Source organism: Polaromonas sp. Polasp52, assembly GCF_059491565.1.
Map to the genome: position 1 here is coordinate 3,900,395 of NZ_CP168513.1, position 57,671 is coordinate 3,958,065.

Here is a 57,671-nt window from a genome sequence, read left to right on the forward strand (position 1 = left end):
GCTGCCGAGCCGGGCGGCGATTTCAGTGGCATTGGCCCAGTCGCGCGAGCGTTCGTAAATCGACAGCAGGGCCAGCCGCGCCTCTTCTTCAAAGGGTGTGCCTTCGAGCTTGCGCAGGGCGGCCTCGGCGCGGTCCAGCAGGCCGGCCTTGAGAAAGTCGAGCGCCAGGGCGTGCTGGGCGCGGTCGCGCTCGGGCTGCGTGAGGTCGCCGCGCGACATCAGGTGTTCGTGCACGCGCACGGCGCGCTCGTACTCGCCGCGGCGGCGAAACAGGTTGCCCAGCGCGAAGTGAAGTTCGGAGGTGTCCGGGTCGCTTTGCACCGCCTCGATGAAGGCGTCTATGGCCTGGTCCTGCTGCTCGTTGAGCAGGAAGTTCAGGCCCTTGAAATAGGCCTTGGGCGCCTGGCGGTTTTCGATGCGCAGCTGCCGCAAGTCCAGCCGTGAGGCCAGCCAGCCCAGCGTGAAGGCGATCGGAAACCCGAGCAGGACCCAGGTGAAGTCAAATTCCATGGTGCATCGTGGACGGGTCTTCGCTGACGGTGTGGGGGCCGAGGGTCGTGTAGGCGTACTTGGCCGAACGGCGCTTTTTCCACCAGCGCGGCATCATGACAAAAATGCCGAGCGCCAGTCCGCAGGCGAAGGTCGCCAGCACGACCAGCACCAGGGGCGCTTGCCACATGGTGCCAAAAAAGAAATACACCGCAACCGTTTGCTGGTTATTCAGTGCAAAAGCGAAGAGCGTAAAAAAAATGGCTGCTTTAAGCAGCCACATGAGGTATTTCATTGGGTAATCCCCCGGGTGGTCTGGCGATTGTAGCCAGCCCACCGAGGGACACCAGCAAGACCTTACTTGGGTTCCGTGACCGCCAGCAATTCCTGGGTGCGGGCATCGACGGCTTCGCGCAATGCCTTCCCGGGCTTGAAATGCGGCACCCGCTTTTCAGGGATGGCCACGCTTTCGCCGGAACGCGGGTTGCGCCCCATGCGGGGCGGGCGCCGGTTGATGGAGAAACTGCCGAAACCCCTGATTTCAATGCGATGGCCGCGCACCAGCGCGTCGCTCATGGCGTCAAGAATCGTCTTGACGGCATATTCGGCGTCGCGGTGCGTCAGCTGGCTGAATCGGGCCGCCAGTTCTTCGACGAGGTCGCTTCGGGTCATGGATCAAGTAGCTGCACAGCGATGCGACCCGCCCCTGGGGGGCGTATCGCACCGCCGCGCGGTTGCCTTACTTTTCGTTGTTGTCCAACTTGGCGCGCAGCAGGGCGCCCAGGCTGGTCGTACCGGCGTTTTCGCGGGAAGACTGCTGGCTCAGGTTGGCCATGGCTTCCTGCTGGTCGGCGTTGTCCTTGGCCTTGACCGACAGCTGGATGTTGCGGGTCTTGCGATCCACGTTCACCACGACTGCGGAGACTTCGTCGCCTTCTTTCAGTACGTTGCGAGCGTCTTCGACGCGGTCGCGGCTGATTTCGCTGGCGCGCAGGTAGCCGATGATGTCTTCGCCCAGGTCGATTTCAGCGCCCTTGGCGTCAACGGTCTTGACCTTGCCGGTCACGATCGCACCCTTGTCGTTGATCGACACGAAGGTGGTGAAAGGATCGGAGTCGAGCTGCTTGATGCCCAGGGAGATGCGCTCGCGGTCGACGTCGACGGCCAGCACGATGGCTTCCACTTCCTGGCCCTTTTTGTAGTTGCGAACAGCGGCTTCGCCGGGTTCGTTCCACGAGAGGTCGGACAGGTGCACCAGGCCGTCGATGCCGGCAGCCAGGCCCACGAAGACGCCGAAGTCGGTGATCGACTTGATCGGGCCCTTGACGCGGTCGCCGCGCTTGGTTTCCTGCGCGAATTCCTGCCATGGGTTGGCCTTGCACTGCTTCATGCCCAGGCTGATGCGGCGCTTGTCTTCGTCGATCTCGAGGACCATGACTTCGACTTCGTCGCCCAGGGCCACGAGCTTGCTCGGGGCCACGTTCTTGTTGGTCCAGTCCATTTCGGACACGTGGACCAGGCCTTCGATGCCGGGTTCGAGTTCCACAAACGCGCCGTAGTCGGCGATGTTGGTGATCTTGCCGAACAGGCGGGTGCCTTGCGGGTAGCGGCGGTTCACGCCCATCCATGGGTCGTCGCCCATCTGCTTCAGGCCCAGCGAAACACGGTTCTTTTCGGTGTCGAACTTCAGGATCTTGGCAACGATCTCTTGACCGGCCGTCACCACTTCGCTTGGGTGACGCACGCGGCGCCATGCCATGTCGGTGATATGCAGCAGGCCGTCGATGCCGCCCAGGTCAACGAAGGCACCGTATTCGGTGATGTTCTTGACGACGCCCTTGACGGCAGTGCCTTCCTTGAGGGTTTCCATCAGCTTGGCGCGCTCTTCGCCCATGCTGGCTTCGACCACGGCGCGGCGGCTCAGCACCACGTTGTTGCGCTTGCGGTCCAGCTTGATGACCTTGAATTCCATGGTCTTGTTCTCGTAGGGAGACAAGTCCTTGATGGGGCGGGTGTCGATGAGCGAGCCGGGCAGGAAGGCGCGGATGCCGTTGACGAGGACGGTGAGGCCGCCCTTGACCTTGCCGCTGGTCTGGCCGGTGACGAATTCGCCGGATTCCAGGGCTTTTTCCAGGCTCATCCACGAAGCCAGGCGCTTGGCCTTGTCGCGGGACAGCAGGGTGTCGCCATAGCCGTTTTCGACGGAGTCGATGGCCACGGAGACGAAATCGCCGACCTGGACTTCGAGCTCGCCCTGGTCGTTCTTGAATTCTTCGAGGGGGACATAAGCCTCGGATTTGAGTCCGGCATTCACAACGACGTGGTTGTGGTCGATACGAACGACTTCGGCGGTGATGACTTCACCGGTACGCATTTCAGAGCGTTGCAGCGATTCGTTAAATAGGTCGGCAAAAGATTCAGACATGATTTTCCTAGTCCACACAACAGGGTTCCAATAGCGGAATTGCTATTGTTTTTATAGCTGCTTGCGGCGGTGTTTTTGCGGCCAGACGTCTGGTAAGGCCGCGGGTTACGTTGATGAACCTGCTGACCCAAGCGCAGGTTGCGCGTCGGGGGTCAGAAGGGCCGGGTGCCTTGCCACCATTCCAGCACCTGTTCCACCGACTTTTCAATCGACAGATAGGAGTTGTCCAGGGGGCGGGCGTCATCAGCAGGCTTCAAAGGGGCTGCTTTTCGCGATGAATCGCGCGCATCACGTGCCTCTAAATCTTGCTGAATCTCGTCGATTGTAGCCGAATTTCCCTTTGAAATCAACTGCTTATGCCGGCGTTCGGCCCGGTGCAGGGCGCTGGCCGTGAGGAAAACCTTGAGCGGGGCGTCCGGGAAGATGACGGTCCCCATGTCCCGGCCGTCGGCGACCAGCCCCGGCAGCTTGCGAAAGCTGTGCTGGAGCTCCAGCAGAGCGGCGCGAACCTCGGGGTGGGCCGACACACGGGAGGCGGCCATGCCGGCGGCCTCGGTGCGTATGGCCTCGGACACGTCCTGAGGCCCGAGAAAGATGTGGCCACCCTGAAAACGCACCGGCATGGTGCGCGCCACGCCCGCCACGCCGGGCCCGTCGTCCAGCGAAACGCCGGCCAGCGCCGCGGCATGGGCGCTCAGGCGGTAAAGCGCGCCCGAATCCAGGTAGTGGTAGCCCAGCCGGTGGGCCGCCAGGGCTGCCAGCGTGCCTTTGCCGGAGGCCGTCGGGCCGTCGATGCAGATGACCGGAACGCGGGGCGTGTCGGCCTGGGCCACTTCAAACAGGGCTTCGAAGTAGTCGGGAAAGGTTTTGGCGACGCATTTGGGATCCAGGATGCGCACCGGCAGCTGGGCCGGGTTGAAGGCCGCCAGCGAAAAACACATGGCCACGCGGTGGTCATCGTAGGTATGGACCGCACCCGTCTTCCACTGGGCGGGCGGGGTGATCCTGAGGTAATCCGGGCCTTCCTCGACCACGGCACCGAATTTCTGCAGCTCGCAGGCCATGGCGGCGATGCGGTCGGTTTCCTTGACGCGCCAGCTCGCGATATTGCGCAGCGTGGTGGTGCCGTCGGCGTACAGGGCCATCACGGCCAGCGTCATGGCGGCGTCCGGGATATGGTTGCAGTCCAGGTCTATGGCCTTGAGCGGCCAGGCGCCGCGCGAAATGCGCAGCGAGTTCGGTGCGCTGTCGACCCGCGCGCCCATCATTTCGGCGGCCTCGACAAAGCGGATGTCACCCTGGATGGAGGCGGCGCCCACACCCTGGATTTCGATTCCGGTGTGTCCCGCAGGTGCCGCCGCGATGGCGCCCAGCGCGATGAAATAGCTGGCCGACGAGGCGTCGCCCTCGACGTGGATGGCGCCCGGCGACCGGTAGCGGCTGCCGGCCGGAATGGTGAAGCGTTCCCAGCCCTCGCGCCTGACGTCTATGCCGAAGCGCTGCAGCAGCTTGAGCGTGATTTCAATGTAGGGCCGGGAGATCAGCTCGCCGACCACTTCGATGCGGATATCCCGCTCGGCGACCAGCGGCAGGGCCATCAGCAGGGCGGTCAGGAACTGGCTGGAGACATCGCCGCGCACCCGTATGGGCTGCTCCAGCCTGAGTTGCCCGGGGCGCAGGCGCAGCGGCGGAAAACCTTCGTTGCCGAGGTAGTCGATGGTGCAGCCCAGTTGCCGGAGCGCGTCGACCAGGTCGCCTATGGGCCTTTCGTGCATGCGCGGCACGCCGGACAGCTCGAACTCCCCGCCCAGCAGGGCCAGCGCGGCCGTCAGTGGCCGCATGGCCGTGCCGGCGTTGCCCATGAAGAGCTTGGCCGGGGTCTGGACGGGCCGCCCGCCCAGCCCGCTTATGACGGCGGTGTTGCCGTCCTGCCGGACCGTGCAGCCGAGCTGCCTGAGCGCGGCCAGCATCACGGCGGTGTCGTCGGAGGCCAGCAGGTCGTGGACCGTGGTCTCGCCGTGGCTCAAGGCGGCCAGCAGCAGGACGCGGTTGGAAATGCTTTTGGAGCCGGGCAGGCGGACGGTGCCGCCCGCGCTGCGCAGGGGCGGAATGTCCAGGAACTCGGTGTCGAACATGGACTGGGGATTATTTGTGCGATTTCTGTGAGGAGATGCGCCAGTTGGCCCGGGTCTCGCTGGCCCGCTCGATCAGCACTTCAAGGACGTCGCCGCTGCTGCTGGAAATCAGCTCCTCGAGCGACTGCAGGGTCTCCTGGAAAATCTTGGACTGGGCCAGCAGTTCTTCGCGATTCGCGATCAGGATGTCGCGCCACATTTTCGGGTCGCTGGCGGCGATGCGCGTGAAGTCCCGAAAGCCCGGGCCGGCCAGCGACATGTATTCCTTGCCATGGTCCTGCCCGGTGATGCCGTTGATCAGGGCGAAGGCGATCAGGTGCGGCAGGTGGCTGACGGCGGCGTAGGCGGCGTCATGGGCCTGGGGGGACATCTTGAGGACATGGCAGCCCAGGGCCGTCCAGACGTCGTTGGCTTTTTGCAGCTGTACCGTGAAGGTGCGCTCTATGGGCGTCAGGATGACCTGCTTGCCGGCGTAGAGGTCCACGTCCGCATGCTCGACCCCGGAGACTTCCTTGCCGGTGATCGGATGGCAGGGCACGAAAGAGCCCACGTTGTCGCGCAGCACGCGCCGGGCGGCGTCCACCACGTCGCGTTTGGTCGAGCCGACGTCCATGATCAGCGTGTTCGGGCCGACCAGGTGGCGTATGGCCTTGAAGGTGGCCTCCGTCGCGGAAACCGGCACGGCCAGCAAAACGATGTCGGCGCCCGAGACCGCCAGCAGCGCCGAGGGCGCTTCCACGTCGATCACGCCCATCTGGCGCGCCCGCTCCGTGGTGGAAGGGGATTTGCTGTAGCCGACGACGCGCTTGACCAGGCCGGCACGTTTGAGCGCCAGCGCGAATGAGCCACCCATCAGGCCGCATCCAATGAGACCTAATTGTTCAAACATGTTGTGGCACCAGGGAGGTTGTGAGTCGTTGCATTAATCGCCGATGGGATAGGTTCCGAGGACCTTGTAAAAGGCGCACAGCCGCTGTAAATCGGCCAGCGCGGCCTTGACATGGTCTTCGGAGGGGTGACCCTGCAGGTCAATATAAAAATAGTATTCCCACTGGCCGGAGCGTGCCGGGCGCGATTCGAAGCGGGTCATGGAGACGCCGTGGGCTTTGAGCGGCATCAGGATGTCGTGGACGGCGCCCGGGCGGTTGGGCACGGACACCACCAGGCTGACGCAATCCTTGCCGGAGGCGGGCGGGGAGGGCAGTGTCTGCGGCAGGCAGACCACGGCAAAACGCGTGCGGTTGAAGGCGTCGTCCTGGATGGCGTGGGCCGCCGTGTAGAGGCCGAACTGGGTGGCCGCCCGGTCGCTGGCGATGCCGGCCCAGGCCGGGTTGGTGGTGGCCAGGCGCGCGCCCTCTGCGTTGCTGGAGGCGGTGCGGCGGTCGGCGTGGGGCAGGTGCGTGGTCAGCCAGCCCTGGCACTGGGCCAGCGCCTGGGGATGGGCGTAGACCGCTTCTATGCCTTCGAGCGACTCCGAGAGCCGCAGCAGGTTGTGGCGCACCATCAGGCTGATCTCGCCGACGATGTGCAGGGGGGAATTGAGGAACAGGTCGAGCGAGCGCGAGACCACGCCTTCGGTGGAGTTTTCCACCGGCACGACGCCGTAGCTGGCGCTGCCGGCCGCCGTCGCGCGAAAGACCTCGTCGATGCTGACGCAGGGAACGTGTTCGATGCTGGCGCCGAAAAACTGCAGCGCCGCCTGCTCGCTGAAGGTGCCGGCGGGGCCCAGGTAGGCCACGCGCACCGGGGATTCCAGGGCCAGGCAGGCCGACATGATTTCGCGCCAGACGGCCGCCACATGCTCGTTCTTGAGCGGTCCCTGGTTGGCCTGCTGGATCTGTTCTATCACCTGGGCCACCCGGTCGGGACGGAAAAACGGCGTGCCTTCGCGTTTTTTGAGCTCCCCCACCTGCTCGGCCACCTGGGCGCGGCGGTTCAGCAGGGAAAGCAGTTCCCTGTCCAGGGCGTCGATCTGGACGCGTAAATCAGCAAGGTTAGCAGTCATATCAGGGGCCGTCCGCCCTCGCCATCTGCACTGGATGCCCCTGGGGGACAGTGAATGTGGCGGGCATGGGGTATTTCGTCCTAGGCGTGTTTTTGTTCGAATTCTCGCATGTACGCCACCAGCGCCTGTACACCGGCCAGCGGCATGGCGTTGTAAATGCTGGCGCGCATGCCACCTACCGACTTGTGGCCCTTGAGCTGAAGCAGGCCGGCCGCCTTGGCGCCGGTCAGGAAAGCCTCGTTGCGCGACTCGTCGCGCAGGAAAAAAGGCACGTTCATGCGCGAGCGGCAGTCCTTGCCGACCTTGTTCAGGTAGAACTGCGAGCTGTCGATCGCATCGTAAAGCAGCTGCGCCTTGGCCAGGTTGCGCTTTTCCATGGCCGCGACACCGGCGGCCGAGCCTTCCCGCTGGCGCTTGAGCCACTGAAAGGTCAGGCCCGCGATGTAAATGGCGTAGGTGGGCGGCGTGTTGTACATGGACTGGTTGTCCGCCACCGTCTTGTAGTCGAAGGCGCTGGGGCAGGCCGCCATGGCGTGGCCGAGCAGGTCTTCGCGGATGACCACCAGCGTCACGCCGGCGGGGCCGAGGTTTTTCTGCGCCCCGCCGAAGGCCAGGCCGACGCGCGACCAGTCGACGGACCGGGAGGCCACATGGGACGAAAAATCGATCACCAGGGGTGCGTCGCTTCCCAGGGCCTTGAGGTCCGGCAGGCTCTGGAATTCCACGCCGTTGATGGTTTCATTGGTGCACAGGTGCACATAGGCCGCGTCCGGTCGCAGCTTCCAGCCCGAAGGCGCGGGCAGTTGCGTGTGTCCGTTGTCGGCGTTGCTGGCGGCGACCTGCGCGTCGCAGTACTTGCGCGCTTCCTTTTGCGACTTGTCGCTCCAGCTGCCGGTCACCACAAAATCGGCGGAGCGCCCGCGCGACAGGTTCAGCGGAACGATGGCGTTTTCGGCCAGGCCGCCACCCTGCATGAACAGGATCTTGAAGTGGGCCGGGACGGCCATGAGTTCGCGGAAATCGGCCTCGGCGGCTTCATAGATGGAGATGAACTCCTTGCCGCGGTGGCTCATCTCCATCACGCTCATGCCGCTGCCGTGCCAGTCCAGCATTTCGCCCGCCGCCTGCTGCAAAACCTCCTCGGGCAGGTTCGCGGGGCCGGCGGAAAAATTGAACGGACGGGTCATTTCTTCGCGGGCGGCTTGGCTGCTCCCGGGGCAGGGCTGGTGCCGACGATCTTCACCGCCGTCTCGTCGAACTGCTTGATGCGCGCCACCACGTCGGTGCGCGAGGCCTCGACGAGTTTTTGCACAAAGACGTTACCGAGTTCAGGCGCGGCGGCCTGGTATTTTTTGATGGCGGGGGATTCGAAGAAGGCGGCGAGCTGCTGGAGTTCCTCCAGCGTGAAACGCTCGGCGTAGGCAGGGACCAGCGATTCGGCGCTGACCTTGCCGATCTGCTTGCTGATCAGCTGGCTGGCGTCATCGGCGTACTTCTTGAGTTCCGCGTTGAGGTCTTCCGAGGCCTTTTGCCGCTTGGCCTTGGGAACGTTGGCTTCCAGCTGGGGGCCCCATTTGTTGATCAGGTCCTGGGCCGTGCTGCCGGCCAGCTGGCCCACCAGGCGGTCCAGCTCGGGACCTTGCTGCAGGGCGACCACTTTTTTGGCCAGCTCGATTTTGGGGTCGGTCTGGGCGTGGACGGCCGCGCTGCAGGCCAGGCCGGCGATCGCGAGGGCGGTGATCAGTTTTTTCATCAATTGCTTTCGGTGTTGGAGGCGTCTGTGCCGGTGTCGTTTTCGGTATCGAGGTCGTCCAGCGTGGCATCGTTTTCGACAATGCGCTGCAGGCCGCTCAATTGTGAGCCCTCGTCGAGGCCGATCAGCGTAACACCCTGTGTAGCCCTGCCCATCTCGCGGATTTCGCTGACGCGCGTGCGCACCAGCACGCCCTTGTCGGTGATGAGCATGATCTCGTCGTCGACGTGGACCAGCGTGGCGGCCACGACCTTGCCGTTGCGTTCGCTCTGCTGGATGGCGATCATGCCCTTGGTGCCGCGGCCGTGGCGCGTGTATTCGGTAATGGAGGTGCGTTTGCCGAAGCCGTTCTGGGTGGCCGTCAGCACGCTTTGCTGCTCGTCCTCGGCCACCAGCATGGCGATCACGCCCTGGCCGTCTTCCAGCGTCATGCCGCGTACGCCGCGGGCGTTGCGGCCCATGGGGCGCACGTCGTTTTCGTCAAAGCGCACGGCCTTGCCGCCGTCGCTGAACAGCATCACGTCGTGTTTGCCGTCGGTCAGGGACGCGCCTATCAGGTAGTCGCCCGGGTCCAGGTCCACGGCGATGATGCCGGCCTTGCGCGGGTTGCTGAATTCGTCGAGGGCCGTCTTCTTCACGGTGCCCATGGAGGTGGCCATGAAGACGTACTGGTCGGCCGGGAAGCTGCGCTTGTCGCCCGTCAGCGGCAGGACCACGGTGATTTTTTCGCCTTCCTGCAGCGGGAACATGTTGACGATGGGCCGGCCGCGCGAGCCGCGCGACCCGGCGGGAACCTCCCAGACCTTGAGCCAGTAGAGCCGGCCCCGGTTGGAGAAGCACAGGATGTAGTCGTGCGTGTTGGCGATGAAGAGCTGGTCGACCCAGTCGTCATCTTTGGTGGCGGTGGCCTGCTTGCCGCGGCCTCCGCGTTTTTGCGCCCGGTATTCTGACAGCGGCTGGCTCTTGATGTAGCCGGTGTGCGAGAGCGTCACCACCATATCGGTCGGCGTGATCAGGTCTTCGGTGCTGAGGTCGAAGGAGCTGTGCTCGATATGGCTGCGCCGCGCGCCCAGCTTGGTCTGGCCGAACTCCAGCTTGATGGCGGAGAGTTCCTCGCCGATGATGATGGAGACGCGCTCGGGCTTGGCCAGGATGTCGAGCAGGTCGTCGATCTCGGCCATGACTTCCTTGTATTCGGCCACGATCTTGTCCTGCTCCAGGCCGGTCAGGCGCTGCAGGCGCATCTGCAGGATTTCCTGGGCCTGGGTTTCCGACAGGCGGTAGAGGCCGTCGTTGCCCATGCCGAACATTTTTTCAAGGCCGTCGGGGCGGTAGTCGTCGGCGTTGACGATGCCGCCGTCGGCGCGCGTGCGGGTGAGCATTTCGCGCACCAGGCTGCTGTCCCAGGGGCGCAGCATCAGCTCGGCCTTGGCCACCGGCGGCGTGGGCGCGTTGCGGATGATGGCGATGAAGTCATCGATGTTGGCCAGGGCCACGGCCAGGCCCTCCAGCACGTGGCCGCGTTCGCGCGCCTTGCGCAGCGTGTACACGGTGCGGCGCGTCACCACTTCGCGGCGGTGCGAGAGGAAAACCTGGATCAGGTCCTTCAGGTTGCACAGCTTGGGCTGGCCGTTGACCAACGCCACCATGTTGATGCCGAAGGTGTCCTGCAGCTGGGTCTGCTTGTACAGGTTGTTCAGCACCACCTCGGGCACTTCGCCGCGCTTGAGCTCGATGACCAGGCGCATACCGGACTTGTCGCTTTCGTCCTGGATGTGGCTGATGCCCTCGATCTTTTTCTCATGCACCAGCTCGGCCATGCGCTCCTGCAGCGTCTTTTTGTTGACCTGGTAGGGCAGCTCGTCGACGATGATGGACTGGCGCTGGCCCTTGTCGATGTCCTCGAAGTGGCATTTGGCGCGCATCACCACCTTGCCGCGGCCGGTGCGGTAGCCGTCCTTGACGCCGTTGATGCCGTAAATAATGCCGCCCGTGGGGAAGTCGGGCGCCGGCACGATTTCCATCAATTCGTCGATGGAAGCCTCCGGGTTTTTCAGCATGTGCAGGCAGGCGTCGACCACTTCGTTGAGGTTGTGGGGGGGGATATTGGTCGCCATGCCCACCGCGATGCCGCCCGATCCGTTGACCAGCAGGTTGGGCAGCCGGGTCGGAACGACCAGGGGCTCCTGTTCGCTGCCGTCGTAGTTGGGGCCGAAATCGACGGTTTCCTTGTCCAGGTCGGCCAGCAATTCATGGGCGATTTTCGACAGGCGGATTTCCGTATACCGCATAGCGGCCGCGTTGTCACCATCCACGGAGCCGAAATTTCCCTGGCCGTCGACCAGCAGGTGGCGCAGGGAGAAGTCCTGGGCCATGCGAACAATGGTGTCGTAGACCGACTGGTCTCCGTGGGGGTGGTATTTACCGATCACGTCGCCGACGATACGGGCCGACTTCTTGTAGGGGCGGTTCCAGTCGTTGTTCAGCTCGTGCATGGCGTACAGAACGCGCCTGTGCACGGGTTTGAGGCCGTCCCTGGCATCGGGGAGGGCCCGGCCGACGATCACGCTCATGGCGTAATCGAGATAGCTGCGCCGCATTTCCTCTTCAAGACTGATGGGCAGGGTTTCTTTAGCGAACTGGGTCATGAGCGGCCTGGTTGGGATTTCGAGATTCTTGAGGAAAGCCAGCGATTTTAAGGCTTGAGTTTATAGCGGCCACTTGTGGCGGGGCAGCAACAAATGCTCAAGAATCTTAAGTCTGTGTCAGACGAAGCCGATAGCGTGCTTGAAGGTTGGGGCAGGTGTGGCACAATCGATGTAACGCTTTGAGTGATGGTCACTCACGGCGTGTAAATTACTAATCGCAGCAAGTCTGCGGCTTTTCTCTAGAGGAGAACCATGAAGAAACTCAACAAAGTGGCAATGTTGTTTGCTTCCGCAGCGCTTGTTACCGCCGCTGGTGCACAAACGATCGACAACTGGAAAAACGGCAACAACGAACTGGTCTGGAAAAACGGCACCAACGAACTGTGCTGGCGTGATGCCAACTGGACGCCTGCTACCGCAGCGCCTGGTTGCGATGGCGCAATTGCCCCTGCGATGGCTCCTGTTGCTCCTCCGGTTGCTGGCCAACCTGTGCAGCCTACTCCTACCCCAACGACTCCTCCTCCTGCCGCAACGAAAGTTACCTACGCTGCTGACGCTTTCTTTGACTTCAACAAGTCTGTGATCAAGCCAGAAGGCAAAGCCAAGCTGGATGACCTGGTCGGCAAGATCAAGGACATCAACCTGGAAGTCATCATCGCCGTGGGTCACACCGACTCCGTCGGTAGCGATGCTTACAACCAGAAGCTGTCGGTCCGCCGTTCGGAAGCCGTCAAGGCATATCTCGTGTCCAAGGGCATCGAGAAAAACCGCGTCTACACTGAAGGCAAGGGCGAGAAACAGCCAGTTGCTGACAACAAGACCGCCGAAGGCCGCGCCAAGAACCGCCGCGTCGAAATCGAAGTGGTTGGTACCCGCGCCAACAAGTAATCCTCCGGGATCGCTTCAAGAACCGCGCCTAGGCGCGGTTTTTTTATGCCTCAACGATAATGCCTCATGTCTACAAGCGATAACTTCGATCCCGCCGAGCTGGCCAAATTCTCCGACCTGGCCCACCGGTGGTGGGACACCGAAAGCGAGTTCCGCCCCCTGCACCAGATCAACCCCTTGCGCCTGGGCTGGATTGAGGGTCAGGTTCCGCTCAAAGGTTTGCGCGTGCTGGACGTGGGCTGCGGCGGCGGCATTCTGGCCGACTCCATGGCCCGTAAAGGCGCCGAGGTCCTGGGCATAGACCTGGCCACCAAGGCGCTCAAAGTCGCCCAGCTCCATGCGCTGGAAGCCCAGACGGAAGGGGTGCAATACCGCGAAATCAGCGCCGAAGCGCTGGCGGCCGAGCAACCGGGCAGCTTTGATGTCGTCACCTGCATGGAAATGCTGGAGCATGTGCCCGACCCCTCGTCCATCGTCAAAGCCTGCGCGGCGTTGGTCAAACCCGGCGGGCATGTATTTTTTTCCACCATCAACCGCAACGCCAAAGCCTTTTTGTTCGCCATCGTGGGCGCGGAGTATGTGCTGAACATGCTGCCCCGTGGCACCCACGAGTACGCCAAGCTGGTCAAGCCCAGCGAGCTGGCCGGCTACTGCCGGGCCTCGGGACTCTCCCTGCAGGAGACCCGCGGCATGGAGTACAACCCGCTGACGCGCCATTACTGGCTCAGCGCCGACACCAGCGTCAATTACCTGTTCGCCACCCAAAAGAGCTGAAACCCCCGCGCTTCGCCTCAATTCACACCCGATATGTTCAAAGACATTGCTGCCGTGCTGTTCGACCTGGATGGCACCCTGATAGACAGCGCGCCCGACCTGGGCGCCGCGGCTGACAAAATGCGCACCGACCGGGGGCTGGCATCGCTTCCGCTGGCGCTGTACCGCCCCATGGCGGGCGCGGGTGCGCGCGGCATGATTGCAGTGGCCTTTGGTCTTACACCGGACGATGCCCGCTTTCCCGAGCTCAAGGAAGAGTTTTTCCGCAACTACGAGTCGCGCATGACGGAGCGCACCACGGTGTTTGACGGCGTTGCCGAATTGATCGCCCGGATCGGCCAGGCCGGCTTCAAATGGGGTGTGGTGACCAACAAGTCCGCCCGTTTTACCGTCCCGCTGACCAAGGCCATGCCGCTGTTCGACACCGCCCAGGCCATTGTGAGCGGCGACACCACACCACATTCCAAACCGCACCCGGCGCCCTTGCTCGAGGCGGCGCGCCAGCTCGACGTGGCGCCCGGCCGCTGTATTTATGTGGGTGACGATGAGCGCGACATCGTCGCGGGCCGCGCCGCAGGCATGCCCACGGTGGCCGCCGCCTACGGCTACCTTGGCAAAACCGCCGACACCGAAGGCTGGAAAGCCGATGCGACCATCGCCGCACCCGGCGCCCTCTTGAATTTGCTGCGGATGGCGTAAACTAGGCCTCCTGGGGCTGCATTGGTTTCGACGTGGGTTCGGACGCGGTGTGGTGCATGTCGAGCTGAGTGTGCTCGTAAAACAGATTCAAACAAACTAACTGCAAACGACGAACGTTTCGCACTCGCTGCTTAATTGCCAGTGAGCTTTACAACAGCAGGCCGATGGGCTGGGCAAGGGGTGTTTAGCGCAAGTTAAACGCTCCCGGCTGTAAAGATAATTTCATCGGCTGGCTCCGGGCTGGGTACCTTAACCCGGGGCGAGAAAATAGGGTGCTGGCGTCCTGTGTAGCGTGCGACTGCGCGACACAGGTGGCGAGACCCAAATCAGACCGCTAAACATGTAGATCTGCCCGAACAAGGCTTGCGGACGGGGGTTCAAATCCCCCCAGCTCCACCACCATAACGACCAAGGCCGTTTACTGAAATTCAGTAAGCGGCCTTTTTTTTGCGGGTGTGTCTCGATAACCGTGCAGTGCACCGGCCAACGCAAATCCTCCCCAGTTCGGAAAACCCGAATTGCCGAATTTAGTTGATGACAATGCTGCGCTTTACAGCGCTATTTGTAACTTCGGATTGAGCACCCGCATATCGCTTCCTCCTGCAATTGGAGGAGAGGATTTGATCCGCTTTGCGATATTTTTTCTGGCGCCGGTGCGGACAGGATATTTCAATTAACATTTCGTCGCACTTGCGGTGAAGAGGCTACAAATTGGCGCGCCGAATGCAGAGGGACTCGAGCGAACGATAACGAATGGAAGTGCGAGAGCACGCAACAAAATGCACGCTGACCTGGCTTTGAAAATGATGTCCGACCTTTTCTGGATGGGCTTCCTGGTGTGCCTGCCGGTTCTCGGATTCACGATGCTCACCGGCCTGCTGATCAGCATTGTCCAGGTGGTGACCCAGGTGCAGGAGATGTCGCTGACGTTTGTGCCCAAGCTGATGACCGCCGGCATCGCGCTTGTTGTGTTCGGACCCTGGATGCTGCGCAAGCTCAGCGCTTACTTTACCCAGCTGTGGGCAGGCATTCCTGCCATGTTCTAACCCGGATCGCCAAGCGTGATTGCTGAACTTGGAGCCGGTTGGTCCTGGGCTTCCCAGAAATGGGCCTTGCCGCCCCTGGAGGCGGTGATCCTGCTTTCGATACGGGTTGCCGGTGTCTTTATCCTGACTCCGGTTTTCTACGCGATGCCGATTCCGACGACGGTGCGGGTGCTGATGCTGCTGTCGCTGTCGTTCATCGTGGCGCTGGGCTTTGCGCCGGCGGCAGGCGGCCAGGCCGTTGATCACGCTTCGATGTTCACTTCCGCCCTGGCGGAGCTTGCCTTGGGCGCGACGCTCGGTCTCGGGGTGCTGCTGGCGTTCGCGGCCTTTGACGTCGCCGGGCGGCTTCTTGATATCCAGATCGGGTTCGGCATCGCGCAGGTGTTTGACCCCGTCACCCGGCGGCAGGTGCCTGTGCTGACCTCCGCCTTCAACACCTTTGCCGTCCTGCTGTTTTTCCTGCTGGCCGGCCACCATGCCCTGCTGCGGGGCATCGCATTCAGCGTCGAGCGCTTTCCGGTGGCGTCCCAATGGTCGGCGGCCTACGGCCTGCCCGCCATGTTCACGCAAGTGAGCGCTTTGTTCACGCTGGGATTCGCCTTGGTGGCGCCCGTCGTCTTTTGCCTTTTTATGGTTGAGATGGCGCTCGGCGTGGTTGCGCGAAACCTGCCCCAGATGAATATGTTCGCCATCGGCATCCCCGTAAAGATCATTGTCGGGCTGGTCACGCTGTCCCTGTGGTTTGCCGGCATAGGCGGTGTCATGACGCGGGTCTACCGGGGGATTTACACCACCTGGGACTCCGTGCTGTCCAGGGAGGCCTCACTGACCACGCTTGCGCCCGGAGCCGTCCATGGCCGATGAGCAAGACCTTGACCGCAATGAGGCGGCGACCCCCCACAAACTCCTCAAAGCGCAGGAAAAAGGGCAGGTCGCCAAAAGCGCGGAAGTCATTTCGGCGCTGGTGTGGACGGTGGCCGCCGCCTACCTGACCTGGAAGGGCTGGGACAGCGTCAGGGCGCAGTTCATCTTCGACCAGAGCCTGTTGTTCCGCATGGCCGGGCTGGATCCCGATGGCGGGGCGCTTTGGCCGCTGGCATCCCGGATGGCCGTGGGGGCGATGAGCCAGCTGCTGCCTTTTTTCGCCACCATCATGCTGGCTGCGGTGCTTGCCAACCTGGTGCAGACCGGCCCGATGTTCACGACGGAGCCTATCAAGGCGGATTTCGACAGGCTCAATCCGGTCAACGGCTTCAAGAAAGTGTTTTCGATGCGAACCCTGTTCGACGCGGCCAGGGCTTGCGTCAAGCTGGTTCTTCTTGCCGGTGTCTCCTACTTCGCGCTGAAAAGCCTGGCCCCGCATTTTTTCGGAGTGGCCAGCCTTTCGCCCCTGGCATACCTGCGCACCTTGCTGCAGGACACGGCATCGCTGAGCATGAAGATGGCCTTGATCCTGGCGATGATCGCCGCGGTGGACTGGATGTACACGCGGCGCGAATTCTCCAAAAAAATGAAGATGAGCCGCAGGGAACTCAAGGATGAGTCGAAAAGCCGGGAAGGCGATCCCCGCATCCGTGCGCGGCTCAGGGAGTTGCGCCGGGAAGCCCTGAAGCGGACATTGACGGTGCGCAACACCAAAGATGCCGATGTGCTGTTGACCAACCCGACGCATGTGGCGGTAGCCCTGCGTTACCGGCATGGGGAAATGTCGTCTCCGCAAATGGTGGCCAAAGGCGCGGGCAAGGTCGCGGGGGCGATGAGAAAAATAGCGAGCGAAAACAACATCCCCATCGTGCAAAACCCCGCGCTGGCCCGCAGGCTTTTTCGCGAGCTCGCCGTGGAGCAGCATGTGCCCCAGGCCATGTATGCCGAGGTCGCCCGGATCATTGTCTGGGTCTTCGCCATGCGCGAACGCCGGCAAGGGATGGCCGCGGCGTGAAGGCCCTGCAGGATTTCCTGGCCAAGCACAGCGACATCGCCATGGTGCTGCTGGTGCTGGGCGTCCTGGTGGTGCTGTTTGCGCCTATCCCCAGCCCCTTGCTGGATTTCCTGATCCTGTTGAATTTCAGCTTTGCGTTCTTGATCCTGATGCTGACCTTCTATATGGCGCGGCCTGTCGAATTTTCGACCTTCCCCTCCTTGCTGCTGATCGCCACCTTGTTCCGGCTTTCGCTGAATGTCGCCGCCACCCGGCTGATCCTCTCGGACGGCGATGCCGGCCGGGTGATCGCCGCCGTGGGTTCCTACGTCGTCGGAGGGAACTACGTCATCGGCCTGATCATTTTCCTGATCCTGATCGTGGTTCAGTACGTCGTGATCACCAGCGGCGCCCAGCGCGTCTCCGAAGTGGCCGCCCGTTTCACGCTGGACAGCATGCCCGGCGCGCAGATGAGCGTGGACGCGGACCTGAACATGGGCTTCATCGACCAGGCCGAAGCACAGCGCCGCCGCAAGAATATCGAGAAAGAGGCGGCTTTTTACGGCGCGATGGACGGCGCGAGCAAGTTCGTCAAGGGCGATGCGATCGCGGGCATCCTGATATTGCTCATCAACATCGTGGGCGGCTTGCTGATCGGCATCATGCAGCGCGGCCTGCCATGGGGCGATGCGCTCAAGACCTACACCCTGCTGACCATAGGCGACGGAATCGTGACCCAGGTACCGGCCTTGGTCATCGCATTGGGGACCGGCATCATCGTCACCCGGTCGGCCTCGGACGCCCACCTGAGCAAAGAGGCCTTGCGGCAGATCACCTCCTTCCCCAAAACACTGCTGCTGGTGGCCGCGGCCCTGGCCGGCCTGCTGATGCTGCCCGGTATTCCGGCGATTCCCACACTCGTACTGCTCGGCCTTGCGGGGCTGGCCGCCTGGATGGCGTATCGCGGCTCACGTGCCGGTACCGCCGCCGCGCCGCAGGAAGCGGGCTCCGACGGCAAGCCGGACCAGGCCGGCGACGCGGGCGGCAAGGACGACCCCTATGCGCACCTCGCGGTGGAGCCCATAGAAGTCCAGGTGGGCTCCCGCTGGGTGCCGCTGGTGAACGAAAAGGGCGGCTCTTTCCTCGAGAGAATCGCCGCCTTCCGCCAGCAGCATGCGCAGGAGCTCGGGCTGGTCCTGCCGCGCATACGCTTCAAGGACGCGCCCCGCCTCGGGCCGGACCGCTATGAGATCTACCTTGACGGCGCCCTGAGCGCCAGGGGCGAGGTTCGCGCCGACCGGCTGCTTGCCATCCATCCCCAGGGTGACGTGACGGCCATTCCAGGGGAGGTCACCAAGGATCCCACCTATGGCCTGCCCGCCATCTGGATAGAGGAGTCCCAGCGGGATGCCGCGACCCGCGCGCGCTTCACGCTGGTCGATGCCTCCAGTGTGTTCATGACGCACCTGACGGAGGTCTTGCGGCGCGAATCCGCCACCTTGCTGACCCGTGCCGAGACCGACCGCCTGCTGGCCCGGGTGCGGCAGAACCAGCCCGGCCTGGTGGAAGAGCTTGTGCCGACGGTTCTTTCGATCAGCGACGTGCAAAAGGTGCTGCAGAACCTGCTCAGGGAAAAGGTTTCGATACGGCACATGGAGGCGATCCTGGAGACCCTGGCGGACGCCGGGCGGCAATCCAAGGAAACCGGCTACCTGACCGAGGTGGTGCGCCACCGGCTGGGCTCCGCGATATGCCAGGGTTTGCTGGGAGAGGCCAACGCGCTGCATGTGCTCACACTGGATCCGGCCATTGAAAGCCGGTTCATCCAGAGCGTGCAGAACTCTCGCGCCGAGGGTTCCGGCCAGGCCGCCGGCCAATTTGTCCTGGAGCCGCAAATGGCCGAGAAATTTATCGGCAAGCTGGTGCAGCAGGCGGAAAAGATGATGAAGAGCAACCTGCTGCCGGTGCTGCTGTGTTCTCCCGAACTGCGCAGGCACGTGCGCGCCTTGTCCGAGCGTGTGATGCCGCACCTGCGTGTGCTGTCCATGGCCGAGATCCCGCACAACATCGAACTCAAGTCCTACGGTGTGGTGAGTTTTTAAGCAATCCAGGCACTCCCGCCCCTTTATCCAAAGCAAACCATGAGCAATATCCTCGCCGTCGCCCTGCAAAGCATGCACCAGGACAGCGTCCGCCTTGAAAAGGTCGGCACCAACCTGGCCAACGCCTTGACCACGGGCTACAAGCGGGAGGTGGTCTCGGTCCGGCCCACCCCCTATTCGCAGCTGGGCGCCTCCTTCAGCGCCCAGTTCGACGCCCTGTCCGCCCCGGCGGACGCGACGGGCGGCATGCTGCAAACGCAGACGGACGTCCGCCCCGGCACGCTCAAGTCCACGGGGCAGAGCCTGGACCTGGCGCTGGACGGGGACGGGTTTTTCGAGATCGCCACCGATTCCGGCCCGGCCTATACCCGGCAAGGGTCATTCCACCTGGACGGCCAGGGCCGGCTGGTGAATGCCCAGGGCTATCCCGTGATGGGCAAAGGCGGCGCCATCTTTTTAACGACGCGCAACCCGTCGATCGATTCCCGGGGCTACGTCTATGACGGGCCCAAGTCCGGCCCGGCCGGCTTTGCCGGCAGTCGTCCCGTCGCGCAGGAGCCGGTCGGCCAGCTCAAGGTCATGCAGTTTGAAACGCCAAAGGCGCTGCAGCACCTCGGGGACGGGCTGCTCGCTTCGCAAAGCCCGGCCGGCATGATGAATGACGTGGACGTCCAGGTGCGTCAGGGCTTCCTCGAAAACTCCAATGTGTCCTCCATGCAGGAAATGGTGCAGCTGATGCAGACCATGCGGCATTTCGAATCCATGCAGAAAGTCGCCACGGGTTACGACGAAATGATGGGGACCGCCATCCGAAAGCTCGGCGATCTTGCCTGAGCCCGTTTTAGTACACGCCAACCAGGGGAATTTTGATGTTCGATGCGCTTTATATCGGTGCGACCGGAATGCAGGCCCAGCAGATGAATGTGGACACGATTGCCAACAACCTGGCGAACGTCAACACCACGGGGTTCAAAAAGGGACGGCTGACGTTTTCCGACCTTGTCACGCGCTCGGCCGCGCCGCTGGCTTCGGCCAATGCCGGCGTGCCGGCCGGCTTGATCGATGCGGTGAGCCGGGCGGGGGCGGGCGTCGGCATCGGCGGCATGGCCAAGCTTTTCGACATGGGAGACCTCAAGAAGACGGAGTCCGCCTTCGACGTCGCGATTGAAGGCGACGGGTTCATGGAGGTGACCCTGCCCGACGGATCGCAGGCTTATGCGCGCGGCGGCACCTTGCGGGTCAACAAGGACGGGTTGCTGGCGACCCAGGCGGGTTATGCGCTCAAACCCGGCCTGAGCGTTCCCGACAACGCGCAGGCCTTGCTGATCGATCCGGACGGCACCGTGCGCGTGCGCCTGGCCAACCAGGCCACTCCCGTGAACATCGGGCAAATCGACCTGGTGAGGTTTTCAAATCCGCAGGCCTTGCTGGCGCAAGGGGACAACCTCTACCGGCCCGCCGAGGCCGCCGGCGACCCGGTTGTCGGCAAGCCGGGCGAAGAGGGGCTGGGCCGGCTGGCCCAGGGATTCCTGGAGGGCTCCAACGTCAAGCTGGTCGACGAAATGGTGAACCTCATGATCGCGCAGCGCGCTTACGAGGCCAGCGTCAAGGTTGTGCAGGCCTCCGACGAGATGCTCGGCATGGTCAATGCGCTGCGCCGGTAGACGCATGGGCATGCCTGTGCTTCGTTTCCGGGCGTTACCCGGCGCGGCCGCGGTGGCGGGCTTGTGCCTGTCGGTGCTGCTTGTTCCCCGGCCCGCCCAGGCGCAGGCCGCCGCGAGCCTGGCGCGCATCAGCCTTCCGGCCAGCGTCCAGGTCGGCCAGAGCGAGGTGCGGCTGGGCGACGTTGCAAGCCTTGGCAGCCGGGATCCGGTGCTCTTGCGGCGCCTGATGGATCTGCCCCTGGGCCGCGCGCCGCGTGCCGGCCAGTCCTTTGTGCTGGAGCGGGACGTGCTTGCGCGATGGGTTCGCAGCCACGCGGGCCTGCAGGGGGAGCAGATTACCTGGCAAGGCGCCGCATTTACCGACATCAGCCTGCGCAGCCGCGACATACCGGGCGACGATATCGTGGCCTGCGCGGACAAGGCCCTCAGGCAGCAGCTGGGCAGCCAGTTGCCGGCCGGCAGCCGCATCGAGCTGCAGCCGGTGGCAGTGCCGCATGATCTCGCGGTCGCCGATGAATCGGTCGAGTTGAGTCCCCGCCCCATGGGCGCCGCAACGCTCGCGCCCAGAATGACGGCCTGGGTCGACATAGGCGCGGCCGGCAAGGTCCAGCGATCGGTGGCGGTCGTTTTTGAGGTCGCGGTCTACGGGCCGGTGGTCGTGGCCGCCAGGGACATTCCGGCGGGCGCGTCCCTTCTGGCCGGTGACGTGGAGGTGCGCGAACAAAACCTGGCAAGGGCCGCGGCCGCGCAGAGAAGTCCGGCGCGCGGCTTTTCGGATGGCCAGCGTTTGCGCCGCCCTATCCGTGCCGGCGAGGCCTTGACGGCGGCTCATACCGAAACCATTCCCGACGTTGTCCGCGGGAGTTGGGCCGTGCTCGAAGCGCGCCAGGCCGGCTTGAACGTGCAAAGCCGCGCCGAAGTGCTGCAGGACGGCCGTGCCGGCCAGATGGTTCAAGTCAAGCCCGCCAACGCCGCGGCCAGTTTGCTGGTTCGGGTCGCCGGCCCGGGCCGCGTGGAGATGTACCCATGATTTTTCGCATTTTCAAAACGGGCAATGGCCTGCCCATGAGTTCTGCTGCCGTGCGCCTCGCCGCGCTGGGGCTGCTGCTGTGCGCCTGGGCCGGCCTGTCGCAGGCCCAGGGCGTCAGCCTTTACGACGAAAAAACCTACCGTCCCTATACGGCCGATAACAAGGCCTTTCGCGTGGGAGATCTCCTGACGGTCCAGGTCTTTGAAAATTCCAGCGCCAGCAGCAGCGCGGACACGGATACCCGCCGGAAAAACAGCCTGTCGGCGGACTTGAGCCACCGCGGCGACACCAAAGCCCAGACCAGCGCCAGTGTGGCCGGCGACTTTGACGGCGGGGGCCGAACCCAGCGCGCCAACCGGCTGCTGGTCACGCTGTCGGTGACGGTGCGCGAGGTGTTGCCCAACGGCGACCTCGCGGTGATGGGCGAGCAGACGCTGACGGTCAACCAGGAGCCGCAACGCGTGACGCTGGAGGGACGGGTCAGGCCCGTGGATGTGTCCGACGGCAACACGGTTCTTTCCACCAGGCTGGCCGACGCCAAGATTACCTATGTGGGTGAAGGCGACATCGCCGAACGCAACCAGCGGCCCTGGTGGCGCAAACTGCTCGACTGGACGGGATTCTGAAAATGGCGCTCACTTCATTCCCGCGGCCGGGAAACCGGCCCGCCTCGCGGCTATATGCCTTGCCCCTGCTGTTTTTCTGCGCGCTCTGCCTGGCCGCGCCGGATTCGCACGGCCAGACCGGCCCCATACGCATCAAGGACCTCGGCAAGCTCCAGGGATGGCGCGACAACGCGCTGACCGGCACCGGCATCGTGACCGGGCTGGCCGGGACGGGCGATTCGCCGACCAACCGGGCCACGCGCCAGGCCTTGTCCAATGCGATGTCCCAGTTCAACCTCAGCGTGCCGCCCGAGCAGATCCAGAGCCGGAACGTGGCGGTGGTCATGGTCAGTGCCTCGCTGCCCAGCTTTGCCCGTCCGGGCGACACCCTGGATGTCACGGTGTCGTCCACGGGCGACGCGCGCAGCCTGGTCGGCGGCAGCTTGCTGCAGGTGCCCTTGAAAGCCGCCAACGGCCGTGTCTACGCATTGGCACAGGGCCAGCTGTCGGTGGGGGGCTACCGCTATGACTCCAACGGCAATGTGCTGCAGAAGAACCACCCCACGGTGGGGGCCGTGCCCAACGGCGCAACCGTCGAGGTCGGCACGGCCAGCGCCCCCGCGGAGCCCGGGTCCATCGCCGCCACAGTCCCCAACGTCACTTTTCTGCTTGCCGAGCCGGACTACACAACGGCCAGCCGGATCGCATCGGCCATCAATACCCAGCTGGGCGCCAACCTGGCCCAGGCGCGCGATGCCTCGGGCATCGACATCGAGGTGCCGCAAAACCAGCGCGCGAGCCTCGTGGCCTTCCTGTCGCGCCTGGAGTCCGTCACGGTCGAGCCCGACCGGCGCGCCAAGGTGGTGATCAACGAACGCACGGGCACCGTCGTCGCCGGCGGGGACGTGCGCATCGCCAAGGTGGCCATCACCCACGGCGACCTGAAGATCGCCATCACCGAACAAAACAGCGTCTCGCAGCCTTTCTTCATCGGGGAAGCCGGGCCGGGCGTGCGCACCGCGCTGGTCAGCAATACCCGGATCGACGTCGACGAGCGCAACAGCCCGGGTTTTGTGGCCGGCCAGACAACGGTGGCCGACCTGGTCCAGTCGCTTGCCAAGCTCAAGACCAACACCCGCGACATCATCTCCATCCTGCGCGCCATCAAGTCAGCCGGCGCCTTGCATGCGGAACTCGTTGTCCAATAGCGCCCCCATTCACCCACGTCACGCCAAGGCCACATCCCATGTCAAACAGCATCGAATCCATCACGACGGCAGCGCTGTCTCTCGCGCTGGACGCAGCCGCGGCCAGGCAACAAGTCATTGCCAGCAACATCGCCAACGCCAATACCGAAGCTTATGTGCCGCAGGCCCTGGATTTCGAAGGCCAGCTCGAGCAGGCGCGTCGGACCTTGCGCGAGCACGGGCGGCTCGACGCGGCGGCGCTGGGCGACATGAAATTCCGCCAGCAACCCGTGCTTCGAAGCGACGGCCAGCCGGCGCGTGTGGAACTCGATGTGGAGGTCGGGAACATGGCCCGCAACGCGGTCCAGTACCAGGCCCTCGTGAAAGGCCTTTCGCGCCACCTCGCCATGCTTTCGTCGGCCGCGACGGAAGGCAAAAAATAATTCGACCGACCCATTCACGTAGGGGACCTGCATTCATGGACTACTCCGATTCCTTCGCCATCAGCGCCGCCGGCATGAGCCTGGAGCGCACGCGCGCCGACGTGGCTTCGCTCAACCTGGCCAACGCCAATACCATTCAGGGCGCGGAAGGGCCCCAGTACCGGCCGCTTCGCGTGGTGGCCCGGGCCGCCGCGATGGCGGCATCCGGTTCGCCGGCGTTCGCCGATCTTTTCAGCCGGGGCGTGGGCGGCACGGGCCTGGCCGGCGGGCCGGCCGTGGTGTCGGTCGAGCCGACCGATTTGCCGCCGCGCATGGTCTATGAGCCGGGCCATCCGCTGGCCAACGACAAGGGTTTTGTGGCTTACACCGGCGTGGACAGCGCGACCGAGATGGTGACGCTGATGAGCGCCATGCGTTCCTATGAGGCCAACGTCGCGGCGATGAATGCGGCGCGCACCATGGCCCTGAAGGCGCTGGAGATCGGAGGCGCGTCATGAGCACCGAAATGATCGCGCCGCTTGCCGCGGCAACAAGCCTCAACCTTCCCCAGCTCCAGCCCATGAATGAGGGCCCGCAGGGTGCGGGCTCCTTTGGCGCCATGGTGACCCAGGGTTTGCAGCAGGTCAACGAACAGCTGCTCGCAACGCAGGGCGACCTCCAGGCGCTGGCCGTGGGTGACGTCCAGAACCTGCACCAGGTCATGGTCCGCATGGAAGAAAGCCGGATTGCCTTCCAGCTGATGATGCAGGTCCGCAACCGCCTGCTTGAGGCCTACCAGGACGTCATGAAGATGCAGATATAGCCCGATTCCCGCGCAAACTTGTTTTAAAGAAGAAAGCTGAAGCAATGATCGATTTCTGGAAAGGGCTCGCCCGGCCGGCTCGCGCGCTCCTGGTGGGCGGGCTGGTGCTGTTCCTGGGCGCCGTGGTCTTTTTTGCCTGGTGGGCTTTCAGGGTGGAATACCAGGTGCTGTTCACCGACCTCAAGCCCCAGGACGCCCTCGCGATGACGGCGGAGCTCGACAAGCAAAAAGTGCCCTACCGCCTCGGCGACGGGGGCTCGACCATTCTTGTCGACAAAACGCAGGTGCATGCGACGCGGATCAAGCTGATGGGCAAGGAAATTCCCTTGCAGGGTGTCGTCGGGTTCGAGCTGTTCAACAACACCGATTTCGGCATGACCGAATTTGCCCAGAAGATCAACTACCAGCGGGCGCTTCAGGGCGAGTTGACGCGCACCATCCTGTCGCTGGCCGAGGTCAGCGAGGTGCGTGTCCACCTGGCGCTTCCGGAGCAGGGCCTGTTCAAGCAGGCCAGCAGCAAGCCCAAGGCCGCCATCACCCTGACGCTCAAGCAGGGCCAGAACCTTCGCCCCGAGCAGGTCTTCGGCATCCAGCACCTGGTCGCTTCCGCCACGCCGGGAATGACCCTGGCCGACGTCGCCGTCGTCAACCACCAGGGCGTTGCTCTGAGCCGCGTGACCGCCAATGCGGAAAGCGGCGCGGCGCCGGCCAACAGCTCGGCCCGGCTCGACCTCAAGAAAGAAACCGAAGACTACCTGGCCCGCAAGGCGGCCCTGGTGCTGGACCAGAGCTTTGGGGCCGGCCAGGCGATCGCCAGCGTGGACGTCCTGCTGAACATGGACCAGATCCGCACCACCACCGAAGAAGTCATCGCGGCGCCCGGACGGGAGAACAAATCCCCCGCAGGGGTCATGGTGCGCGAGCGCGAGTCCGTGCGTGATTCCGGGGTTGCGCCGCTGGATGCGCGTCCCGGCACCGGTGCGAACGGCAGCACGCAGCGGGAGGTGGAATACCAGGCGGGGCGAAGGGTTGAGCAGGTGGTCAGCCAGCCGGGTTCGATCCGCCGCATTCAGGTGGTCGCCGTCGTTCGCAAAGCCCTGGATGCCGGCGACGAGGAGCAGACGCGAAAAGTCATTGCCGCGGCGGTGGGCGCTTCGATAGAACGCGGTGACACGGTGGTTGTCCAGAGCCTCAAGAGCGGCGCCATGCCCCTGCCGGCGGTTTCCGATGCGGTCAGCGACGCGCCCCGCGCCGCGGGCGCATCCGCCGCGGCGCAGGGCGACATGCCCGCGCCCGTCGTGGCCATCGCGGGCCTGTTGCTGGCCGTGCTGGGCGGCCTGGTTTGGCTCCTGCTGCACAGGAAAAAGGCTGCGGCTCCCGCGATGAGCGAGGAACAGAGGCAAGCAGCGCTGCACCAGGTCCGCGCCTGGATGCAGCAAGAGTCACCGCCCGCGGGACTGAAATCGTGAGCCTGGACATATCCTCCCCCGTGCGGCAGGCCGCGCTGACATTGCATGCGATGGCGCCGCAGGATGCCGCATGGCTGCTGCGGCAGCTTCCGGCCATCGAGGCGGCCGAGCTGCAATCCCTGCTGGAGGAATTGCGCAGTTTGGGCTTGCCTTCCGATCCCGCTCTTCTGGGGGCCCTGCGTCCAAGCCATGAGGCGCCCCGGGAACCCGCCCCCGCGGGCAAGGCCGGCGCCGGCGAGTTGTCCCTGGAGGCCGTCAAGCGCGAGCTCGACGGCGCGCGCGCGGAGCTGTTGCTTCCCATCCTGAAAGCGGAGCCGGTCGCGCTGCTGGCGTTCCTGCTGTCCCTGAAAGCCTGGCCGTGGGCCGACTCCCTGCTGGCGGCGCTGGAGACGCACAGGCGGCTGTCGCTGCGGCTGCAGCTCGACAGCCCGGGGTTCAGCGCCGGGGCCGGCCAGGCGCAAGCCGCTGAACTGCAGCTTGCGCTGCTGCGGGGCCTGCTTGAGCGTTACCGGAACGCTCAGGCCTGTACGCCTTCGCGAAGCGAGGCCCACGGCCTGGCCGGTGGTGTTGAGCGCTGGTGGCGGGAGCGTCGTCGGTTCTGGTCCAGCATCGTTGCACCCATCAAGGCCCGCGGATGAATACCGATAGTTTTGTCATCAGAGGGGTTGCGGAGGGCGCGCCGCTGGAGTTGCGCGGAGCGCCGCGTGCGCCCGCGGTCCTGCCCTTGCACGCCGCGGGTTCCGGGAAACCGGCGCCCGCGCCGGCCGGCCCGACGCCTCTTGACGCCGACGCGGGCCGTGAGCAGGCCCGGCAGGAAGCGCGTGCTGCCGGCTATGAAGCCGGCCGGGCCCAAGGCGAAAAAGACGGCTATGAGGCCGGCCTCCAACAGGCCCTGGAGCGTTCCGAAACGGACCGCCGCGCGGCTTTGGAAAGCGACCATGCCGGCCAGCAGAAGCTGGTCGAGGCCCTGGAAAAAATACACCGCCTGGCCCAAACGGCGGCGCGCGAGAAAACCGGTTTTCTCGAAGGCGCCGAGGACGACATGGTGGCGCTTGTGTTTGAGGCATTCTGCCGGGTGCTGGGTGAAACAGCCGCAACGCCGGACATGGTGAGGGCCGCTGTCAAGAACGCGCTCAGTCACTGGCGAGGCAAGGCCGCGCTCGAGATTCATGTTCACCCGCAAGACCTGGAGTGGCTTGAAGGGGACAAGGAGCTGGCGGACCGCTACGCCGCGCAGGCGCATCACGCGATCCGCTGGGTGGCCAATGCGGAGCTTGCCGTGGGCGGCTGCATGTTGCGTTCACCCGAGGGCGCGCTCGATGCCCGCCTCGAGGTGCAGCTCGAGGCCTTCAAGTCCATGCTGCTGCAGACCCGCGCAACACGCCGCGCGGAGGGGGCCGCATGAGGTCCAACCCGGCAAACATCGCCCCAACCCCCGGCCCAGGGCTGGGGGCTTATTCGCAGGCGCTCAAGGAACGGGACCTGATGAGGCGGGTAGGCTGGGTGCGCCAGGTCCAGGGCCTGGCCATCCAGGCGCAGGGGCCGGACGCCACGGTCGGCGAGCTGTGCCGGATTCACCCGCGCCTGGCGGCGCACCGCCCATCGGCGCGGGGCTCCACAAGCGGCCCGTCCGCGGAAGACGCCGGCGTCCTGGCCGAGGTGGTCGGCTTGCATGCCGGCCATGTCACGCTGCTGCCCTACGGCTCGCTGCAGGGCGTCAGCGCCGGCGCCGAGGTGGTCGCGCTCGGCCGGGCATCGATGTTCGGCGTGGGGCCGGCCCTGGTCGGCCGCGTCATCGACGGTTTCGGCGAAGCCCTGGATGGCGGCGCGCGGCCGGCCACGGTGCGCAGCGTCCCTTTGCACGGCGCGCCCGTCAACCCCATGAAACGCCCCCCGGTGGCGCGCATCATCGAGACCGGCATCCGGGCGATCGATGGCCTGCTGACGCTCGGCCAGGGCCAGCGCGTGGGCATCTTCGCGGGAAGCGGGGTCGGCAAAAGCACCTTGCTCGGCATGATCGCGCGCCATGTCAAAGCCGACATCAACGTCATCGCACTGATAGGCGAGCGGGGGCGGGAAGTGCGGGACTTTATCGACAAGCAGCTGGGCCCCGAGGGCCTGCGCCGCTCCGTCGTCGTGGTGGCCACCGCGGACCAGCCCGCGCTGGCCCGGATACGCGCCGCCCATGCGGCGGTCGCCATTGCCGAATACTTCAGGGAGCAGGGGCAGCAGGTCCTGCTCACCATGGACTCGGTCACAAGGCTTGCGATGGCCCGCCGCGAAGTCGGGCTCTCGGCGGGCGAGCCGCCCACGGCCCGGGGCTACACCCCCTCGGTATTTGCCGAGCTGCCGCAGCTGTGCGAACGCTTCGGCACCTCCGACAGCGGCGGCTCCATCACGGCCCTTCTCACGGTTTTGGTGGAAGGCGACGATTTCAACGAACCCATCTCGGACAATTTGCGCGCCATCCTGGACGGGCATATCGTGCTGTCGCGCGCGCTGGCCCACACCGGCCAGTATCCCGCCATCGATGTCCTGCAAAGCACCAGCCGCCTGCGCACGGACCTGACGGACAGCGCCGAACGTGAACTGGTCCATCGCGTGACCCGGCATATTTCGCTGGTGGAGCGCAACCGGCAGATGGTGGAAATCGGCGCCTACGAAGCCGGGACCAATCCCTTGCTGGACCAGGCATTGCGGCGCGACACGGTGCTCAAGGAATGGATGACGCAGCGCGAAGGCGGCTTTGACCGCCCTCGCGCGCTGGAACAATTGCGGGCCTGCATGGCGGAAACCGCGGCGGCCCCGGCCGCAGCCGTGGGCGCAAAAACCGGAGGCTCGCGATGAACCCGCCGGGCAACAGGAATTCCGCAAAAGGCGACCTGCGCGGATTCAAATATCCGCTGGAGTCCCTGGCCAGGCGGGCCCAATGGGAGCTCGATGCCTTGAACGGGAAACTCGCCAAGGTGCAGCAGCAGCTGGCATCCGTGCGCGCCGAACAGGATGCGGCCGAAGGCCTGCACCGGCAGGCGTGCGAGAAGCTGGGGCGGCAACTCCAGGCGGGCCTGGACTCCTCCCGGCACCAGGCCGGGCTGCTTTACCTGGCCCAGCTGCAGGCCTCGATGAAAACGCTGCAGGCCCAGCTGGCGGCGCTGGACAAGACGCGCGTGGAGGTGCTGCAGCTATGCCGTGCCGCCGAGGCCCGGCTTGAAGGCCTGCGCTCCCACGAATCGGGGGCCGTGGATATTTATGTGCGTGAGCAGTCGCAGCGCCATGCGGCCGAAGCCGACCGGGACTGGATGGTGCGCGAGGCTTTCAACAAGGCACCGGCGAGCCCGCCGGCCGAACCGGGAGCCGGCGCATGAGTTCCCCCTTGCTCCCCATGCCCCCTTTGCGCGAAGGCCAGGTCGGGCCGCGCCCGACGCCCAAGGCCGCTTCCGGCGACCAGCAGCCATCCGCCGGCGCCTGGAAGCGTGAGATGGAGCAGGCGCAGCGGCACAGCTGGTTCAAACCGGGGCAGGCCGCGGCGCGCGCCGATGGCCGGCCTGAAGGCGCGCCCGGCCGGGCTCCCCTGAATCCAGGCCGGCCGCATCCGGCATCGCCGGGCGATGCGGCGAAGACGGACAGGATGGCGGGACCGGCGCCGGCAGTCCCCACTGCGATGTTGCGAGGCCCGCTTGCAATGCCGGTGCCCGCCATGACCGCCGCCCGCCCGCCCGGGCCCGAAACCGGCCGCCTGCCTGCCATGGACATACGGCTTGCCGGCCTGGCGCTTGCGCTGGCGGGCGCGTCGCGCCTGAAGGTGATGGGCCTCAAGCCTTGCGCCGAAGCCGGCGAATTGGCGGCACAGGCGTTTGATGCGCCGGCGGTGCCCCCGTACAGCGAGGAGCCCGGCCCGGGCCCGCAGGCGATACGCCTGCATGCCGAATGGCATGGGCCGGAGGTCACCGTGTGGCTGGGCATCGATGCCCAGGCCGATGCCGCACAAGCGCAGGTGGCGCAGCTTCTGCCCCAAATCCGCGCCTGTCTCGAGGAGCAGCGAAGCCGGCTCGCCAAGCTGGTCTGCAATGGCAAGACCGTCTTTGATGCTTCTTCCTCTCCCGCTTCAAGGTTTTCCTATTTCACCCAGCCCAAGGAGTTTCCATGACCATCTCCGCGATCAGCGCCCCGCAAAGCAGTTCCTCGTCCAATTTGCAGGCCAGCAGCCTCGGGCTCCAGGACTTCCTGAAAGTGCTGTTGACCCAGCTTTCGTACCAGGATCCGCTCAAGCCCATGGACAACCAGGAGTTCATGGCCCAGATTGCCCAGTTCACCAGCGTCGAGCAGACCCAGCAGCTCAACACCAAAATCGAGACCCTGATCAACAACCAGGCGGCCTTGCAGTCGGTGGGGCTGATCGGGCGCACCGTCGACGCCACGACGGCCTCGGGCACGCTGACGGGCACCGTCACGGCGCTGTCCTTGCAGGGAAGCGCGCCGTCCCTCAGCGTGAAAACCGCTTCGGGGGCGGTGATAGACGGCGTCAGCATCAGCCAGATCGTTGCGGTGCGCTAAGGCCGGACATGCACGGCACAACCGGAGAACACAATGCTTGATTCGATCTATGTCGGAATGACCGGCCTGCTGGGATATTCCAAAGGTTTGCGGGTGATCGCGAACAACACGGCCAACCTCAACACCCCGGGATTCAAGGGCTCCAGCCTGCAGTTTTCCGACCTCTTTTATTCCAACAGCAACCTGGCCAGCAACAGCGGTTCGGGCAGCTACGGCGGCCTGGGCTACGGCCTCAATGCGGGATCGACCGTGCTCTCCTTCAAGCAGGGGGAGATCCGGCAAACCGACAATCCGCTGGACATGGCGATCGACGGCCAGGGTTTGTTCACCCTGAGGGACGCGGAAGGAAACATCACCTATACGCGGGCCGGCCAGTTCAAATTCAACGGCGCGGGCGTGCTGGTGAACCAGGCGGACAACGCCAAGGTCATGGGCCGCTCCGCCGATGGGGGACTCACTGAAATCAGCCTCTCCGGGCTGGGCACCAACGCGGGAAAGGCCACCGGGACCGTCAAGTTCAGCGGCAATCTCTCCAGCACCGTCACCGACCAGACCGTGGGTGGCGTGCGCGTCCTCGACGCGCTGGGCGGCGCGCATACGCTGAACGTCAAATTCACCAACACGGATGCGACGACCCCGGGAAGCTGGAGGGTCGAGCTGATCGAGGGCACCGCGGTGCTCGCGACCCGGCAGATCATCTTTTTTGACGGCAAGCCCACCGCCGCAACCGCCAAACTCAGCATGACCTACACGCCCGCCGGAGCCAAGGCGATGCCGCTGGTGCTGGATTTCAGCACCGACGTGACCTCCTTTGCCGCGGGCAACCTGTCGACACTGGCCATGTCCTCGCAGGATGGCGTCACGCCGGGCGCCTTGACCCAGGCCAGTTTTGATTCCACGGGGACCCTGGTGCTGGGCTACTCGAACAGCCAGACCGTCAAAAGCACGCGCCTGGCCCTGGGCCGCTTCGATTCCCTGGATGCGGTGGGCACGGTGGGCAACAACCAGTTCAGCGCGCTGGACCCGGAACACTGGAGCACAGGCAGCGCGGAGGAGGGCGGCTTCGGCTCGATACGCTCCGCATCCGTGGAGATCGCCAACGTGGACCTCTCGCAGGAGTTCAGCGACCTGGTGGTGATGCAGCGAGGCTTTCAGGCCAGCTCCCAGGTGATCTCGACCTCCAACGAAATGCTGCAGGAACTGTTTGCGCTGAAAGGCAAATGATGGTGATGGTTGATGTGTATGCGGCGGGGACCGCCCTGATTGCCGAGGCGGACGCCGCTTCGAGGCTGCGCGAGCTCAGGGTGTTTTCAGCCGCCCAGCGTGAGCGCGTGGGCGCTGTCATCTCGGCGGCACTTTCGCGCTGGCAAGGCGCCTGGGACTGGCGCGGCGCGCGCGCGGAAACCGGGGCTCTTGAAGTCCGGGTCTCCGATGCCCTTGATCCGGCCTGTGCCGGGGCCTGGCATCAACCGTGGATGGTGTGCGAGTTTGGCGGCCACGGCGCCGGCCTGCCGAATCTGCGCTGGCGCGTGAATGATGGCGGAGCGGCGCCCGGCTTTGCCCTGGAGCGCTTTGCCGCACACCTCTGGGGTACGGCGGACGAGCGCCAGTTGCCGGAACCCGCACCGGCCCCCGGGTCCATGGCCGCGGAGATGGCCTTGGCCATGTGGCAGGACTTCTGGCGGCAGTGGGCCCTTGCGTGCACGCCGCGCCAGGCAGGCGCAGCGGTGCCGGCGGAGATCAAGGTCCGGGCGCTTGACTGGCCCAGGCCCGAGGAATTTTCCGGCGTTTTGCTGGCCGAGTTCCACCTTGCGGGCCTTCAGTGGACTGTGGCGCTGGAGGCCGCCGGTGTGGATGCCATCCTTGTGAATGCCGGCGAGGCAAAACCGGGCACACCCAAAACCTCGCCGCAAACCGATCTGGTCCGCGTGGATGCCGCCTTGGGCGAGCGCACGCTGGCGCTGCAGGCTTACTTACGCCCATGCACCCTGTCGCTTGGCGCGCTCCAGAACCTGCGGGTCGGCGACGTCATTGCGCTTGAGCACCTGCTGGACCAGCCTTCTGAGCTCTTTTCTGAAAACCGCGAAAAAGTGGCCCATGCCTGGATGACGCAGACAAACGGTTTTAAATCGCTGGAACTCGCCGGCACGCAACCCTAACCTGAGACCCAACGTGAATACAGTCCTTGGAAAAATGATGAATCCACCTCCCCACACCCCCGCCTATCCGGGGGCCGATTCCGACAAGCCCGAGATCTCGGCGCTCACGGTCCGCCCGATTGCATTCCCCCATGCGCCGGCGAACGACAGGCGCCAGCAGCCTGAGGGAGCACCTGCCGAGAAAAACAGCTGGCGGCCCGAAGGCAAGGCGTCCCATCCCCTGCACCAGGTGAAAGCCACGCTCCAGGTCTACCTGGGGTCGGCGACGCTCACCGTCGGCGAACTGATGTCCGCCTCCAAAAATCAGCTGCTGGTGCTGGACCGGGCTGTGGGGGAGCCCGTGGACCTGCTGCTGGAGGGCCAGGTGGTTGCCCGTGGGCAGCTGGTGGCACTCGATGACCGTTTTGCGGTCCGCATCACGGAATTGCCGCTGCCGCTGGATATTCAAGGCGGCCTGTCGCCCGACACCAAGCCATGAGGCTTGCCGGTGTGTTGTTGCAGCGGGCTCAAGGTCGCGGATCAGCCGTGCTGAACCGGTCCCCGCTTTTTTTCCGCATCCTGCGGATGATGGCGGCGTGCCTGTTGTTCAGCCACGCCGCCGCGTACGCCCAGAACGCGGCGGCGTCCGCCGCTGCAAGCCCTTCCGCGTCCATGGCGAGCGCTCCTGTCGTTCTGCCCAAGACGATTCCCTTCAAACAGGACTCGGCACCGGCTTCCGGCGATGCAAGTCCCTCCCTGGCCGCCATTGCCCTGGTTTTGGTGCTCGGCCTTGCGGGTTTTGGGTGGTGGGCATGGCGCAAGCGCGCGCTGGCTTCCGGCCCCGAAAGCGCCGCGACGGGCTTGCGTTTATGGGGCCTTACGCCGTCCAGAAAAAACCTCCTGCTCCATGGCAGCACGCGCCTCTCGCCCAGGCACAGTGTTCACGAAATCGAATGGCGCGGCCGCCGCCTGTTGATCGGATGCGCGGACCAGACCATGACTTTGCTGTCCGAGCGCGCGCTGCCTGAATCGCCCGAGGCGGAGGACAAGCCATGACGCGTTCACCTGTCACGGCCTTGCCGCGGCGCTGGGTCGCCGGCGTTCTGGTTGGCATGCTGTGCTGCTGGGCATCGGTGAGCGCGCAAACCACCGAGCCGGTCGTGGAAAGCGCTGTCAGCGCTGAAGCGCCGGGCGCCCGGGATTCCGCCGGCGAGCCTTCCGTCCTGCTCAAGGCCAGCCCGGCGCTGTCCGCGGCGCAGCCACCCGCGGCGGCGGCCCGACCGCGTGCGCCCGCGCCCGCCGCGGCAAGCAAAACGCCCGCAACGGAAACCTCGCAGGCGCTGCGTGTCGTGCTCGGCCTGACGGTCCTGGCGATACTGCCGGCCATGCTGGTGTGCCTGACGAGTTTCCTGCGCACCATCATCGTGCTGTCCATGCTGCGCCACGCCATCGGCATGCCCGAGACGCCGCCCAACACCGCCTTGATAGGCCTGGCCCTGTTCCTCACGATGTTCACCATGTCGCCGGTCCTGCAGAAGATCAATGTGGAGGCTTTCGAGCCCTTCATGGCGGGGCGCATCGGCATGGAGCAAGGCTACGACAAGGGCGTGGGGCCGCTGCGTGAGTTCATGGTGCGGCAGACCCGCGAAGCCGACCTGGCGCTGATGGTGGAGCTGTCGAAGGCGCCGGTTCCGCAGTCCATGGACGACATCAGCAACGTCCAGCTCATTCCCGCCTTCATGCTGTCCGAACTGCGCGCGGCCTTCCAGATCGGCTTTGTGATCTTCCTGCCCTTTTTGCTGATAGACCTCATCGTGTCCAGCATCCTGATGGCCCTGGGCATGATGATGATGCCGCCCACCACCATCGCCCTGCCCATCAAGATACTGATGTTCATCCTGGTCGACGGCTGGAGCCTGGTGCTCAAGGCGCTGGTCGGCAGTTTTCACTGAAATTTCAGGGGTTCAACGCGATGTCCGCCCGCAGCAACGCACAGACCACCGCCGCCGCGCTTGCCGACGACGGCGAGGCCGCGCTCTGGCAGGACTGGATTCAGAGGCGTGATGCCGCCGCCCGTGAGCGTCTGTTGCAGCGGCATCTGCCTTATGCGCGGGTCGTCGCGGCAACTTACTATGCGCGCCGGACTCATGATGAAATCGAGTTCGAAGAGTATTTGCAGCTTGCGCGCGTGGGTTTGCTCGAATCGCTCGATCGTTACGACCCGGCTCTCGGTGCGCAGTTCAGGACCTTCGCGGCCAGGCGGATGCAGGGCGCGATCCTCAGCGGCCTTGAACGCCTCACGGAGAAAAACCAGCAGATCGCGGTCCGCCGGGAAGTACAGCGCGACCGCCTGCAAGCCGCGAAAACCGCCGCAGCCGACAAACTTTCCCAAAACTTGACGCATGACGGCACGGCCGGCCCGCCGGGAGGCAAGAAGTCGGAGCAGTTGCTGTTCTCCTACCTTGCAGAGGTCGGCATCGGGCTGGCGCTGGGTGTCATGCTGGAAGGCACCGGCATGATCGAGTCGGAGCCGGCGGACGGTGCGGCCATGGCCGCGTCGGCCGAAGTCACCTATTTCCAGAAAAATGAAATCCAGCGCCTGCAGGACAGCTTGCGGACACTGGTGGCAAGGCTCAGCGAGCAGGAGAGAACCGTCATCCGCTGCCATTACCTTCAGGACATTCCCTTCGACGAGATCGGGCATATGCTGGGAGTCAAACGCAGCCGGGTTTCACAGATCCACCAGCAGGCCCTGAAAAATCTGCGCCAGGGGCTGGCACCGGACGCCTGCGACGTCTTCGCCTGATCGCGGCGATCCATGTGTGTTTCCACTTATTCAATTGAAAGTAACCGATGAACCAGGACCGTTTGCGGCAGCTCGAAAAATACCTCGAAACCGACCCCAACAACCTGTCGCTGCTCGGGGAGGTGTTCGATGTGGCGCTGCAATGCGCTGAATGGGAGCGCGCCGAGTTCCATCTTCGGCATGGCCAGGCGCTTGCGGGAACCTACCCGGCATGGGCGTTAAAGGAAGGCGATTTCTGGCTGGCCCAGGGCCGCTACGATCGCGCGCGCGAACAACTGGATCTGCTGGCGGGCATTGCCGGCGCGCCGCCAGGCTTCATGGCCGTGGTGTTGCACAACCTGGCTTTTATTGATCTGCGCGAAGGCTTGTTCGCCGCCTGCGTTGAGCGGCTTGCGCCGCACATGGAACAGCCCGGCGACGCGCAGGCCCCATCGCCGGACGCGGCGGAGCGGGCGCTGCAGTTGTTGTGGCTTCGCGCCTTGCATCGCGCCGGCGACCTGGAGCGCGCCTGCGTGTGGACAAAACAAGCCGAGGACAGGCAGCTTCTTGATCCGGGCGCGGCAGGCGTCGCCAGCTTGATCGCCATCGACGCCTCCGATCTCGCTTCGGCGCGTCGCTGGGTTGCAATGGCCTTGAACGACGCGAACCCGGCGGGCCACCCCGCAGCGCCTATCGAGGCCTTCGTCACGCAGGCTACGCTGTCGCTGGCGCAAAGGCGGGCCGACCTGGCGGTGGAATGGTCTGATCGCGCCCTCGCGCTGAATCCACAAGACGGCCGGGCCTGGTCGGCGCGCGCGTTCGCGCTGATGCTGGACGGAAAACTGGATCTGGCCCGGCGCGACTTCGCAAGGGCGCTCGAGGCCATGCCCGGACATATCGGCACCTGGCACGGCCAGGGTTGGGCCGAACTGCTGATGCGCGATATGGATGCCGCGGAGAAGAGCTTCGCAACCGCGCTTGCCATGGACCGGAATTTCGCCGAAAGCCATGGCGGCCTGGCCGTGGTGATGGCGCTCAAGCAGCGGACCGACCTGGCCCGCGAACATGCGGAGATAGCACTGCGGATAGACCGCACCAATATGTCGGGGCGTTATGCCCAGGCCATCCTCGACGGAGGTGTGAATGACGTCGAGGCTATCCGCAAGTTGGCACACAGGCTTTTGAGCAGCCGCGACAGCGCGAAGGGCCAGAACCTCACGGAGATGACGGACGGCCTGCTCTAAGCCGCCGCGCCAGGCTGCCGCATGCGGGTCAAATCGCCGTGTTGGCGTTTCTTACCAGGTGTGCGGCGGCGTCTTCCATGGCCAGTCCCAGTTCGGAGTCCGATTCCATCTGCGCGGTGACCTGTTCCACCAGGCGCGACAGTTCGGCATCCTGCCCGGCCAACGCCGGGAATTGCTGCTTGAGCACGGCGCCCATGAAGAGCCGGAACGCCTTCGCGGAAAGCTGCGGGTCGGCCTTGTCGAGCTTGCGCAGCTCCTGCAGCAGCTGTTGTTTGATCTTCGCCTGCAGAAGTTCGAGCGCCTGCGGCAACGCCGCGCCGGACGATCCCGGCGAGGCCGCGGGCTGGCTGGCGGGTTTGTGGGGCGCAGCGGCGTCGACTGGCTGGGCCTGCGCAACGCGCGAGCGCAGGAAGGCCAGCAACTGCGAGGAACGCTCGATGGCCGTCATGCTGCGGTGCTCTCGATGAACTGTGCCATTTATTTCTCGGTCGATTGGTAGTTCGACAGCAGCACGTGCTGGACGTCGCCCCTATCCGGATCCGGCGACGGGTCGTTGTGCGGGGCAGCCCCAGCCGGGAGTTCGCGGATACGGGCCATGACCTTGCCAATATCCGCCGACAGCGCCGGATTGCTGGTGTTGAGCCTCAGGCCCGACTCGAAGTGAAGCAGCGCCTGTGCGAACTCGTCGTTGGCCAAGGCCATATAGCCGCGCACGAAATGAAGCAGCGCATTGCCTTCGGGCAGCTGCAGAAGCGGTTGCCAGCTCAGCGCGGCGAGCGCCATCCGGCCGCCGCTCATTTGCAGCAGGCCAAGCTGGTAGCGCGCGATATGCAACCCGGGTGCCAGCAGGATGGCATTTGCGAAGGCCGCTTCCGCTTCTTCGAAATGGCCTTGCGCCGCGTGTTGCGCAGCCATCAGCAAATGCGGTTCCGCGGCGCGAGGGTCGGCCTCGGCACTGCGCCGGAACAGCTCGAAGGCCTGCGCGGATGCCCCGGCCCGGCTTGCCGCCAGGCCCTCGGCCAGCAAGGAGGCCGCCCGGTCGTTTTCAGGAGGATGGTCCATCGGTATGCTCCGGTAGCAGGTATTTGAAGGCGAGCACGCGCCGGTCTGACGGACAGATGCGCGAGACGCCGCGGCCGACATGCATGGGGTCTCCCAGAATCTTGACAACGCGGCCGGGTTTGGGAAGCGCCGCGCCTATGACATGCTCGTTTTCGTCGAAGACGATGGTTTCCCCGCCCCAGTTGATATGCCATTCCTTTGCACAGTACACCAGCGCCGTCACATGGCGATGGCGCATGGCCCGCTCGTTCGGGCCAAGATCGTAGTGCGCCCGGCCTTCGGTGCCAAAGGAATTGCTAGACAGCGTGCAGTCGTACAGCTCGACCGGGACGTCATGGGAGCGGCGAATCACATCCCAGCATTGTTTGATGGCATCGAGGCTCGGGTCCAAGTCGTCGAACGCGAGCTGAACCGGGCCGAGGTCGTCAGCCGGGCTTGGTGTGAAGACCAATGGATAGTACCAATGGCAGTCAAGGTGGTCCGAATTGAAACGTTCACGGCGATTGATGAAATAGACAGGAACCCACTGGACCGTTTCTATCAGTCTGGCGGCGAGATCCGGGTCCAGCAGGTCGTCGGAAATTTCGCAGCAAGGAATTTGAGAGCTGTTCATATGCGGGATGAAAAACAAGCGGGGTTCGGGGCCAGGGCCGCCGAACCCCGCTTGCGGCCATCAGACAATTAAAGGCGGTCGATGCCGCCGCCGCCGCCGTCGTCGCCGCCGCCGCCGCTGCTCAGCGGAACCCCGAGAGGCCTCGGCATGCGGGCCTTATGCACCGCGCCCCAGCGCAGGTCGCTTTTGGCCTGGAAGTCCGCCTGGGCGCCGCCAGCCGCTTGCTGCCTTTTCGCCGTAGATTCATGTTTGGTGTTCAATGCCTTCTTTTGCATAAAAGCTCCTGGAGTTAAGGAAAGGGATGCGGGAATTTTGATCCTGAAAGGACCCGAGTAACCATTCCCAAAGGTTCTCGTTGATAGCCGAAATACATCGGCAACAATCCGGGGACAAGCACTTTTGCGACGGACAGGGGTAGCCGGCCCTGTTCAATGGCGCAGTTTTTCGGCGTGATGTCGACAGCGATGGGCCGCAAGTCCGCCTCGGCGAATTTGTCCAGCAGCGGAGCCAGGCTCTCGATGGGTTCAGCTTCCGGCCAGGCCTCGAGCCGGGCTGCTGACGGCGCGGGAAACAGCACCTTGTCGGCCTTGCGAAAATGCTTCCTGAAGCCGTAGATGTGGAAATGGTGGCCGGCCAATGCCACTTGCGCCACGCTGTCGATGGGGGAGGGGTTGCCGTTCAGGTGCGAAAACACCCGGCCCTCCAGCTCATCGAGCGCGGCCAATGCAGCCGCCGTGAAGTCCGCGCCGGCTGCCGTCGCCATCGTCGTGAAGTGGCGCTCCTCGTGCTGCGCGGCGACCAGCGCGACCGGCGCCCAGAGCGAGTGCAGCCGCTGAAGGCTGACTTTGCAGCCGGCCGCCTCGAGGCTGCGGATTCGTTGCGCAACGGCTTGCGGCACCGTGTGCGGCGCGATGGGGTCGCCGCAGGTCTGGCTTAACCAATGGCCGATAAACGCGTCGCGCTCTATGAGTTCGAGCAGGCCGCGGTAGACCGCGTCGTCGATGCCGGCACCCGCTGCGCACCCTGACGAGGTCATCTGTGTCACCAGAGCTGAAGGCGTATGGCCGTGCTTTTCCAGCCCGCTGCGCATGTAGACCAGGTCCGCGAGCACATGAACTTCGCGCCCTTCGATCAGGTCGATGCCGCGTGTCCAGAGATAGCTGGCCTTGTCGTCGAACGGGCGATAGGGGAAGTCGGGGTCGGCATACTGCGCCGGGTGGTAGCGAACGAACTCCGTGGGGGCTATCGCGCCCGGCAGGTCGCCTATCCTGGCCTTCTGGATGTTTTTCGGCTCGTAGTAGCCCAGGCGCTCGACGGCTTCGGCTTGCGCCTTGAGGGCGGCGAGCCATGGATCGCGATCCCGCCCCCATGTGGGGGGCAGTTCGTGCAGGGAGTTCTTGAGCTCGGCGCGTCCCATGTAAAAGGGCAGCGAATAGAGCGTGGAATGGTTTTGCACCCAGGCGAAGTCGAAATCCGCGCCGCTGCGGTATTGCGCGACCTGCGCCGGGGTGGGCTTGTTGCCGAACACCGCGGCGCCCAGAATGAGTTGCGAATCGAGTTCGCAGAACCTGGCCACCACGTCCTCGTAGTAACTGCCCAAAGTGGCGAAACCAAGGCCCAGGCCGGGCGCCGAAAGCCCCGCATTGTGAAGCGCCGCGCCGGCTTCCATGAACAAATACTGCAGTGACCTGTTGCGGTAGCGCAGTGCCGCCACGGCGGGATCGGCCACGACAAAGAGGGCCCCGGTCGCGTATTTGATCTGCCATGGCTTGCTGAACGCGCGCGGCAGCAGCCCATGCAATTGGTTGACGGGCCGCAAGCGGATTGATTTTTCCGCCGGATATTCGACGCGATAGATGCCGGGAGCAATGTCTCCCACCGCGCGCTGCAGGGCGACATAAACCTCCAGCAGGTGCATGGCCCCGGCCGAGGCCAGCGTACGCTGGGGGACCTGGTGCCGGATGAAGCGCGGATGGGTTGCCTGCACGACACCCGCTATCGACCACAAGAGCTTGTGGACCGCCGGCGCCGAGGGGGGCTTCTGGTCGTCAAAGGTATAGCAGCTTTCGCGCGACTGGAAAAACGGCTCCAGGGGCGCGGACGGAATTTTGAAAACAGGGCCCCGATTTCCGGCTCCCTTATCCGCGGCCGAAAAGCGCTCGGCAATCGTGTTGGTGAGCTTGGGGTCGGCGCCCAGGCCCACGGGGCTGCGCTGAAAGGCATAGCTGTTCGCATTGGCGCAGGCCAGGACGGCGTCGATGAGCACTCTTTCGCCGAACAGGAAGTCCAGGAATTCCGAGAACTCCTCGACGGGCAGGGGCCTGGCGCTTCGCGCCGAATACTCCTCGAGTACCTGCGGCCTGGTTTTGCTGCCGTCGCAGAGCAGGAACACGATTTCGAGCAGGCGGCGCGGTGCGCGCACCTCGATCTCTTCATCAACCGCCCGGACCAGGATCTTGTCGCCGCTGATCAGGCAGGGGCCGGCGAACATGGGACAGATACGCGCGGCATCCCCGCGCGCCGCGAGTATGGCCCCGGGAAGGCTGCTCTTGCCGGACGCCGGCAGGTAAGAGGCTTTCGCGGCCGCGGTTTTTCTCATACGGACATCTCCGGCAAGGCCGGCGCGGCCTTGTTGCGGACTGCCGTTTCGGGCCCGGATTGCGCCGATGCCGCGGCGTTCCCGGCGGCGTCTCGCGGGGTCGCGTCCGCCCTCGGGGGCGCCACGCCAAAGAGGGTGTCGAGCATCATGCCGTAGCCGGTTGGCGGGAAGATGGGGTTGGAATTCATCTCCAGCCACCAGATGTTGCCGTCCTCGTCCAGCACGCCGTCCACCGAATATTGGACGGGCGCCGGAAATTCCGTTTTCAGGTATTCCCCCAAGTGCCAGCCGAGCTTGTGGAGCTGGCCCAAAGTGTGGGGGGCCACGGTATCCAGCTTGTTGTCGTTCGCCGCGTTCCTGTTTTCGGGCGAGAATTCGCGGCCGTAGCGGAAGTCGACCCAGGCGCGCCTCTGGGGTGCCAGAACGTCGTCCATGCCGAGTTGCTGGAATGCCAGCGTGGACGTCACAAAAGACATCTCCGCGTAGTTGTCCATTTGCAGGCCCGCGTCCTTGAACAGTTCCTGCAGAAGTTGCGCGATGGTCCGCTGGCCGTCGCCGACCACCGCGGGAAAGTCGTGCAATTGCAGGTGAAACGGCGAATCACCCCAGAACCAGGCTTTGACGATGCGGCCGGGGATAAATCTCTCCGCGAAGACCACGCCCTCGCCGGCTTGGGTGAAGAAGCCGTCGCCAGGGGCCATGGGTGTGGGCGAGCCCTGGCGGAACGGCCCGCGAATCTCGTAGCCAAAAGAGCCGACGGACTTTTTGAAGATGTAGTCATGGCCGGGATTTGGTTCACCGGGCAGCCACCATTCAGGCGTGAGCACGCCTTGCGCCCGCATGCGCGATTTGAAGGCCAGCTTGTCCACGGCAAGCGGCCAGCGCAGCGGCCGATAGGGCAGCCAGCCGATGAAGCCTCTGGAATCTTTGGAAAACCCCGGGATGTGCACCATTTTTCCGTTGATGAGGCCCTTGAATTGCGGCATCAGCTTGTAGAAACGGTTTTTGGCCTTGACCTCGAGTTCAAAACTGACCAGGTCCAGGTTGGCGCTTCCGCCATGCTTTTCCGCCCATGCCTTGACGGCCCTGACGTGATTTAGCGTGATGACGATAAACATGCGGTGACTCGGATGGAGGTTTCAGGAATGGCGAAACCGGCTTCTCCCGGCTGCCCTCGGGCATCCGGCCGCAGCGTTTGCTTGGGGCCGATATGCCCACAACCAATATATCCGCCGGTTTTCCGGTTTGTTTAGCGCGGGCTGAGGCGCCGGCAAGGTCTTTTGCCCTTGCCGGCTTTTTTTGCCTGTTCCGGGCTTTCGCCCACCCCTTCCGGCCGGGCCGCTAAACAAATCGGAAAAACGCCGGATGTATTGGTAGTACCGCTGAGGAGTTTGGTCAAAAGGTTGGCCGAACGGGAGCGATCCCGCCGCAGCGACGACCAACATCGGGATGAAGCAACATGGTAGGAATCGTCAGCGGCAATAGCCTGGGCTTGGGTTCAACTTCTTTGGCCGTGTTGGGGCGAAACGGCTTGCTGGGCACGGCCGGGCAGGGGCGCAACGGCGAGCAGGCCTTTGTCAATGTCGCCAACGGCAACCTGGTGCTGCAGGACCGCGACGACTACCTGGTCGCCCACGGCGTCAACCTCACGGCGCTGCGCACCTACAACAGCCAGGGCAAACTCAACGACGACAACGCCGACAACTGGTCCATGGGGGCTTATGCCCAGCAGGTCAAGCTGACGGGCACGCTGAACGCCGCCGGCAGCACCCTCACCCGGACCGCCCGCGACGGAAGCGAATCCATCTACACCTGGGACGCGGCCCGGCTCGCCTATGTCAGCACCGACGGCGCCGGCGCCTACGACACCCTCAAGGCGGTCGGCAGCGACTATGTCTGGACCGACGGCGACAGCGGGCTCACCGAGACGTATGAGGCCGCCACCGGGCGGCTGACCAGCACCGCCGATGCCCGCGGCACGACGGCCAGCTATGCCTACAACGCCTCGGGTTTCCTCTCCAGCATGACCAGCGCCAGCGGGGATGTGACCTACCTCGACTACGTGGGCAGCAATGTCTCCAGGGTGCGCACCGTCAGGGCCGACAGCACGACGCTCACGCGCGTGGCCTACACCTACGACACCAGCAACCGCCTGTCGTCGGTGACGGTGGACCTGAGCCCGGAAGACGGCAGCACGGCGGACAACCATGTCTACCAGACGAGCTATACCTATGACGGCGCCAGCACGCGCGTGGCCTCCGTCACGCAAAGCGACGGCACCAGCCTGGCCTTCACTTATGTGCAAGTGGGTGCCGACTACCGTGTTGCCACCGTCACGGACGGGCTGAACCACACGACCAGCTACAGCTACGACACCGCCAGCCAGCGCACGACGGTGACCGACCCGCTGGGCCTGGTCACCCGCTACGAGTACGACGCCGCGGGCCAGCTTACCAAGGTCACGGCGCCGGCGGTGGGCGGCGTGTCGCAGGTCAGCAACTTCGCCTATAACGCCTCGGGCGACCTGGTCCAGGTCACCGATGCGCTGGGCCGGGCGCTGGTCATGCAGTACGACGCCAACGGCAACCAGGTGCTGCAGCGCGATGCGGCCGGCAACACCATCACGCGCACTTACGATGCCCGCAACCAGCTGCTGACGGAGTCGAGCTACACCGTGGCCGACCCGGATGGCGCGGGCGCCGGCCAGCCGTCCTCGCCGCTCACGACACGTTATGTATACGACGCGGCCAACAAAAACCTGCTGCGGTTTGTGCTGAGCCCCGCGGGCCGGGTGACGGAGTTCCGCTACAACGCCTGGGGCGAACAGGTCAGCAGCATCCAGTACGGCGCGGCGGCCTACAACGTGGCCGCCCTGGGCGCCACGGCGGTTCCCACGGAAGCGGCCATGGCGACTTGGGCCGGTTCGCAAAACCTGGCCCTGAGCACGCGCTCCGACCGGGTGCTGGACGCGCGCGGCCAGCTGCAGTCGGTCACGGTGTTCGCCAAGGTCGACGCCTCGGGCAACGGCGTTTCCGACGGCAGCCAGTCGACGACGCAATACATCTACGACCAGGCCGGCCTGCTGCTCAAGACCATCTCGGGAACCTCGGGTGTCAACCTGTACACCTACGACGGCCTGGGCCGCGTGCTGTCGGTCCAGAACGCGCTGCTGCAGACCACGCTGACCAGCTACGACGACGCGGGCAACAAGACCACCGTCAGTTTTGCCAACGGCCTGTCGACCAGCCGCGTGTACGACGCCGCGGGCCGCCTCGTCAGCGTGACGCAGAGCAGCGCGCAGACGGCCAACCTGGGCACCACGCTGTATTTCTACGACGCCGACAACCGCCTCACGATGACGCAGGACCCGACGGGCGTGCGGGCCTGGATGCTGTATGACGACGCCGGCCGCAAGACGGCCGACATCGACGGCAATGGAAGCCTGACCGAATACGTCTACGACGCGAACAACCACGTCACCCAGAGCATCGCCTACGCGGCCGCGGTGAACGTGGCGAGCCTGGTCGACGGCGCGGGCCAGCCGCTGAACCCGGCCCTGGCCAGCGTTCGCCCCGCCACCGGTGCCTCGGACATCAAGTCCTGGCGCATCTACGACAGCGCCGGCCGCCTGGTGAAAACGGTTGACGGGCAGGGCGCGGTCGCCGAGATGAAATACGACGGGGCCAACCGCCTTGTTTCGGTCACGCGTTACGCCAACCTGGTTTCCACCGCGGCCCTGGGCGCCGCCCCGGCCTCCGGCAGTGTCGTCCCCACCCCGAATGCGGGCGCCGACCGGGTGCAGAGAAGTTTTTACGACGACGACGGCCTGCTGCGCGCAAGCCTGGATGCCGAGGGTTACCTCACGGAGTTCAAATATGACAGCGCGGGCCGGCTGGTCGGCCGCACCGCCTACGCCACCGCGACCGCCCAGGCCCAGCGCGCCAGCGGCACGCTGGCCCAGCTGCTGCCGGCCACGGATGCCAAGGACATCACCACGCGCCTGGTACTCAACGCCAAGGGGCAGGTGGCGGCCGAGGTCGACGCCGAAGGCTACCTGACCGAAAAGGTTTACGACGCCAACGGCAACCTCACGCAGAGCGTGCGCTACGCCACGGCGGTCAGTGCCGGCGCCCTGGCCGCCTTCAGCGCCAGCACGACGGTCGCGGACCTGCGCCCGGCCGCCAGCGCGGAAGATCGCAGCAGCAGCGCGACCTACGATCTGCTCAACCGTGTCGCCACCTCGACCGACGCTGCCGGGACCGTCACCCAATTCACTTACGACACCGCCGGCAATCTGACGCAAAAAGTCTCCGCGGCCGGCACGTCGGAGGCCCGCACGCTGACCGCGAAATACGACCTGCAGGGCCGGCTGGTCGGTGAGCTCACCGGCGTCGGCAGCGCGCTGCTGACCGGCGGCCTCACGCAGGCCCAGATCGACCTGGTCTGGAGCCAGTACGGCCTGGCCCACAGCTATGACGCCGCGGGCCGGCGCACCAGCACCACCGACGGTTACGGCAACAAGACGCTGTTCTTCTACGACGCCGACGGGCACCTGACACATACCGTCAACGCCCTGGGCGAAGTGCGCGAGAGCCAGTACAACGCCCTGGGGCAGCTGTCCTCCACCGTGACCTACGGCACGCGCATCAGCCTGGCCGGGCTGGCCGGCGGGCTGGTCAACACCGCGCTGACCTCGGCCATCACGGCCAACGTGCTGCTCGACAGCAAGGTCAGCTACACCTACAACAGCTACGGCGGCCTGGCCAGCAGCACCGACGCGCTGGGCAATGTCACCGCCCTGGGCTACAACGCCTTCGGGGACGAAGTCAGCCGCGTGCAGGACCTGGGCGCTTCGCAGACCCTGACAAAGACCACCACGGTGGACCGCCGCGGCCTGGCAACCGGGACCGTGCTCGATGCCAGCGGCATCAACGCCATCAGCTCCGCCGTGTACGACGCCTTCGGCCGTCTCACGAGCAGCACCGACGCCAACAACCACGTCAGCAGCCGCAGCTTCGACCGGCTGGGCCGCGTCATCACCAGCCTGGACCCGCTCAACGTCAGCCGCGGCAGCAGCTACGACGCCTTCGACAGGGTGCTCACGCAGACCGACGGCCTCGGCAAGGTCACCAGCTACAGCTACAACAAGGCGCTCAGAAGCATCACGGTGACCACGCCCGAGAGCATCAGCGTCACCACGGTGCAGACCCGCCTGGGCCAGACCCAGAGCGTCACCGACGGGCTGGGCAACACCACCAGCTTTGCCTACGACCTCAACGGCAACCTGCTCAGCACCACGACGGCGCTGACCACCACGAGCCAAAGCTATGACCGGAACAACCGGCTGGCGAGCACGACGGACGCCAACGGCAACCAGGTGGTGCTGGCCTATGACGCGGCCGGCCGTGTCCTGACTCGCACCGTGGACCCGGCAGGGTTGAACCTCACGACCACCTACGGCTACGACGCCAAGGGCCAGCAGGTCACCGTCACCGACCCCGCCGGCCACGTGAGCCAGTTCAGCTTCGACCTCAAGGGCCAGCTGACCCAGCAGGCCATAGACCCGGCCGGCCTGAACCTCGTCACCGCCTACAGCTACGACGGCCGCGGCAAGACCCTGACGGTCACCGACCCGCGCGGCACGGTGACCCGCTACACCTACGACAAGCTCGGCCGCCGCACCCTGGAGCAGGTCGACCCCACCGGGCTCAACCTCACGCGCAGCTACGCCTACGACAAGGGCGGCAACGTCACCAGCGCTACCGATGCCAACGGCAAGCTCACGCGTTATGCCTACGACGCCGGCGACCGCCTGGTCTACACCGTGGACGCGTCCGGAAACGTCAGGCAGAACGGCTTTGACGCCCAAGGCCGGATCGTCAAGACCACGGTGTACGCCACCGCCCTCGCGCCCGCAGACCTGGCCGGCCTTCCGGCCGCCGCCACCGTGGCCCAGATCCAGGCCAAGGTGGTTGCCGCCGCGAGTTTTGACGCCGTGGAAAACCGCGTCTACGACAAGGACGGCCGGCTCACCGCCACCGTCAACGCCCTGGGTGAAGTGGTCAAGTACACCTACGATGCGGCCGGCAACGTCATCGAGCGTGTGGCCTATGCCAACCGCGTGGCCATGTCGGGCGGCAGCGCCTGGGTGGCCGGAACCCTGCCCGCGCCGGTGGCCGACGCGGCGCACGACCAGCGCATGCGCACGGTCTATGACCAGCTGGGCCGCGCGATATTCTCCCTGGACAGCACGGGCGCCGTCGTCAAGCAGACCTTTGACGGCAACGGCAATGTGCTGGAGCGGCTGGCCTATGCCAAGCCGATTGCGCCGGCCACCGCCGCCACCGCTGCTGCCATTACGGCCGCCGTGGTGGCATCCGGCAACGATGCGCGTGTGCGCAATGTGTATGACGCCGCCAACCGGCTGGTGTACCGCGGCGACGGTGTCGGCGCCGTCACCCGCTTCGTCTACGACGCCAGCGGCAACACCGTCAAGACCATCCAGTACGCCACGGCCGTCGCTGGCACGGCCGCGCCGGCCAGCGTCAGCGCCTCCGCCGCCGACCGCATCACCGTGTTTGCCTACGACAAGGCCAACCGCCAGACCTTTAGCGTCGACGCCCTGGGTGGCGTGACGAAATACATTTACGACGCCAACGGCAATGTGGCGCAAAAGCTGGCCTATGCCACGGCTGTCACGCCGCCCGTGGCCGCCACCACGCCCGATGCCGACGCCATCCAGGCCTCCCTGGTTGCCAACACCACCAACGACCGCGTGGAGCGCTTTGCCTACGACCTGGCAAACCGCCAGGTCTTCCGCATAGACGCCGGCGGGGCCGCGACCGAAACCACGTTTGACGCCGCCGGCAATGCCGTGCAGACCCGGCGCTACGCCGCGCTGGTCGACGTATCGACCCTGCCTGCCGTGGCCTCGGCCTCCGCCGTCGCGCTGCTGGTGGTGGCCAACGCGACAAACGACCGTGTCGAAAAACGCGCCTTCGACGCCAGCAACCGCCAGGTCTACGGCGTGGACGCCCTGGGTTATGTCCGCAAGACGGTGTACGACGGCACCGGCGCCATCAAGGGCGTGACCGAATACGCCACCGCCATACCGGCGGCCACCGCCGGCACGGCCGCTGCGATCGCCGCCGCCATCGTGACCTCGACCGCGAATGACCGCAGCAGCAGCTTTGTTTATGACGCCGCCGGCCGCCTGACCGGCAGCACCGACGCCCTGGGCTTTACCGAGTCCAACACCTACAACGCCCTCGGTGAAAAACTCACGTTCACCAACAAGAACGGCGCCACCTGGAACTACGACTACGATGCGGGCGGCCGCCTCATCACCGAGACCTCGCCCCTGGTCGCGGTGACCGGCCTGCAGGTCAACGCCACGACCGGCCAGCTGGAAGTCAACCCCGCGCTCAGCGGCAATGCCAGCATCGTGACCCGCATGAGCTACGACTCGCTGGGCAACCTGCTGTCGCGCACCGAAGCCTCGGGCCGCGCTGAAGAGCGCACCACCAGCTACGAGTACGACGCCGTCGGCCACCAGGTCAAGACCATCTACCCGCCGGTGTCGGTCTACAACGCCGCCGCCGACAACATCACCGTCAACGGCGCCACCGGCCTTGCCACGCGGACCGAAACCCTGCAGACGCTGAGCAGCCACACCAGCTACGACGTGTTCGGCAATGCCGTCGCCAACCGCGACGTCGCCGGCGCCATGAGCTACAAGGCCTACGACAAGCTGGGCCGGGTGCGCTATGACGTCGATGCCCTCGGCTTTGTGACCGGCTATGCGCGCAACACCTGGGGCGAGGTCACCACGCTGACGCGTTACGGTTCGGCCACCACGCTGCTCACCGGCAACCCCGCGCAGCTCAGCGGCACGCAGATCAGCACCGCCCTGGCCGCGGCCGGCTTCAGCCACAGCATGGACCGCATCCTGCTGACCGAATACGACCGCCTGGGCCGCGTTGCCAAGGTGATTGAGCCGCAGGGCTACGCCTACGATTCGACGGCCGCCGCGGGCGCGCAGTACTTCACCGCGGGCAAGACCACACGCAACAGCTACAACGCCTTCGGCGACCTGAGCCGCGTCGCGCTGCTCAAGAATGCCGTCACCGATACCTGGACCACGACCGAGTATTTCTACGACTTGCGCGGAGGGCAGACGGCCATCGTCGACGCCATGGGTTACCTGACGACCCAGGCTTTTGATGGTGCCGGCAATATCGTGGACCACACCGAATACGCCACCGCCATCGTGGGCTGGAACAGCGCCATCGCGCATGCCTCGGCGCCCGCGCCCGTCACTTCCGCCAACGACGACCGCAAGATCACCTCGGTGTTCGACCGCAACAACCGCAAGCTCTCGGACACCCGCGTCAATGTGCTGTACAGCGTCTCCACCGCCAGCACCACCGGCGTGCGCGGCAACGCGGTCACCAGCTACCTCTACGATGCCGTCGGCAACACCACGGCCACCACCGACGCCAACGGCGCCACCACCTACAGCTATTACGATGCGATGGGCCGCGTGACGGCCGTGGCCGAACCGGCGCGCATCGACGTGGTCACGCCAGGCACCAACGTGGTCCTCACGCCGCTCACGCTGTTCCGCCGCGATGCCTACGGCAACGTGGTCAGCAAGGTGCAACTCGCCAACGGCGCGGCGACCGCGACCGCCACGGCCTTCACCCAGGGCGCGGCCTCCGGCGCGGACCGCACCACGCTGACCGCCTACGACCGCGCGGGCCATGCCACCCAGGTGACGGACGCGCTGGGCTACAACCACTACAGCTCCTACGACGCGCACGGCCACATCGCCAAGGAATGGCAGGCCGTCACCGGCAACGACGGCGTCACCCGGACCAAGTTCCGCGCCTACCAATACGACAAGCTGGGTCGCCAGACCCACGTCATAGACCCGGCCTCGACCACGGTGCTGCAGAGCGGGCTGACCACGACCTTCACCTCGGACACTTATTCCTACGTCGCGTACAACGAAAGCGGCAGTTATATGTTCACGGGGGCCGGCAACAGCGCAACCCTCGGCTGGTCGTCGCTGATTGATGCGAGCGGCGGCCTGGTGCGTGTTCAGATCGACTACCAGACCGTTGCAGTCCCCCAATTTGTCGGGGCCGGTGAGAACGGTGTCCCTGTTTTTGTGCCGGGCGCGCCCCACGCCGCCACCGTGGTCCAGGATTTCAATGCCGCGGCCGCGAGCGGCGGCGTCACGCTTTCATGGCTCAATGCCGGCTATTCCGATGGCGGCATCTCGCAGCTGTCCACCATACGCGTGTGGCAGCAGAATGCGAGCGGCAACTTCGTCATCAAGTGGCAGGGCAGCCCGGCGCAGGCCAACGGCTCCGGCATCACCAACGTCAGCCAGCAGCAGGCCGGCCTGGTCGACACCGCGGTCGAATACAACGCCTTCGGCGAAGTCGTCCGCAAGGGCATCAACGGCGGGCGCGAAGAGTATTTTGACTACGACAACGCCGGCCATCTCTGGCGCACCAACAGCGGCGACGGCATTGCCAAGGTGTCGCTCTATGACCTGCAGGGGCACCAGACCGCGGATATCCGCAGCGCCGGCTCCGGGCGCGGCAACCTCAACTTGCTGGCCTATGCGAGCGCCGACCAGGTGGCCGGCCTGGCCGACGTGCGGCGCAACGACGTGAAGTATGACGAGCTCGGCCACGTCACCCAGCAGCTGCAAGCCGAACGCCTGACGACCCAGGGCGGCGTCACCGTCCGCTCCAACCAGGCCAACGCCGGCATCGCCTCGGCTTCTTATCCCGCCTACGACTGGAACGGCAACAGCGCCGGCTGGAACGGCAGCAACAACGTCTACCTGACCTGGTCGTCCCTTGCCAATCTGGGCGGCGGCGACATCCTGGTCAGCATGGACTATGTGACCCAGCCGTATACCTACGTCCTCGGCCAGACCATGGTCCTCGGCGAAAACGGCATGTACAGCCCGGCCACGGACGAGTCGGGCAACGTCATCGGAGTCAGGGTTCCGGTGGCCGCGGCCGCCAGGAACATCACCCGCACCCTGACCGCGGACCAGGCCGCCAGCGGCATGACCATGAGCTGGATTGACTCGGGTACCGAAGGCGGCCTCGCCGGCGTGACGCGTTTGCAACTGTACAAAAAAGACTACCAGGGCAACTGGCGGCTCATCACCGACCGCAGCAGCGGCAGCTTCGGCACCAGCGGCAACAGCATAGAGCTGACGGCGCCGGCCGACGCATCGACCACGCTGCAGTTGCAGCTGCGCCCGGTCGGCGCCACCACACCGGTGGAGACCGTCAGCCTGCTCAATTTCGGCGACGCGCTGCGTTATGACGCCGGCAGCCGCAACCTCGCGGCCTACGAATACCAGGTGCTGACCACGGTGGCCGGCGGGGCCACCACGAGTTCGGGCTGGCTGCCTGTGCCCGTGTCCGGGGCGACGGCCGGCACCAGCCAGTGGAGCCGGCCGGTCGTCAACCAGAAGACCGACCGCTGGGGCAATGTGCTGGAGATCAACGACCCGCGCGCCCTGGGTTGGAAGACCACCTACAGCTACAACGCCGGCAACCAGGTCGTGCGCCAGAGCCAGGCCGACACCGACGGCAACCAGAGCGCGGCCAGCCCGGTCACCAATATTTATTACGACCGCATGGGCCGGCAACTGGCCACGACGGACGCGCGCGGCAACAGCAACCTGCAGGAGTTTGACGCCGCCGGCAACCTCGTCAAGGAGACCCATGCCGACGCTGGCATCGTGAACTACCGCTACGACGTCTTCGGCAACAAGGTGCAGGTCAAGGACACGCGCGGCTTTATCACCACCTTCAACTACGACAAACTCAACCGGCTGCTCAGCACGGTGCGGCCGGTAGTGAGTGTCTATACAGTGGGCGCCTCCAACTCGATGACTTATGTCAACGGCCGCGCCATCACGGAAACCAACACCTGGGACCAGGCCGGGCGCAAGCTCACCTCGACCAACGGCAACTACGAGACGCTCAGCTACAGCTACGACATGCTGGACAACGTCGTGGCGACCCGCCAGCCCCTGGGCCAGACCGTCAAGGCCACCTTCGACCTGCGCGGGCGCAAGTCCGCCGAAGTGGATGCCAACAACAACAGCGCCACCTGGAGCTACGACTACTTTGGCCAGCTCTACGGCCACACCGACCTGGGCGGGGCCAAGTTCAGCTATGCCTATGACAATGCGCGCCAGCTGGTGGTGCAAACCAGCACCCGCGGCCAGTACCTGATCTACGGCTACGACGCCGCGGGCCAGCTGGTCCGCAACACCGATGCGGCACTCGGCAAGGTCACGACCTATGCCTGGGACCTGGGCGGCCATTCCGTGCGCGAGAAAGTCGTGCAGGGCGGGGTCACCTACCAGGACAACTCCATGGCCTACGACGCGCTGGGCCGGCTGCGCTGGGTGGGCGACACCCGCGCCTTCATCAACCTGGACTACGACAAGATGGGCAACCGTACGCGTATCCAGACCCACGTCATCACCGGCAGCGGCGCCTCGGACGCGGACCGCTACTTCCAGTACGACGCCATGAACCGCCAGACCGTGGTCGACGCGGTGGACGCCGCCGGCAACCTTGGTTCGGTGGGCCACCGCATCACCTACGACGGCAACGGCAACCGCACCAGCGACACCTTCCTGGGCACCCGCGTGGGCAGCGTGCAGGTGGTGGACCACTACAACCCCGTCTACGGCGCCATTCCGGTTCTCAATGAATACGGGCAGCCCACTTACGACGAATCCGGCAACCCGATCACGACCTGGGGCATCGTCGGTTACAGTCCGGTTTACCGCACCGACCTCTATGGCTACCAAGGTACCAGCACCGAGGTCTATAACTACGACGGCCTGAACCGCCTGACCGGTGTGGTCAAGGACGGCGTGCAGCTGGACTACCGTTATTACGACGGTGCGAGCCGCGTGCTGCAAACCGGTCCGGCCGGCACCTTGTCGACCGCCTATATCAACGCGTTGACCGGCGGCGCATCGGGCGCCAGCGGTTCCGAGACGCGCGTCAACCGCTTCGACGCCAACGGCCGCATGCTGTACCAGCGCGTCCTCAAAAGCGACAACAGCGCCAAATACGACATCAACTACAGCAGCTACGACGCCGCCGGCAACCTGCAAAGCTATTCCCTGCAGAACTACGAGGGCACGGCCTACACCAACTACTACAGCTACGCGCAGAACCGGTTTGACGGCTACAAGGAAGCCGCTGTCAACGGCACCAGCACCTACTTTCAGCCCGGCACGACGACCAGCTACTACGACGCCAACGGCTACCTGACGGCTGTCACCGACAGCACCAACGGCGCCGCCAACCGCAGCTTCGTCAACGATGCCTCGGGCAAGGCCTTGTACACCGCCCAGAACGGCCAGGTCCAGCGCCAGCTGATCGTGGCCGGCGAGGTGCTGGGCCGCTACGGCAACGCCGCCAGCGGCGCCAACGTGGTGGACTTCAACTTCGGCTACCAGCCTATCAACGGCAACTACCCGAAATCCAGCCCGGGCACCTACATCGTCGCGCCCAACGACACCCTGCAAAGCATTGCCAGGGGCGCCTACGGCGACAGCTCGCTGTGGTACCGCATCGCCGAGGCCAACGGCCTCTCAGGCGACAGCGACCTGAGGATAGGCCAGACCCTGACCATCCCCAGCCGGGTCGGGACCATCAACAACAACGCCAGCACCTTCAAGCCCTACGACCCGAGCGCGATGGTGGGCGACACCACGCCCAACCTGCCCACGCCTCCGCCGCCGGCGCAGGATGATGATGGCTGCGGTGTCATTGGGCAGATCATCGTGGTTGTCATTACGGTGGTGGTGTCCATCTTTGTGCCCCTGCCAGCCATACCTGCCGCCATGCTGGGGTCCTTCATGGGCCAGGTCGCCGGAAACGCACTGGGCGTGCAGGACGGCATCAGCTGGGAAGGGATTGCCCTTGCCGGTGTCAGCGCCGGCATCAGCGAAGGCCTGAGCGAATTTATTCCCAAGGAAGTGGTTGCGACCTTGGGTAAAACAGGCACGGCCATCGTCAAGGCCGCGGCCGCCAACGCCTTGACGCAGGGCATTGGTGTCATCACCGGCTTGCAGGATCACTTCGATTGGAGAGGCGTGGCCGCCGCTGCGGTGGGCACTGCCGTGGGCTTGGGGGTCGGGGATGCGCTGGGGCTGCCCGGCGATGGCCTGGCCCCGGGAATGGGCATGGGAGAGTTCATCGCAAAGTCGGCCATCAAGAGCCTGGCCTCGGGCGCCGCGACCGCAATAGCCCGTGGCGGTAGGGTCAGCGTGCAGCAGGTTGCCATGGATGCGTTTGGTAATACGCTAGGAGAGTCCCTGAGGGGTTATGTTGGGCAGGGCAGTGGCCCTGTTGTCGGTCAGCAGGAGGAGCAACTCCTCCAGGCTGAGCAGTCGGTGAGTGGCTTTGGGCGCGAGGAGGGTTATCACTACCTTGGCGGCTCTGCTGTTGATCGCCAGGAGGAGCAACTCGTCCAATCCGCACAGTCGGCTATCGGCTTCGGGCGCGAGGAGGGTTATCAGTACCTTGGTGGGCCCTTCCAGGCTGCATCGGCGAGTGGCGGTCTGTACTTGAACAGTGCGCAGGAGACGCGTCCTCAATTCGGCGAGACCATGGCCGACTATGGTGAGGACTATGTTGACGGTTGGGATAATGAGAACAAGCCCACAGACATGGGCTGGGGCAGCGGCTTGCGCCTGGGTGGTGGTATGGGTCTGCGCTTCTCGCGTGGTGTCGTGGCTGATTGGAATACGCGGGTGAATGCGGGCATTTCGTTGGCAGCAGCTCAGCTTGACGACGATCTGCCCACCCAGGCGCCCAAACCCGGCATGATCCTGACGGATGCTGGTTGGTGGGATCCCGATGCGTCAGCCGGATACGAGGGGGATATTGAGGGCCGACAGTTTGCCGATGCATCAAAAGTGTTGAGCACCACCACGCCAAGCACCAAGCTTGACAAAATGGGGCAGCCGCTGAGCGGGCGATCCAACTACAACGCGTTCAGCAAGTTTGGCGAAATCGCTGGTGGCTTCACAAATGATCCGCTTGGGACATTGGGCAAGCTCGCCGATTGGGCCACCTACACGGTGCCAGATGCGCAGCAACAGGCCGCCGAGATAAATGCCCGGTACGGACCCGATCCCAGATTCCAGATGCTGGATGGCATGCTAGCTAGTACATTGGGAGGCATTGCCGCAGGAGCGGCTAATCTTGCAGGATTGAGTCCGGAGGCTCAGCGTGCGGCTTTGGGTCTGGGTACGTCATTGGACGGTTTGGGCATGGCTGCGGTGGGTTTGGCTGGGCGCGCTCCCGCATATACCGGGGCGCAACGTCCGGGCACATTCGAGACTCAGTCGTCGTATACGTCGACCAGTACGGACTATCTTGCGGGACGAACTCGCGCCGACAAGTTGGAAATGGGCATTCGCTTTGAGACTGTTCAGGGAACACTCGATAACTACAGTCTCTATGGTGGTCGTTCAGTAACCCAGCTTTACGTGCGAGCCTTCGACGACAATGGCGGATTGTTACCTGGTAGCGTGCGACTAGATCGCGTTGGCCTGCGGGCCAATGGTACTTATGATTTAATTGACTATAAGCTATCGACCAATTCGCCTGTGACAGAGAATCAGGGCTTTCATTACCCGGCTCTTGCGAAGAACGGGGGAGTTGTTAGTGGCTTGCGGGGCGACTCGATTGACTTGCCAAAGGGCACAGTGATACCTCCTTCATCGGTACAAATTCGGCCCGGACCGATACCGAAAATTCCCGGAAGATAAATGAGATGGATCGAATAGAAAAAGCCATTTGCAAACTCCTTGAACCAACGCTCAAGCGTCATGGTTTCGAGCTGCGCAAGAATTGGGGGTACTTTGTCAAAGAGCAGTCTTATGGATTTGACGCGTTGCTGATTGTGAATCAAGGTACGGCGCTGGGCCGTTTCTTTGAAATCAACTTCTCTTTCAGAATTCGACATGATCAAGTAGAGGTGCCCTGGAATACTTTGGGTCTGATCTACGGCGAAGATGCGCGAAAAGAGACTACGACTCTCGGATTGCTTACCCCCCGTGGACGACAAGCCGTACCCCTGAAAGTTGCTCCCGAGTCGATGGAAGAGGACATCCCGAGCGTTGCTCGTGAAATCGAAGCCACCTTCACTCAAGTGGCGCTGCCGTTCTATCAGCGCTTTTCCGATCTGGAGGAAATCGAGGAGTTAGCCAACAAAGCGCCACTGGCCGATATCGATCCTTATGGCGTGGGTGGGCCGATGGAGCACCGCGCCATGCGCAGTCTGCTGTTGGCCAAAGCAGTGAACCCCGAGCGGTACGCTGCTGTGCGCGATACCTTTTTGACGCTGGACAAAGGTATGTTTCCTCATGAAAAACGAATGGAAATGCTTCGGCGTGTGGATGAAATGCAGTTGTGAACGAGTGTCTCGCTCCAGCATCCACGAAGCCGAGACCCTGACGATGCGAGTCATTTTTTCACGAGCCTTGAAACATGAATGTGTCCTCTTGCGTGAAGACCAACACGAAGGCGCCTGAAAAAACCATCACGTGGCTGGCGATGTCGCCCTTGACCATGCCTGCCGAGAGGGCGTGATTCCGCCGCTTAAAAGCCGGCGAAAGGGATATGGGTGGGATCTATCGCAAACCTTGAAGCGACTTCCGCCCGTGTCTTGTCAAGCCACTCCAGGTGGGGAACTGCGACAGCAACAAGACTCCGCGCTGCTCTGCGTACTCGATAAAGGAGGGCAGCATCTTGTCGACGCTGTCGCCGGCGCCGTGAAACGTCAACACAACGCCGTTGGCGAGGACACGGAGCACGATTAGCACCGCGTCCGCTCCTCGGCAATGCCCAGCCCGCAGGCAAGGGCTGTTGATTTGGCCTGCCGTCTGAGCAAAACGAGAGCTGTGCCCGGCGACAATACCCCCATGGCAAGCACACAACTCCAGGAAATCCTTTTCTCCCAGGGCTTTGGCACACGGCGCGTGTGCGCGGGGCTGGTTCAACAAGGCTATGTGGCGGTAGCGGGCGCGCCTTGCGACGATCCGTCCGCTGAATTCGAGCCCAGCGAAGGCCTGCGCTTCACGGTGCAGGGCACGGACTGGGAATACCATGAAAAAGCCTATTTGATGCTGCACAAGCCCGCGGGTTATGAGTGTTCGCAAAAGCCCAGCGCCTATCCGAGCATCTACACGCTGCTGCCGGCGCCGATACGCCAGCGCGGCGGCGGTGCGGCGGCCGGTGTGCAGGCGGTGGGGCGGCTGGACCAGGACACGACGGGTTTGCTGCTGCTGTCGGACGACGGCAAGTTCATCCATCGCATGAGTTCGCCCAAGCACCATGTGCCCAAGGTGTATGAGGTGCGCGCCAAGCACCCGGTGGACGACAAACAGGTGGCCAAACTGCTGGCCGGCGTGGTGCTGGACGACGACCCCAAGCCGGTGCGGGCCGCGGCCTGCGAAAAAACCGGCGAGCACCAGCTGAGCCTGACATTGACCGAAGGCAAATACCACCAGGTCAAG

General features: G+C 64.6%; 48 protein-coding genes and 1 other RNA gene (2 of these 49 running past the window's edge). 33 read left to right on the forward strand and 16 right to left on the reverse strand.

What is annotated here, in order from left to right:
- The 10 genes from lapB to gyrA form a co-directional block, all read right to left on the reverse strand.
- Nucleotides 1–510: the 5' portion of a lipopolysaccharide assembly protein LapB gene (gene lapB, locus ACEN9P_RS18295; RefSeq protein ID WP_477713073.1), read on the reverse strand. Its footprint begins 636 nt before the window's first position; the window shows 510 of its 1,146 coding nt (coding positions 1–510); its start codon is at nt 508–510; its stop codon lies beyond the left edge, outside the window.
- Nucleotides 500–784 (reverse strand): LapA family protein, encoded by a 285-nt coding sequence (locus ACEN9P_RS18300; RefSeq protein ID WP_477660756.1) that lies wholly within the window; start codon nt 782–784, stop codon nt 500–502. The genes lapB and ACEN9P_RS18300 overlap by 11 nt, the downstream gene beginning before the upstream one ends.
- A gap of 62 nt (nt 785–846) precedes the next feature.
- Entirely contained in the window at nt 847–1,161 is a 315-nt protein-coding gene (locus ACEN9P_RS18305) for an integration host factor subunit beta (RefSeq protein WP_007869491.1), read from the reverse strand.
- Nucleotides 1,162–1,228: 67 nt separating this feature from the next.
- Nucleotides 1,229–2,914: a 30S ribosomal protein S1 gene (gene rpsA / locus ACEN9P_RS18310; protein ID WP_007869489.1), complete on the reverse strand. Its 1,686-nt coding sequence runs from the start codon at nt 2,912–2,914 to the stop codon at nt 1,229–1,231.
- A gap of 152 nt (nt 2,915–3,066) precedes the next feature.
- Nucleotides 3,067–5,049 carry a bifunctional 3-phosphoshikimate 1-carboxyvinyltransferase/cytidylate kinase gene (locus tag ACEN9P_RS18315; protein ID WP_495620071.1) on the reverse strand — a complete coding sequence of 661 codons (1,983 nt, stop codon included), beginning with the start codon at nt 5,047–5,049 and terminating at the stop codon, nt 3,067–3,069.
- 10 nt (nt 5,050–5,059) lie between these two features.
- Complete coding sequence (locus ACEN9P_RS18320) at nt 5,060–5,938, reverse strand: prephenate dehydrogenase (protein WP_477660758.1); 879 nt, start codon at nt 5,936–5,938, stop codon at nt 5,060–5,062.
- 33 nt (nt 5,939–5,971) lie between these two features.
- Nucleotides 5,972–7,054 (reverse strand): prephenate dehydratase, encoded by a 1,083-nt coding sequence (pheA, locus tag ACEN9P_RS18325; protein WP_074575566.1) that lies wholly within the window; start codon nt 7,052–7,054, stop codon nt 5,972–5,974.
- Between the two features lie 80 nt (nt 7,055–7,134).
- Nucleotides 7,135–8,241: a 3-phosphoserine/phosphohydroxythreonine transaminase gene (gene serC / locus ACEN9P_RS18330; RefSeq protein ID WP_495620072.1), complete on the reverse strand. Its 1,107-nt coding sequence runs from the start codon at nt 8,239–8,241 to the stop codon at nt 7,135–7,137.
- On the reverse strand, nt 8,238–8,807 hold the full coding sequence (locus ACEN9P_RS18335; protein WP_477660760.1) for a DUF2059 domain-containing protein: 570 nt from the start codon (nt 8,805–8,807) through the stop codon (nt 8,238–8,240). The genes serC and ACEN9P_RS18335 overlap by 4 nt, the downstream gene beginning before the upstream one ends.
- Entirely contained in the window at nt 8,807–11,455 is a 2,649-nt protein-coding gene (gene gyrA / locus ACEN9P_RS18340; RefSeq protein WP_477660761.1) for a DNA gyrase subunit A, read from the reverse strand. The genes ACEN9P_RS18335 and gyrA overlap by 1 nt, the downstream gene beginning before the upstream one ends.
- Nucleotides 11,456–11,707: 252 nt before the next feature.
- Between gyrA and ompA the strand changes: the two genes are divergently transcribed.
- The 30 genes from ompA to ACEN9P_RS18490 all read left to right on the forward strand — a co-directional run bounded on the left by ompA (nt 11,708) and on the right by ACEN9P_RS18490 (nt 36,803).
- The gene (gene ompA, locus ACEN9P_RS18345; RefSeq protein WP_477660762.1) at nt 11,708–12,343 is read left to right on the forward strand and encodes an outer membrane protein OmpA; all 636 of its coding nucleotides are present in this window, start codon (nt 11,708–11,710) and stop codon (nt 12,341–12,343) included.
- A 66-nt stretch (nt 12,344–12,409) separates the two neighbouring features.
- Complete coding sequence (gene ubiG / locus ACEN9P_RS18350; RefSeq protein WP_477660763.1) at nt 12,410–13,117, forward strand: bifunctional 2-polyprenyl-6-hydroxyphenol methylase/3-demethylubiquinol 3-O-methyltransferase UbiG; 708 nt, start codon at nt 12,410–12,412, stop codon at nt 13,115–13,117.
- 33 nt (nt 13,118–13,150) lie between these two features.
- On the forward strand, nt 13,151–13,816 hold the full coding sequence (gene gph / locus ACEN9P_RS18355) for a phosphoglycolate phosphatase (RefSeq protein ID WP_477660764.1): 666 nt from the start codon (nt 13,151–13,153) through the stop codon (nt 13,814–13,816).
- A gap of 12 nt (nt 13,817–13,828) precedes the next feature.
- Nucleotides 13,829–14,215: a transfer-messenger RNA gene (gene ssrA, locus ACEN9P_RS18360) on the forward strand.
- 404 nt (nt 14,216–14,619) lie between these two features.
- Nucleotides 14,620–14,862 (forward strand): flagellar biosynthetic protein FliQ, encoded by a 243-nt coding sequence (locus tag ACEN9P_RS18365; RefSeq protein ID WP_477660765.1) that lies wholly within the window; start codon nt 14,620–14,622, stop codon nt 14,860–14,862.
- Nucleotides 14,863–14,877: 15 nt separating this feature from the next.
- Nucleotides 14,878–15,726, forward strand: coding sequence for a flagellar biosynthetic protein FliR (locus ACEN9P_RS18370; protein ID WP_477660766.1), 849 nt, complete (start codon nt 14,878–14,880; stop codon nt 15,724–15,726).
- A complete protein-coding gene (locus tag ACEN9P_RS18375; protein ID WP_477660767.1) occupies nt 15,716–16,801 on the forward strand; it encodes an EscU/YscU/HrcU family type III secretion system export apparatus switch protein in 1,086 nt (361 codons plus the stop codon). The genes ACEN9P_RS18370 and ACEN9P_RS18375 overlap by 11 nt, the downstream gene beginning before the upstream one ends.
- The gene (flhA, locus tag ACEN9P_RS18380; protein WP_495620073.1) at nt 16,798–18,882 is read left to right on the forward strand and encodes a flagellar biosynthesis protein FlhA; all 2,085 of its coding nucleotides are present in this window, start codon (nt 16,798–16,800) and stop codon (nt 18,880–18,882) included. The genes ACEN9P_RS18375 and flhA overlap by 4 nt, the downstream gene beginning before the upstream one ends.
- 39 nt (nt 18,883–18,921) lie before the next feature.
- Nucleotides 18,922–19,716 carry a flagellar hook-basal body protein gene (locus ACEN9P_RS18385; RefSeq protein ID WP_495620074.1) on the forward strand — a complete coding sequence of 265 codons (795 nt, stop codon included), beginning with the start codon at nt 18,922–18,924 and terminating at the stop codon, nt 19,714–19,716.
- Between the two features lie 35 nt (nt 19,717–19,751).
- A complete protein-coding gene (gene flgG, locus ACEN9P_RS18390; protein WP_477660770.1) occupies nt 19,752–20,546 on the forward strand; it encodes a flagellar basal-body rod protein FlgG in 795 nt (264 codons plus the stop codon).
- 10 nt (nt 20,547–20,556) lie between these two features.
- Nucleotides 20,557–21,576 (forward strand): flagellar basal body P-ring formation chaperone FlgA, encoded by a 1,020-nt coding sequence (gene flgA, locus ACEN9P_RS18395; RefSeq protein WP_495620075.1) that lies wholly within the window; start codon nt 20,557–20,559, stop codon nt 21,574–21,576.
- Nucleotides 21,573–22,202: a flagellar basal body L-ring protein FlgH gene (locus ACEN9P_RS18400; RefSeq protein WP_477660772.1), complete on the forward strand. Its 630-nt coding sequence runs from the start codon at nt 21,573–21,575 to the stop codon at nt 22,200–22,202. Before flgA ends, ACEN9P_RS18400 begins: the two co-directional genes overlap by 4 nt.
- A 2-nt stretch (nt 22,203–22,204) precedes the next feature.
- Nucleotides 22,205–23,389 (forward strand): flagellar basal body P-ring protein FlgI, encoded by a 1,185-nt coding sequence (locus ACEN9P_RS18405; protein ID WP_477700965.1) that lies wholly within the window; start codon nt 22,205–22,207, stop codon nt 23,387–23,389.
- A gap of 38 nt (nt 23,390–23,427) precedes the next feature.
- On the forward strand, nt 23,428–23,811 hold the full coding sequence (flgB, locus tag ACEN9P_RS18410; RefSeq protein ID WP_477660774.1) for a flagellar basal body rod protein FlgB: 384 nt from the start codon (nt 23,428–23,430) through the stop codon (nt 23,809–23,811).
- Nucleotides 23,812–23,846: 35 nt separating this feature from the next.
- The gene (flgC, locus tag ACEN9P_RS18415; RefSeq protein ID WP_477660775.1) at nt 23,847–24,308 is read left to right on the forward strand and encodes a flagellar basal body rod protein FlgC; all 462 of its coding nucleotides are present in this window, start codon (nt 23,847–23,849) and stop codon (nt 24,306–24,308) included.
- Nucleotides 24,305–24,613: a flagellar hook-basal body complex protein FliE gene (fliE, locus tag ACEN9P_RS18420; protein WP_477660776.1), complete on the forward strand. Its 309-nt coding sequence runs from the start codon at nt 24,305–24,307 to the stop codon at nt 24,611–24,613. The genes flgC and fliE overlap by 4 nt, the downstream gene beginning before the upstream one ends.
- Nucleotides 24,614–24,657: 44 nt before the next feature.
- On the forward strand, nt 24,658–26,082 hold the full coding sequence (fliF, locus tag ACEN9P_RS18425) for a flagellar basal-body MS-ring/collar protein FliF (protein ID WP_495620076.1): 1,425 nt from the start codon (nt 24,658–24,660) through the stop codon (nt 26,080–26,082).
- A complete protein-coding gene (locus ACEN9P_RS18430) occupies nt 26,079–26,720 on the forward strand; it encodes a hypothetical protein (RefSeq protein WP_477660778.1) in 642 nt (213 codons plus the stop codon). Before fliF ends, ACEN9P_RS18430 begins: the two co-directional genes overlap by 4 nt.
- On the forward strand, nt 26,717–27,487 hold the full coding sequence (locus ACEN9P_RS18435; protein WP_495620077.1) for a FliH/SctL family protein: 771 nt from the start codon (nt 26,717–26,719) through the stop codon (nt 27,485–27,487). The genes ACEN9P_RS18430 and ACEN9P_RS18435 overlap by 4 nt, the downstream gene beginning before the upstream one ends.
- Nucleotides 27,484–28,929: a FliI/YscN family ATPase gene (locus ACEN9P_RS18440; RefSeq protein ID WP_495620078.1), complete on the forward strand. Its 1,446-nt coding sequence runs from the start codon at nt 27,484–27,486 to the stop codon at nt 28,927–28,929. Before ACEN9P_RS18435 ends, ACEN9P_RS18440 begins: the two co-directional genes overlap by 4 nt.
- Nucleotides 28,926–29,447, forward strand: a complete 522-nt coding sequence (locus tag ACEN9P_RS18445) for a hypothetical protein (protein ID WP_495620079.1) — start codon at nt 28,926–28,928, stop codon at nt 29,445–29,447. Before ACEN9P_RS18440 ends, ACEN9P_RS18445 begins: the two co-directional genes overlap by 4 nt.
- Nucleotides 29,444–30,229, forward strand: coding sequence for a hypothetical protein (locus ACEN9P_RS18450; protein ID WP_495620080.1), 786 nt, complete (start codon nt 29,444–29,446; stop codon nt 30,227–30,229). Before ACEN9P_RS18445 ends, ACEN9P_RS18450 begins: the two co-directional genes overlap by 4 nt.
- A complete protein-coding gene (locus tag ACEN9P_RS18455) occupies nt 30,226–30,636 on the forward strand; it encodes a flagellar hook assembly protein FlgD (protein WP_477660783.1) in 411 nt (136 codons plus the stop codon). Before ACEN9P_RS18450 ends, ACEN9P_RS18455 begins: the two co-directional genes overlap by 4 nt.
- 33 nt (nt 30,637–30,669) lie before the next feature.
- Complete coding sequence (locus ACEN9P_RS18460; protein ID WP_477660784.1) at nt 30,670–31,860, forward strand: flagellar hook-basal body complex protein; 1,191 nt, start codon at nt 30,670–30,672, stop codon at nt 31,858–31,860.
- Nucleotides 31,857–32,795, forward strand: a complete 939-nt coding sequence (locus tag ACEN9P_RS18465; protein WP_495620081.1) for a FliM/FliN family flagellar motor C-terminal domain-containing protein — start codon at nt 31,857–31,859, stop codon at nt 32,793–32,795. The genes ACEN9P_RS18460 and ACEN9P_RS18465 overlap by 4 nt, the downstream gene beginning before the upstream one ends.
- Nucleotides 32,796–32,829: 34 nt before the next feature.
- Entirely contained in the window at nt 32,830–33,273 is a 444-nt protein-coding gene (locus ACEN9P_RS18470) for a FliM/FliN family flagellar motor switch protein (RefSeq protein WP_495620082.1), read from the forward strand.
- Nucleotides 33,270–33,830: a flagellar biosynthetic protein FliO gene (locus ACEN9P_RS18475; protein WP_495620083.1), complete on the forward strand. Its 561-nt coding sequence runs from the start codon at nt 33,270–33,272 to the stop codon at nt 33,828–33,830. Before ACEN9P_RS18470 ends, ACEN9P_RS18475 begins: the two co-directional genes overlap by 4 nt.
- Nucleotides 33,827–34,726: a flagellar type III secretion system pore protein FliP gene (gene fliP, locus ACEN9P_RS18480; RefSeq protein ID WP_495620084.1), complete on the forward strand. Its 900-nt coding sequence runs from the start codon at nt 33,827–33,829 to the stop codon at nt 34,724–34,726. Before ACEN9P_RS18475 ends, fliP begins: the two co-directional genes overlap by 4 nt.
- Nucleotides 34,727–34,746: 20 nt before the next feature.
- A complete protein-coding gene (locus ACEN9P_RS18485; protein WP_477660789.1) occupies nt 34,747–35,580 on the forward strand; it encodes a sigma-70 family RNA polymerase sigma factor in 834 nt (277 codons plus the stop codon).
- Between the two features lie 47 nt (nt 35,581–35,627).
- Nucleotides 35,628–36,803 carry a hypothetical protein gene (locus tag ACEN9P_RS18490; protein WP_495620085.1) on the forward strand — a complete coding sequence of 392 codons (1,176 nt, stop codon included), beginning with the start codon at nt 35,628–35,630 and terminating at the stop codon, nt 36,801–36,803.
- Between the two features lie 28 nt (nt 36,804–36,831).
- On the opposite strand, the gene ACEN9P_RS18495 is transcribed toward ACEN9P_RS18490, so the two are convergent.
- The 6 genes from ACEN9P_RS18495 to ACEN9P_RS18520 all read right to left on the reverse strand — a co-directional run bounded on the left by ACEN9P_RS18495 (nt 36,832) and on the right by ACEN9P_RS18520 (nt 42,195).
- Nucleotides 36,832–37,251 carry a hypothetical protein gene (locus ACEN9P_RS18495; RefSeq protein WP_495620086.1) on the reverse strand — a complete coding sequence of 140 codons (420 nt, stop codon included), beginning with the start codon at nt 37,249–37,251 and terminating at the stop codon, nt 36,832–36,834.
- A gap of 29 nt (nt 37,252–37,280) precedes the next feature.
- Entirely contained in the window at nt 37,281–37,865 is a 585-nt protein-coding gene (locus ACEN9P_RS18500) for a hypothetical protein (RefSeq protein WP_495620087.1), read from the reverse strand.
- Complete coding sequence (locus ACEN9P_RS18505) at nt 37,849–38,478, reverse strand: 2OG-Fe(II) oxygenase (RefSeq protein ID WP_477660793.1); 630 nt, start codon at nt 38,476–38,478, stop codon at nt 37,849–37,851. The genes ACEN9P_RS18500 and ACEN9P_RS18505 overlap by 17 nt, the downstream gene beginning before the upstream one ends.
- A 68-nt stretch (nt 38,479–38,546) precedes the next feature.
- Nucleotides 38,547–38,753 (reverse strand): hypothetical protein, encoded by a 207-nt coding sequence (locus ACEN9P_RS18510; RefSeq protein WP_495620088.1) that lies wholly within the window; start codon nt 38,751–38,753, stop codon nt 38,547–38,549.
- A 14-nt stretch (nt 38,754–38,767) separates the two neighbouring features.
- Nucleotides 38,768–40,969: a YcaO-like family protein gene (locus ACEN9P_RS18515; protein WP_495620089.1), complete on the reverse strand. Its 2,202-nt coding sequence runs from the start codon at nt 40,967–40,969 to the stop codon at nt 38,768–38,770.
- A gap of 104 nt (nt 40,970–41,073) precedes the next feature.
- Nucleotides 41,074–42,195 carry a hypothetical protein gene (locus tag ACEN9P_RS18520; protein WP_477660796.1) on the reverse strand — a complete coding sequence of 374 codons (1,122 nt, stop codon included), beginning with the start codon at nt 42,193–42,195 and terminating at the stop codon, nt 41,074–41,076.
- A 341-nt stretch (nt 42,196–42,536) separates the two neighbouring features.
- Here ACEN9P_RS18520 and ACEN9P_RS18525 point away from each other — a divergent pair, with 341 nt between their 5' ends.
- The 3 genes from ACEN9P_RS18525 to ACEN9P_RS18535 all read left to right on the forward strand — a co-directional run.
- The gene (locus ACEN9P_RS18525; RefSeq protein WP_495620090.1) at nt 42,537–55,922 is read left to right on the forward strand and encodes a LysM peptidoglycan-binding domain-containing protein; all 13,386 of its coding nucleotides are present in this window, start codon (nt 42,537–42,539) and stop codon (nt 55,920–55,922) included.
- Between the two features lie 5 nt (nt 55,923–55,927).
- Entirely contained in the window at nt 55,928–56,569 is a 642-nt protein-coding gene (locus tag ACEN9P_RS18530; RefSeq protein ID WP_495620091.1) for a hypothetical protein, read from the forward strand.
- A 508-nt stretch (nt 56,570–57,077) separates the two neighbouring features.
- Nucleotides 57,078–57,671: the 5' portion of a pseudouridine synthase gene (locus ACEN9P_RS18535; protein WP_495620092.1), read on the forward strand. Its footprint extends 147 nt past the window's final position; 594 of the gene's 741 nt are visible here — the first part of the coding sequence; its start codon is at nt 57,078–57,080; its stop codon lies off the right edge, out of view.

Excerpts from the sequence above, each read along its gene's own strand:
- ACEN9P_RS18300 (WP_477660756.1), bottom strand. The coding sequence starts at position 784 with ATGAAATACCTCATGTGGCTGCTTAAAGCAGCCATTTTTTTTACGCTC.
- ACEN9P_RS18305 (WP_007869491.1), bottom strand. The coding sequence starts at position 1,161 with ATGACCCGAAGCGACCTCGTCGAAGAACTGGCGGCCCGATTCAGCCAG.
- rpsA (WP_007869489.1), bottom strand. The coding sequence starts at position 2,914 with ATGTCTGAATCTTTTGCCGACCTATTTAACGAATCGCTGCAACGCTCT.
- ACEN9P_RS18315 (WP_495620071.1), bottom strand. The coding sequence starts at position 5,049 with ATGTTCGACACCGAGTTCCTGGACATTCCGCCCCTGCGCAGCGCGGGC.
- ACEN9P_RS18320 (WP_477660758.1), bottom strand. The coding sequence starts at position 5,938 with ATGTTTGAACAATTAGGTCTCATTGGATGCGGCCTGATGGGTGGCTCA.
- pheA (WP_074575566.1), bottom strand. The coding sequence starts at position 7,054 with ATGACTGCTAACCTTGCTGATTTACGCGTCCAGATCGACGCCCTGGAC.
- serC (WP_495620072.1), bottom strand. The coding sequence starts at position 8,241 with ATGACCCGTCCGTTCAATTTTTCCGCCGGCCCCGCGAACCTGCCCGAG.
- ACEN9P_RS18335 (WP_477660760.1), bottom strand. The coding sequence starts at position 8,807 with ATGAAAAAACTGATCACCGCCCTCGCGATCGCCGGCCTGGCCTGCAGC.
- gyrA (WP_477660761.1), bottom strand. The coding sequence starts at position 11,455 with ATGACCCAGTTCGCTAAAGAAACCCTGCCCATCAGTCTTGAAGAGGAA.
- ompA (WP_477660762.1), top strand. The coding sequence starts at position 11,708 with ATGAAGAAACTCAACAAAGTGGCAATGTTGTTTGCTTCCGCAGCGCTT.
- ubiG (WP_477660763.1), top strand. The coding sequence starts at position 12,410 with ATGTCTACAAGCGATAACTTCGATCCCGCCGAGCTGGCCAAATTCTCC.
- gph (WP_477660764.1), top strand. The coding sequence starts at position 13,151 with ATGTTCAAAGACATTGCTGCCGTGCTGTTCGACCTGGATGGCACCCTG.
- ACEN9P_RS18365 (WP_477660765.1), top strand. The coding sequence starts at position 14,620 with ATGATGTCCGACCTTTTCTGGATGGGCTTCCTGGTGTGCCTGCCGGTT.
- ACEN9P_RS18375 (WP_477660767.1), top strand. The coding sequence starts at position 15,716 with ATGGCCGATGAGCAAGACCTTGACCGCAATGAGGCGGCGACCCCCCAC.
- ACEN9P_RS18385 (WP_495620074.1), top strand. The coding sequence starts at position 18,922 with ATGAGCAATATCCTCGCCGTCGCCCTGCAAAGCATGCACCAGGACAGC.
- flgG (WP_477660770.1), top strand. The coding sequence starts at position 19,752 with ATGTTCGATGCGCTTTATATCGGTGCGACCGGAATGCAGGCCCAGCAG.
- flgA (WP_495620075.1), top strand. The coding sequence starts at position 20,557 with ATGCCTGTGCTTCGTTTCCGGGCGTTACCCGGCGCGGCCGCGGTGGCG.
- ACEN9P_RS18400 (WP_477660772.1), top strand. The coding sequence starts at position 21,573 with ATGATTTTTCGCATTTTCAAAACGGGCAATGGCCTGCCCATGAGTTCT.
- ACEN9P_RS18405 (WP_477700965.1), top strand. The coding sequence starts at position 22,205 with ATGGCGCTCACTTCATTCCCGCGGCCGGGAAACCGGCCCGCCTCGCGG.
- flgB (WP_477660774.1), top strand. The coding sequence starts at position 23,428 with ATGTCAAACAGCATCGAATCCATCACGACGGCAGCGCTGTCTCTCGCG.
- flgC (WP_477660775.1), top strand. The coding sequence starts at position 23,847 with ATGGACTACTCCGATTCCTTCGCCATCAGCGCCGCCGGCATGAGCCTG.
- fliE (WP_477660776.1), top strand. The coding sequence starts at position 24,305 with ATGAGCACCGAAATGATCGCGCCGCTTGCCGCGGCAACAAGCCTCAAC.
- fliF (WP_495620076.1), top strand. The coding sequence starts at position 24,658 with ATGATCGATTTCTGGAAAGGGCTCGCCCGGCCGGCTCGCGCGCTCCTG.
- ACEN9P_RS18435 (WP_495620077.1), top strand. The coding sequence starts at position 26,717 with ATGAATACCGATAGTTTTGTCATCAGAGGGGTTGCGGAGGGCGCGCCG.
- ACEN9P_RS18440 (WP_495620078.1), top strand. The coding sequence starts at position 27,484 with ATGAGGTCCAACCCGGCAAACATCGCCCCAACCCCCGGCCCAGGGCTG.
- ACEN9P_RS18445 (WP_495620079.1), top strand. The coding sequence starts at position 28,926 with ATGAACCCGCCGGGCAACAGGAATTCCGCAAAAGGCGACCTGCGCGGA.
- ACEN9P_RS18450 (WP_495620080.1), top strand. The coding sequence starts at position 29,444 with ATGAGTTCCCCCTTGCTCCCCATGCCCCCTTTGCGCGAAGGCCAGGTC.
- ACEN9P_RS18455 (WP_477660783.1), top strand. The coding sequence starts at position 30,226 with ATGACCATCTCCGCGATCAGCGCCCCGCAAAGCAGTTCCTCGTCCAAT.
- ACEN9P_RS18460 (WP_477660784.1), top strand. The coding sequence starts at position 30,670 with ATGCTTGATTCGATCTATGTCGGAATGACCGGCCTGCTGGGATATTCC.
- ACEN9P_RS18465 (WP_495620081.1), top strand. The coding sequence starts at position 31,857 with ATGATGGTGATGGTTGATGTGTATGCGGCGGGGACCGCCCTGATTGCC.
- ACEN9P_RS18470 (WP_495620082.1), top strand. The coding sequence starts at position 32,830 with ATGATGAATCCACCTCCCCACACCCCCGCCTATCCGGGGGCCGATTCC.
- ACEN9P_RS18475 (WP_495620083.1), top strand. The coding sequence starts at position 33,270 with ATGAGGCTTGCCGGTGTGTTGTTGCAGCGGGCTCAAGGTCGCGGATCA.
- fliP (WP_495620084.1), top strand. The coding sequence starts at position 33,827 with ATGACGCGTTCACCTGTCACGGCCTTGCCGCGGCGCTGGGTCGCCGGC.
- ACEN9P_RS18485 (WP_477660789.1), top strand. The coding sequence starts at position 34,747 with ATGTCCGCCCGCAGCAACGCACAGACCACCGCCGCCGCGCTTGCCGAC.
- ACEN9P_RS18490 (WP_495620085.1), top strand. The coding sequence starts at position 35,628 with ATGAACCAGGACCGTTTGCGGCAGCTCGAAAAATACCTCGAAACCGAC.
- ACEN9P_RS18495 (WP_495620086.1), bottom strand. The coding sequence starts at position 37,251 with ATGACGGCCATCGAGCGTTCCTCGCAGTTGCTGGCCTTCCTGCGCTCG.
- ACEN9P_RS18500 (WP_495620087.1), bottom strand. The coding sequence starts at position 37,865 with ATGGACCATCCTCCTGAAAACGACCGGGCGGCCTCCTTGCTGGCCGAG.
- ACEN9P_RS18505 (WP_477660793.1), bottom strand. The coding sequence starts at position 38,478 with ATGAACAGCTCTCAAATTCCTTGCTGCGAAATTTCCGACGACCTGCTG.
- ACEN9P_RS18510 (WP_495620088.1), bottom strand. The coding sequence starts at position 38,753 with ATGCAAAAGAAGGCATTGAACACCAAACATGAATCTACGGCGAAAAGG.
- ACEN9P_RS18515 (WP_495620089.1), bottom strand. The coding sequence starts at position 40,969 with ATGTTCGCCGGCCCCTGCCTGATCAGCGGCGACAAGATCCTGGTCCGG.
- ACEN9P_RS18520 (WP_477660796.1), bottom strand. The coding sequence starts at position 42,195 with ATGTTTATCGTCATCACGCTAAATCACGTCAGGGCCGTCAAGGCATGG.
- ACEN9P_RS18525 (WP_495620090.1), top strand. The coding sequence starts at position 42,537 with ATGGTAGGAATCGTCAGCGGCAATAGCCTGGGCTTGGGTTCAACTTCT.
- ACEN9P_RS18530 (WP_495620091.1), top strand. The coding sequence starts at position 55,928 with ATGGATCGAATAGAAAAAGCCATTTGCAAACTCCTTGAACCAACGCTC.